Source organism: Scytonema hankhaensis NUACC26, assembly GCF_045865695.1.
Taxonomy (GTDB): domain Bacteria; phylum Cyanobacteriota; class Cyanobacteriia; order Cyanobacteriales; family Nostocaceae; genus Scytonema.
In genome coordinates this window covers 1-52,729 of the sequence record NZ_BAACAP010000176.1, presented here as the reverse complement: position 1 = coordinate 52,729, position 52,729 = coordinate 1, and the positions used below count along the sequence as shown (strand labels likewise).

General features: G+C 41.7%; 43 protein-coding genes. 21 read left to right on the top strand and 22 right to left on the bottom strand.

Annotated elements, in window-relative coordinates; translation table 11 throughout:
- Positions 1–153 precede the first annotated feature (153 nt).
- The 3 genes from ACKTT2_RS16115 to ACKTT2_RS16105 all read right to left on the bottom strand — a co-directional run bounded on the left by ACKTT2_RS16115 (position 154) and on the right by ACKTT2_RS16105 (position 4,798).
- A complete protein-coding gene (locus ACKTT2_RS16115) occupies positions 154–975 on the bottom strand; it encodes a hypothetical protein (protein WP_407888609.1) in 822 nt (273 codons plus the stop codon).
- Between the two features lie 247 nt (positions 976–1,222).
- Positions 1,223–1,723 (bottom strand): hypothetical protein, encoded by a 501-nt coding sequence (locus ACKTT2_RS16110; RefSeq protein ID WP_407888607.1) that lies wholly within the window; start codon positions 1,721–1,723, stop codon positions 1,223–1,225.
- 279 nt (positions 1,724–2,002) lie between these two features.
- Complete coding sequence (locus ACKTT2_RS16105) at positions 2,003–4,798, bottom strand: diguanylate cyclase (protein ID WP_407888605.1); 2,796 nt, start codon at positions 4,796–4,798, stop codon at positions 2,003–2,005.
- A 594-nt stretch (positions 4,799–5,392) separates the two neighbouring features.
- On the opposite strand from ACKTT2_RS16105, the gene ACKTT2_RS16100 reads away from it, so the two are divergent.
- The gene (locus ACKTT2_RS16100) at positions 5,393–6,049 is read left to right on the top strand and encodes a transaldolase family protein (RefSeq protein ID WP_407888603.1); all 657 of its coding nucleotides are present in this window, start codon (positions 5,393–5,395) and stop codon (positions 6,047–6,049) included.
- Positions 6,050–6,494: 445 nt separating this feature from the next.
- Here ACKTT2_RS16100 and purH read toward each other — a convergent pair whose 3' ends face one another.
- Positions 6,495–8,045, bottom strand: a complete 1,551-nt coding sequence (gene purH, locus ACKTT2_RS16095) for a bifunctional phosphoribosylaminoimidazolecarboxamide formyltransferase/IMP cyclohydrolase (RefSeq protein WP_407888601.1) — start codon at positions 8,043–8,045, stop codon at positions 6,495–6,497.
- Positions 8,046–8,342: 297 nt separating this feature from the next.
- Here purH and ACKTT2_RS16090 point away from each other — a divergent pair, with 297 nt between their 5' ends.
- The 4 genes from ACKTT2_RS16090 to ACKTT2_RS16075 all read left to right on the top strand — a co-directional run bounded on the left by ACKTT2_RS16090 (position 8,343) and on the right by ACKTT2_RS16075 (position 11,612).
- Positions 8,343–8,999 (top strand): alpha/beta hydrolase, encoded by a 657-nt coding sequence (locus tag ACKTT2_RS16090; protein ID WP_407888599.1) that lies wholly within the window; start codon positions 8,343–8,345, stop codon positions 8,997–8,999.
- A 218-nt stretch (positions 9,000–9,217) separates the two neighbouring features.
- Positions 9,218–9,430: a protein IsiD gene (gene isiD / locus ACKTT2_RS16085; RefSeq protein WP_407888597.1), complete on the top strand. Its 213-nt coding sequence runs from the start codon at positions 9,218–9,220 to the stop codon at positions 9,428–9,430.
- Positions 9,431–9,463: 33 nt separating this feature from the next.
- Positions 9,464–10,693 carry a bifunctional phosphopantothenoylcysteine decarboxylase/phosphopantothenate--cysteine ligase CoaBC gene (gene coaBC / locus ACKTT2_RS16080; protein WP_407888594.1) on the top strand — a complete coding sequence of 410 codons (1,230 nt, stop codon included), beginning with the start codon at positions 9,464–9,466 and terminating at the stop codon, positions 10,691–10,693.
- 298 nt (positions 10,694–10,991) lie between these two features.
- Positions 10,992–11,612 (top strand): Uma2 family endonuclease, encoded by a 621-nt coding sequence (locus ACKTT2_RS16075; RefSeq protein WP_407888592.1) that lies wholly within the window; start codon positions 10,992–10,994, stop codon positions 11,610–11,612.
- 165 nt (positions 11,613–11,777) lie between these two features.
- Here ACKTT2_RS16075 and ACKTT2_RS16070 read toward each other — a convergent pair whose 3' ends face one another.
- Both ACKTT2_RS16070 and ACKTT2_RS16065 read right to left on the bottom strand, forming a co-directional pair.
- The gene (locus ACKTT2_RS16070; RefSeq protein ID WP_407888590.1) at positions 11,778–13,019 is read right to left on the bottom strand and encodes an FG-GAP repeat domain-containing protein; all 1,242 of its coding nucleotides are present in this window, start codon (positions 13,017–13,019) and stop codon (positions 11,778–11,780) included.
- A gap of 864 nt (positions 13,020–13,883) precedes the next feature.
- Positions 13,884–14,564 carry a LuxR C-terminal-related transcriptional regulator gene (locus ACKTT2_RS16065; protein ID WP_407888588.1) on the bottom strand — a complete coding sequence of 227 codons (681 nt, stop codon included), beginning with the start codon at positions 14,562–14,564 and terminating at the stop codon, positions 13,884–13,886.
- Between the two features lie 112 nt (positions 14,565–14,676).
- Here ACKTT2_RS16065 and ACKTT2_RS16060 point away from each other — a divergent pair, with 112 nt between their 5' ends.
- Both ACKTT2_RS16060 and ACKTT2_RS16055 read left to right on the top strand, forming a co-directional pair.
- Complete coding sequence (locus ACKTT2_RS16060; RefSeq protein WP_407888586.1) at positions 14,677–15,333, top strand: DUF3386 domain-containing protein; 657 nt, start codon at positions 14,677–14,679, stop codon at positions 15,331–15,333.
- Between the two features lie 626 nt (positions 15,334–15,959).
- Positions 15,960–16,109, top strand: coding sequence for a hypothetical protein (locus ACKTT2_RS16055; RefSeq protein ID WP_407888584.1), 150 nt, complete (start codon positions 15,960–15,962; stop codon positions 16,107–16,109).
- Positions 16,110–16,203: 94 nt separating this feature from the next.
- Here ACKTT2_RS16055 and ACKTT2_RS16050 read toward each other — a convergent pair whose 3' ends face one another.
- From ACKTT2_RS16050 to infC, 3 genes are all read right to left on the bottom strand, one after another.
- Positions 16,204–16,848: a class I SAM-dependent methyltransferase gene (locus ACKTT2_RS16050; RefSeq protein WP_407888582.1), complete on the bottom strand. Its 645-nt coding sequence runs from the start codon at positions 16,846–16,848 to the stop codon at positions 16,204–16,206.
- A 106-nt stretch (positions 16,849–16,954) separates the two neighbouring features.
- Complete coding sequence (locus ACKTT2_RS16045) at positions 16,955–17,620, bottom strand: helix-turn-helix transcriptional regulator (RefSeq protein ID WP_407888580.1); 666 nt, start codon at positions 17,618–17,620, stop codon at positions 16,955–16,957.
- Positions 17,621–17,813: 193 nt separating this feature from the next.
- On the bottom strand, positions 17,814–18,281 hold the full coding sequence (gene infC / locus ACKTT2_RS16040; protein ID WP_407888613.1) for a translation initiation factor IF-3: 468 nt from the start codon (positions 18,279–18,281) through the stop codon (positions 17,814–17,816).
- Positions 18,282–18,659: 378 nt separating this feature from the next.
- Here infC and ACKTT2_RS16035 point away from each other — a divergent pair, with 378 nt between their 5' ends.
- Positions 18,660–20,138, top strand: coding sequence for a CoA-acylating methylmalonate-semialdehyde dehydrogenase (locus ACKTT2_RS16035; protein WP_407888578.1), 1,479 nt, complete (start codon positions 18,660–18,662; stop codon positions 20,136–20,138).
- On the opposite strand, the gene ACKTT2_RS16030 is transcribed toward ACKTT2_RS16035, so the two are convergent.
- Positions 20,129–20,410 carry a DUF2087 domain-containing protein gene (locus ACKTT2_RS16030; RefSeq protein ID WP_407888576.1) on the bottom strand — a complete coding sequence of 94 codons (282 nt, stop codon included), beginning with the start codon at positions 20,408–20,410 and terminating at the stop codon, positions 20,129–20,131. The two genes, ACKTT2_RS16035 and ACKTT2_RS16030, sit on opposite strands and share 10 nt — an antisense overlap.
- Positions 20,411–20,871: 461 nt before the next feature.
- Between ACKTT2_RS16030 and ACKTT2_RS16025 the strand changes: the two genes are divergently transcribed.
- The 4 genes from ACKTT2_RS16025 to ACKTT2_RS16010 all read left to right on the top strand — a co-directional run bounded on the left by ACKTT2_RS16025 (position 20,872) and on the right by ACKTT2_RS16010 (position 24,261).
- The gene (locus tag ACKTT2_RS16025; protein WP_407888574.1) at positions 20,872–21,972 is read left to right on the top strand and encodes a hypothetical protein; all 1,101 of its coding nucleotides are present in this window, start codon (positions 20,872–20,874) and stop codon (positions 21,970–21,972) included.
- A gap of 101 nt (positions 21,973–22,073) precedes the next feature.
- Positions 22,074–22,568 carry a carboxymuconolactone decarboxylase family protein gene (locus tag ACKTT2_RS16020; RefSeq protein WP_407888572.1) on the top strand — a complete coding sequence of 165 codons (495 nt, stop codon included), beginning with the start codon at positions 22,074–22,076 and terminating at the stop codon, positions 22,566–22,568.
- A 276-nt stretch (positions 22,569–22,844) separates the two neighbouring features.
- Positions 22,845–23,714, top strand: a complete 870-nt coding sequence (locus ACKTT2_RS16015) for an RNA polymerase sigma-70 factor (protein WP_407888570.1) — start codon at positions 22,845–22,847, stop codon at positions 23,712–23,714.
- A 157-nt stretch (positions 23,715–23,871) separates the two neighbouring features.
- Positions 23,872–24,261 carry a hypothetical protein gene (locus tag ACKTT2_RS16010; RefSeq protein ID WP_407888568.1) on the top strand — a complete coding sequence of 130 codons (390 nt, stop codon included), beginning with the start codon at positions 23,872–23,874 and terminating at the stop codon, positions 24,259–24,261.
- An 80-nt stretch (positions 24,262–24,341) separates the two neighbouring features.
- Here the strand turns inward: ACKTT2_RS16010 and ptsP are convergent, their stop codons facing one another.
- Both ptsP and ACKTT2_RS16000 read right to left on the bottom strand, forming a co-directional pair.
- Positions 24,342–26,870: a phosphoenolpyruvate--protein phosphotransferase gene (ptsP, locus tag ACKTT2_RS16005; RefSeq protein WP_407888565.1), complete on the bottom strand. Its 2,529-nt coding sequence runs from the start codon at positions 26,868–26,870 to the stop codon at positions 24,342–24,344.
- A 188-nt stretch (positions 26,871–27,058) separates the two neighbouring features.
- Positions 27,059–29,551: an ATP-binding protein gene (locus tag ACKTT2_RS16000; protein WP_407888563.1), complete on the bottom strand. Its 2,493-nt coding sequence runs from the start codon at positions 29,549–29,551 to the stop codon at positions 27,059–27,061.
- A 158-nt stretch (positions 29,552–29,709) separates the two neighbouring features.
- On the opposite strand from ACKTT2_RS16000, the gene ACKTT2_RS15995 reads away from it, so the two are divergent.
- Both ACKTT2_RS15995 and ACKTT2_RS15990 read left to right on the top strand, forming a co-directional pair.
- Positions 29,710–30,360 carry a helix-turn-helix transcriptional regulator gene (locus ACKTT2_RS15995; protein WP_407888561.1) on the top strand — a complete coding sequence of 217 codons (651 nt, stop codon included), beginning with the start codon at positions 29,710–29,712 and terminating at the stop codon, positions 30,358–30,360.
- Positions 30,361–30,640: 280 nt separating this feature from the next.
- Positions 30,641–30,856, top strand: a complete 216-nt coding sequence (locus ACKTT2_RS15990; RefSeq protein WP_407888559.1) for a hypothetical protein — start codon at positions 30,641–30,643, stop codon at positions 30,854–30,856.
- Between the two features lie 254 nt (positions 30,857–31,110).
- Here the strand turns inward: ACKTT2_RS15990 and ACKTT2_RS15985 are convergent, their stop codons facing one another.
- Positions 31,111–31,755: a TetR/AcrR family transcriptional regulator gene (locus ACKTT2_RS15985; protein WP_407888557.1), complete on the bottom strand. Its 645-nt coding sequence runs from the start codon at positions 31,753–31,755 to the stop codon at positions 31,111–31,113.
- Between the two features lie 106 nt (positions 31,756–31,861).
- Between ACKTT2_RS15985 and ACKTT2_RS15980 the strand changes: the two genes are divergently transcribed.
- From ACKTT2_RS15980 to argJ, 5 genes are all read left to right on the top strand, one after another.
- On the top strand, positions 31,862–32,836 hold the full coding sequence (locus tag ACKTT2_RS15980) for a Rieske 2Fe-2S domain-containing protein (protein ID WP_407888555.1): 975 nt from the start codon (positions 31,862–31,864) through the stop codon (positions 32,834–32,836).
- 448 nt (positions 32,837–33,284) lie between these two features.
- Positions 33,285–33,746 carry a DUF4383 domain-containing protein gene (locus ACKTT2_RS15975; protein WP_407888553.1) on the top strand — a complete coding sequence of 154 codons (462 nt, stop codon included), beginning with the start codon at positions 33,285–33,287 and terminating at the stop codon, positions 33,744–33,746.
- Between the two features lie 74 nt (positions 33,747–33,820).
- Positions 33,821–34,321 (top strand): HugZ family pyridoxamine 5'-phosphate oxidase, encoded by a 501-nt coding sequence (locus ACKTT2_RS15970; RefSeq protein ID WP_407888551.1) that lies wholly within the window; start codon positions 33,821–33,823, stop codon positions 34,319–34,321.
- 148 nt (positions 34,322–34,469) lie between these two features.
- Complete coding sequence (gene gatB / locus ACKTT2_RS15965; protein ID WP_407888549.1) at positions 34,470–35,951, top strand: Asp-tRNA(Asn)/Glu-tRNA(Gln) amidotransferase subunit GatB; 1,482 nt, start codon at positions 34,470–34,472, stop codon at positions 35,949–35,951.
- Positions 35,952–36,559: 608 nt separating this feature from the next.
- Positions 36,560–37,801: a bifunctional ornithine acetyltransferase/N-acetylglutamate synthase gene (gene argJ, locus ACKTT2_RS15960; RefSeq protein ID WP_407888547.1), complete on the top strand. Its 1,242-nt coding sequence runs from the start codon at positions 36,560–36,562 to the stop codon at positions 37,799–37,801.
- 6 nt (positions 37,802–37,807) lie between these two features.
- Here argJ and ACKTT2_RS15955 read toward each other — a convergent pair whose 3' ends face one another.
- From ACKTT2_RS15955 to ACKTT2_RS15945, 3 genes are all read right to left on the bottom strand, one after another.
- A complete protein-coding gene (locus ACKTT2_RS15955; protein ID WP_407888545.1) occupies positions 37,808–38,389 on the bottom strand; it encodes a Uma2 family endonuclease in 582 nt (193 codons plus the stop codon).
- A gap of 49 nt (positions 38,390–38,438) precedes the next feature.
- Positions 38,439–38,738, bottom strand: coding sequence for a TMEM165/GDT1 family protein (locus tag ACKTT2_RS15950; RefSeq protein WP_407888543.1), 300 nt, complete (start codon positions 38,736–38,738; stop codon positions 38,439–38,441).
- A gap of 62 nt (positions 38,739–38,800) precedes the next feature.
- On the bottom strand, positions 38,801–39,229 hold the full coding sequence (locus ACKTT2_RS15945; protein ID WP_407888611.1) for a TMEM165/GDT1 family protein: 429 nt from the start codon (positions 39,227–39,229) through the stop codon (positions 38,801–38,803).
- Between the two features lie 491 nt (positions 39,230–39,720).
- Between ACKTT2_RS15945 and ACKTT2_RS15940 the strand changes: the two genes are divergently transcribed.
- Positions 39,721–42,528, top strand: coding sequence for a two-partner secretion domain-containing protein (locus tag ACKTT2_RS15940; RefSeq protein WP_407888541.1), 2,808 nt, complete (start codon positions 39,721–39,723; stop codon positions 42,526–42,528).
- Between the two features lie 127 nt (positions 42,529–42,655).
- On the top strand, positions 42,656–45,337 hold the full coding sequence (locus ACKTT2_RS15935; RefSeq protein ID WP_407888540.1) for a CHAT domain-containing protein: 2,682 nt from the start codon (positions 42,656–42,658) through the stop codon (positions 45,335–45,337).
- Positions 45,338–45,731: 394 nt separating this feature from the next.
- Here ACKTT2_RS15935 and ACKTT2_RS15930 read toward each other — a convergent pair whose 3' ends face one another.
- The 6 genes from ACKTT2_RS15930 to ACKTT2_RS15905 all read right to left on the bottom strand — a co-directional run.
- Positions 45,732–46,136 (bottom strand): XisI protein, encoded by a 405-nt coding sequence (locus ACKTT2_RS15930; RefSeq protein ID WP_407888538.1) that lies wholly within the window; start codon positions 46,134–46,136, stop codon positions 45,732–45,734.
- A complete protein-coding gene (locus ACKTT2_RS15925) occupies positions 46,112–46,537 on the bottom strand; it encodes an element excision factor XisH family protein (protein WP_407888537.1) in 426 nt (141 codons plus the stop codon). The genes ACKTT2_RS15930 and ACKTT2_RS15925 overlap by 25 nt, the downstream gene beginning before the upstream one ends.
- A 242-nt stretch (positions 46,538–46,779) precedes the next feature.
- A complete protein-coding gene (locus ACKTT2_RS15920; protein ID WP_407888536.1) occupies positions 46,780–48,921 on the bottom strand; it encodes a filamentous hemagglutinin N-terminal domain-containing protein in 2,142 nt (713 codons plus the stop codon).
- Positions 48,922–48,934: 13 nt separating this feature from the next.
- Positions 48,935–49,435, bottom strand: a complete 501-nt coding sequence (locus tag ACKTT2_RS15915) for a calcium-binding protein (protein WP_407888535.1) — start codon at positions 49,433–49,435, stop codon at positions 48,935–48,937.
- Positions 49,436–49,809: 374 nt separating this feature from the next.
- On the bottom strand, positions 49,810–50,592 hold the full coding sequence (locus ACKTT2_RS15910) for a DUF928 domain-containing protein (RefSeq protein ID WP_407888533.1): 783 nt from the start codon (positions 50,590–50,592) through the stop codon (positions 49,810–49,812).
- 63 nt (positions 50,593–50,655) lie between these two features.
- Positions 50,656–52,729 (bottom strand): CHASE2 domain-containing protein (locus ACKTT2_RS15905; RefSeq protein ID WP_407888531.1); only part of this gene is annotated, 2,074 nt, incomplete at its 5' end.

Genomic DNA, 52,729 nt, shown 5'->3' with positions numbered 1-52,729 from the left:
GGTGCTCTCAACTATTATACACCAGAATTTCTAGTAAAACCATGTAAAAAAGGTGACTCTAAAAATGCGATCGCCTTGTTATTCCGGAAGACCAGTGCCGCAACACATCATAAATTGTGAAGCTGCATGGTCTCCTGCAACACGCGGAAACCTTTAAGAAGCATCCAGGTTGCAGCTGGACAGGTACCGATAATTACGCCCGTTGCCATTCAACCTCATCTGAATGCAATCCGTGGGATTCTGAACATCGATCCCGCCTGCTCCCAAAACAAAGTAATATCGTGCCAGACCACGACCCTCCCAGCCTACATTTTTCGTGCTTGTCGTGGGATTGCGAGCAATTCGCCAACCTGGAGTGCTGGTCTCTCCGCCAGCATTTGTCACTGCTACGGAAGTCACCCGACCATTCCTCGCACAGACCTGGGTTGTTTGCCAGTAGGTATAGAGCGTATTGCCGAGCAACGCCTTTCTTTTAGCGCTTTGATTCAATCCCCAGCAGCCAGTATAGGTGCTCAGGGTCGAAGCGCCCTGGGTCGAAGCGCCCTGGGTCGGAGCGCCCTGGGTCGGAGCGCTATCGATCGGCTGGGACTGAACCTCCAAAGCAGCAGGCTGAGTCACACTATCCACTAAGTTTTGTTCTTCTACGGTCAGATCTGAACGGGCCTGAACCGGATCATTTGCATTGTAAACCTGTTCGGCCAGAGCCAGTCCCCGTTGGACAGATGGATCTTCGGCTGGATTTGCGCCATTAGTGTCCACTTCTTGGTTAGGGTCAGGTGTTTCTACCGCTTCATTGTTTTGTGCTAACTGAATCGAAGGAACAGAACCATCGCGGGTTGGTAGACCTAGTTTTAATTTTGAATTTTCTATCCGTTTATTGCTTGTAGTAGCTGCATTTAGATTAGCGGCAAGTAAAGGAATAGATAAGAATGTTGCTGTAGTGAGAATGAGTGTTAGACATCTTTTGATTTTCATATTCTACTTTGTTTGATTAGTGACGTTTTAAACCAACTAAACATTATGAACTGAAAGAAATTTCTGTATACTTCTCAGCTTCAAGGGTGTAAGTTTTACGCACAATCGGCTATTTCTTTACAAAACTTTACAATTGCAAGAGTTTATACCCTGTATTTCTGACTGGAGTTTAGACTAAGACACAACAAAGTGACTCAGAGGTACTGAGTTAAGGAGCTACACACATCAAAATATAAAAGTTAAAGATTCAAGCCAACTTTGACTGTTGTTTTTTTGGTCGAGAAGTACTTTTTTTGACAATGGGGCAACGGATTTTACGACGACGAGGTTGTCCTATAGACCACCCTGGTGACTTTCCACGGGGTTTGGGAGGATGTGATGGTGTGCCAATCGCCGTGAAAACTGCTCCCATCGACTGAGCAACTCTTCCAGGTGTCAAATTGGTGATTGACTTCTGCCAAGGAAGAGGGCGATCAATCACAAGATCGCGAGCCAACCATAATTGCCAACTAAGGAGTGGCATAAGATCGCTCCATCGCTCACACTGCTCCCTGGTACCTAGTTTGGGTAGTGTCCAGTGAAGACGTTGTTTGGCGAATCGATACCAGTGGTCAACAGCAAAGCGACGTAGATACTGACGCCAGGTATGGGATAATTCGGGTATTCCTTCGCCTACCCAGACCAGCCATAAAGGTCTAGCTTTTCCCATGAGTGCTTCTGATAGTCGCTCAACTTGGATGACATGCATATTGGTCTTGGCAGACTGCTGGAAATGGAGATGGCACCATAGATGTAGGCGCATTCGCCCTAATTTTGGGTCGAGTATCTCTAACATTTTATCGGGTGTCCACCATGTTGTTGAGTCGTTGAGCTTAAATTTATCACCGTGGACACGAGGATGACCAAGGAGACGGAATGATTTTTTCTTCGATACTGTTGCATAATTCCGGGAACTTACGGTGATCTATGCCCAGGTAAAATGGTGTCAGCCTCCAACACTTACGATTTCCGAACATCAAGTATTCACTCAAGGCTGAGCAACACAAACGCGATCGCGACCTTCTTGTTTAGCACAATACAAAGCAGCATCTGCAGCTTTCATCACAGCCTCGCCAGTCAAACCGTGTTCTGGGTAGCAAGCCACTCCCAGAGATAACGATATGGTATCTAAGTTGCGATCGTGATGTTGCAATACTAAATGCTTGACACCTTCTCGAATCAATTCAGCACGTTCTAGAGTTGTTGCTGAACAAGCCAATGGTAATATTAACATCATTTCCTCACCACCATAACGACAGGCAATATCACCATCTCGAATATGTTTTTTCAAAAACGCGGCTAATTCTTGCAATACAGCATCCCCAGCATCATGACCAAAAGTATCATTGAAGCGTTTAAAGTAGTCAATGTCTATCATGACGATCCCAATAGTGCTTTGTTGGCGTTTCGCCCGGTGAATTTCCCTTTCTAAAGTATCTTCAAGGTAACGTCTATTAAATAGACCAGTTAAAGGGTCGCAAATACTCTGTTGCTTAAGAGCTTCATGCAATCTTAAGTTAGCTAATCCCACAGCGATGTGTTCGGCTGTGGTGACACCAAACTGCTGTTTTGCTTTTAGTTTTCCTGGTTCATCGGAACTTAAATACAGTACCCCCAAAGCCTCTCCTTGCGCCATCATAGGAATGCACAAAGATTCACTAGAAGATTGAGAATAACTTTTTTGTTTCCTGTGATGACAGGGTATACATAAAAGGTTGGCATCTATTAAATGTAGCCTTCCCCGTCTCAGTCCCCAACAATCTTGCGCTTCAAAAAATAACTCAGTTGTAGCATCAGCATTCCCCCAAGCCGCCACTGCTTCTAACAAATTTTTTTCACGATTTAGCACAAAGATTGCACCTGACACATCAGGAAACAAATGTTGAATTAATCTAGCGAGTGCTTGATGTGCTTCTTCAACAGATACACAAGCTTGTAAAATATCGCTCAGTTCACCTAACGATGCAATTTCGCGATTGCGTATTTCTAATTCCTTAACCCAACTGTTGAGTTGTGAATTAGCTAGTTGCAATGCTTGCTGTACTTGCTTTCGTTCCACTAGAGAAGCAACAAAGTTCGCCAAACTGGCTATCCATCTTAGAAATGATGCATCTGGCTGAATTCGTTCTGGATGAGCCAAACTCAAAGTTCCTATTACTTGTTGGTTAACTAGCATTGGTTGACATACAAACGTCTGAACATTGAGTTGTTTTAAGATTGGATTGGTAGAATGTACTGTAGTTTCTTCTGGTTGATAAAGTTTAACCAAAGGCTGCCCTGTCAAAACAACTGTGCCAGAAAGAGTTTGGTTTATGGGAACTTCCAGATTGTCACAAGAAGCTAGTGCGGGAATTCCTGTTACTCCGATAAATTCCATAACATGACGATCGCGATTATAAAGTTCGATCGCTACAACAGGAAAACAAGTGGCTAGACTAATTTCCGTGACGGTTTCTCGAGCTGCTGTTTCGAGAGATTCTGTGTTCAAAGCTATTTCAGAAATTTTATGAAGAGTTAGCAATTGTTGATTTCGTAACAAAAGGTCTGATTCTGCTTGTTTGCGTTCGGTGAGATCGACAGCTACACCACCTATTAATGTTTGCCCGTTTGCATCAAATAAAGGAAACTGATATGTCAAAAACTCGTAAACTTTTCCATTAGAGTTTAAGATAGACTCGTTTAACTCAGAAGCGTTTCCAGTGCTAGTAATATATTTAATACAGTTTAATTGTTGTTGAGCAATTTCCAATGGATAGAGGTCAAAAATTGTCTTTCCTATTACCTCTAATACCGATCGTTCGCACCAATTTTCAAAGCTTCTATTGCAATAAACGAATTGACCATTGCTATCAGTTATCCAGCATAAAAGCGGGCTGTGATTCATAAAAGCTTGAAAATTGGCTTCTATTTTCCGTAGAGCGGCTTCCGTTGCTTTGCGATCGCTAACATCTCTAAGAATAATAGTAAAGTAATTACCGTTGACCAACTCTAGTTGAAACATGGAAGCTTCGGAGGGAAATTTTGTTCCATCTTGGCGACAACCTATAATTTCACAGCGTTCCCCTATCTTATCTAAAGATGTGTCAGCACGAAAAGACACAAAAATCTGTTGAAATTGCTGATTAGCAGCACAATCAGGAAAGAGAATATCAATTGGTTGACCCAAAACTTGAGAAGCTGTGTAACCAAAAATCCTTTCTGCTTCTCTATTAAATATTGTAATGAGGTGGGCAGAGTTTACTAAAATCACAGCATCAGAAGAATTATCTAAAATCCCAGACAAACGAACACCACAAGCTAGCACTGCTTCTTCTGCTTGAGCTAATTCCAATGTTTTAACAAACAAGCTAACAAAGACCGATACCTTGGCCAACAACAGTTCCGGTACAAGCGGCTTTAACAGGTAATCAACTGTACCCATCCTAGAGCCTTTTAATACAACTTGTTCGAGATTGCTAGAAGTTGTTAGCAAAATCATTGGTGTGTTATGATTCTTTGGGTATTTCCTCAAAAATGTCGCGTTTGCTAATTCGTCAACTCCAGACATTTCCATATCAAGCAAGATAACAGCAAATTCATGAATAGAAAGATAGTATGAAGCTGCTTCTATAGAATTAGCGCTTACCAAATTATGTTCTAACTGGTTGAGTGACTGTTCTAAAGTCAGTTGATTAGATGAATTATTCTCAACGAGAAGAATATTTACTTTTTGTTGAAATTTACTATCTCCAGTACCTGAATAACATCCCGATTTTTGAGTTAGTTCAATCACAGTATTCATCATAAAATTTCGCCCTACCCTAATGCTGAGTCAGCACTTGTCCGGTTGACTGTCCTTACCGTCAAGTACTTCAATGTCTTGTAGATAGATAGCAACGAAATAGCCCTGAATGCGAGCGTCCTTGGAATCAATTTCCTTGGAAAACTTGCTATCTCAAGCTTGCGGCTCCATATACTTTGTTGCTACTTGCACCCTAGGTTCTCGATCCCCATATATAGAGAAAAGTCCATCAAGAAAAACTACTTGCAGTTAACCGTGAATACCCAGAACCGCTCTCTGTTTCTAAGAAGTCTTTACTCTTGGGTATTTACTGTTACCAGTCAACAGTTGTCATAACTGACTGTGTTAACTTACTTACTTTTACCCTACTTTTTAAAAGTTTTATAAAATCTTAATGTTTTATATCTATAATTCTAAAGATTTTTTAAAAAAATAACATTGTATAAGTACTTAAGATTAAAAGTATTAATTTTAAATAAGAATGCCGTATTTTTGCTGAGATTCTGAAAAAGAGCGATCGCTATTGTTGTTTTTGATTACAATTACCGAAAAAATAGTAGTGTCGCATAAAAAGTATTTAGGCGCATTGGGAAATCTATGGCACTTTATTTAGACTCGGCAATGGTCTCAGAAGCTGAAATTGCCAGCAAAATGGGATGGGTGAAAGGCATTACTACAAATCCAACGCTTTTAGCGAAAAGCAATGAACCGCCAGAAATCGCACTCAAAAAATTATCACAGTTGACAACTGGACCTTTATACTATCAATTGACAACATCTGATTTTGATGGAATGGTAGCAGAAGGAAGAAAAGCTTATGAAATTATTGGCGAGCAAACAATACTAAAGATTCCTGCAACGTCCCTTGGATTTCAAGTGGTAGCGTATTTGTCTCCAGAAATAACTTGTTCGGTAACGGCAATATATAGTGCAGCGCAAGCAGCAGTTGCACGGGAAGCAGGTGCTAAGATTGCGATCGCATATGTCAATCGTGCTACAAAATTGTTAGGTGACGGTATTGCTTTAGTAAGAGACATGGCAAGTGTACTTCAAAAAAGCAATGTAAAAATTCTTGCAGCCAGCATCAAATCACCACAAGAAGCAGCAGCATCTCTCCAAGCAGGGGCAGATCATCTGACACTTCCTTTAGCAATGTTGCAAGCAATGACAACTCACGAACTCTCTGAGAAAACTTTTGAAGACTTTAATCGGGATGGTGTTGGTTTGACAAAGGGAGTAGGGAGTAGGAAGTAGGGAGAAGAAAAGTTTTATTTGTTTTGGCGTACAAACTCTAAACTATCTTCAATACAAAAAACGTCCGGGAGTGTTGCCGTGTTTCCACCCCAGACGTTTTTTGATTTACACTTTGCTCCTCACACACAACTAAAGAATATCATTATCTTTGTTCAAGAGCAAGTGAAAAAGGTGACACTTTGAAAACTGGACTAGATTAGTTACTAGTTAGTGGTTAATGGTTAGTGGGAGAAGAAAATTATCGTTTGTTCTTGTATTCTAAAATCTCTCTTATGCAAAAAACGTCCGGGAGTGTTGCCGTGTTTCCACCCCAGACGTTTTTTGATTTACACTTGCTCCTCACACACAACTAGAGAATATCATTGTCTTCGTTCAAGAGCAAGTGGAAAAGGTGACACTTTGCTAAGTGTACCAGTGACCAGTGACCAGTGACCAGTGACTAACCCTAGTGTAAAAAGTGACGAGTACCCGTTAACACCATAACCAAACCCAATTCATTAGCAGCATCGATCGAATCTTGGTCGCGCAAACTGCCTCCTGGTTGGACAATAGCAGTAATTCCAGATGCGGCGGCAGTTCTCACCGAATCATCAAAGGGAAAGAAACCATCACTTGCTAAAAATGCTCCCTTTGTTTTTTCCCCTGCCTGTTCTAATGCAATTTTTACAGAGCCAACACGGTTCATTTGACCTGCACCTACACCCAGGGTTGTTAGGTTTTGACTTACAACAATAGCATTAGACTTGACGTGTTTGCAAACTTTCCAAGCGAATAGCAGTTCTTCTAACTCTTGTTCTGTAGGTTTTTTTTCCGTGACAAATTGCCATTGACTTGTATCGGCTAATATATCATCAGCAGCTTGCACGAGGAAACCACCTGCAATAACTTTTACTAAATCTTTTGGTTCACTGCTTAGCTGTGGTAATGTCAATACTCGCACCTTTGACTTAGCAGCTAAAATTTCTTGTGCGCGAGCATCGCAATCGGGAGCAACTACACATTCTAAAAACGTCTTTGTCAATTCCGTTGCAGTTTCAGCATCAATGGTACGGTTGAGGGCAACAATTCCACCAAAAGCAGACACGGAGTCAGCATTAAATGCTTTTTGATAAGCTTCGTGGAGAGTATTTCCTAATGCAACACCACAAGGATTGTTATGTTTAATAATTGCTGCTGCGCTTGTATCCGTAAACTCAGCAATCAGAGTTCGAGATGCTTCTAAGTCAACTAAGTTATTATAACTGAGTTCTTTGCCTTGCAGTTTAGTTGCTGCTGCCCATCCACTTGGATGAGTTCCCGTTTGATACCAAGCTGCATTTTGATGGGGATTTTCTCCATAGCGAAGGGCTTGTAATTGTTTGCCAGAAAGATTGTAGTTGTCGAACACTTCCCCTTCTGTGCTATGGGAGAGATTTTGAGTCAGATACTCAGCGATCGCGCGATCGTAGCTAGAAGTCTGTAAAAATCCTTTTAAAGCACATTTTTGGCGAAATTCAAAAGATAGATTGCCACCAGATCGGCGCATTTCTTGTAAATATTCTTCATACTGCCCTGGCTCGCACAAAGTAGTTACATGGGCAAAATTTTTTGATGCTGCCCTCAGCATAGCAGGACCACCAATATCTATTTGCTCGATTGCCTCGGGTAGAGTTACACCTTCAGTAGATATAGTTTCCTCGAAAGGATAAAGATTCACCACCACTAAATCAATGGGACGAATTTGGTTATTTTCCAAATCTGTTAGATCTTCGGGTACGTCTCTTCGAGCTAGAATCCCACCATGAATCCGAGGATGCAGTGTTTTGACTCGTCCACCCAAAATTTCCGGTGAACCAGTATAATCAGCTACTTTTGTCACTGGAATTCCTGCATCTTTCAAAGCTTTAGCTGTACCTCCGCTGCTGATGATTTCAAAGTCAAATTCTTCCACCAAGCTACGGGCGAGGTCAATTAAACCAGTTTTGTTAGATACACTCAGCAGTGCTAGACGTGCCATAATTCCCAAGTCTCTTTTGTATAAAAATGAGGGCAGAAGTCTATTTTATAGATAGTGAAGGTGCAAAATCTCCTCAATTTCCGTGGTGCGGGCGTCCCCGCCCGCCACTCATGACAAATGACTAATAACAACCTTAACTAATGAGCTAATTTCCGTGGTGCGGGCGTCCCCGCCCGCCACTCATGACAAATGACAATCTTGACTAGTTCACTTTATTTCGGACGACTGACTTATTGACTATTGAGTGCAAAACCAAAGAGTATTAACTATTGACTGTTGAGTGTTAATTCTTGACTAATGACTCCTACTTTACAATCTATCAATATCCCTCCACAAACCGACCAGCCCCCAAAAGGTCTAATTGTCACTTTACATGGGTGGGGAGCAAACGCAGAGGATGTGGCATATCTTTTACCTTTTTTTAGGTTACCGGAATATCAATTCATATTTCCTAATGCGCCCTATCCTTATCCTTATTCTGCTCTAGGAAGAGCTTGGTATGACCTGCAAACGGAAAATTTGTATCAAGGATTGTCAGAAAGTCGCCAACAGCTGATAGATTGGTTGAAATCATTGGAAAGTAGCACGGGCGTGCCGCTATCTCGCACGATTCTGAGTGGTTTTTCCCAAGGTGGGGCTATGACTTTGGATGTAGGAGTCACATTACCTCTAGCTGGTTTAATTTCCATGAGTGGATATTTACATCCAGTTGAAAAGAAAGATGAAACAAAAAATGATTCTTCTTCAAAAATATCTACAGATTCACCTCTGCCTCCAGTTTTAATTATGCACGGCAGACAAGATACAGTAGTGCCACTGCAAGCAGCAGTCATAGCACGTCAAACTCTAGAATCTTCTGGGTTCTCAGTAGAATACCATGAATTTGACATAGGGCATGAAATCCGTCCGGAAATGCTAGAGTTATTACGCAATTTTATAGTTGCTAATACTTAGGTAATAGAATTCTGCTACCGCTCTTAAACCCCACAATTTGGCTTGTCTTTAAAGATTGTGTTGTTGGGGTTACAAAATTTTTACAAAATCTGGTAGAAATCCTGAATAATTTCACGAAAACTACTCTTTTTAGTGAGTAATATATATTGGGTGGTTGCAATCGTCGCAACCAAAACCCATGGTGGATGCGAATGCTGCAAAAGGGAGGGGCAAGGACAATGACAACTCTAAGCATTTCTAGAAAAGACATTGCTGCTATGACTCCACAAGAGGTGGAAGAATTAGCAACACGTCTAGAACAAGACAACTACAGTGGCGCTTTTGAGGGTTTGAATGATTGGCATCTACTCCGGGCAATCGCTTTCCAACGTCCTGAGTTAGTTGAACCATACATTCATCTATTAGATCTAGAACCATATGATGAAGCATAACAATTTTGGATTTTAGATTTGCGATTCTTGCTTATGACAAATCCAAAATCAGAAGTCCAAAATCCAAAATTGGCAAGAGCGATCGTAGGTGTGGGCGGCGGTATCGCCGCCTACAAAATCTGTGAGGTTGTGTCCACACTGTTTAAAAGTGGTGTGGAGGTAAGAGTTATTCTCACCAATTCAGCACAAAAATTTATCACGCCTTTGACTTTAGCAACACTCTCCCGTCATCAGGCTTATACAGATGAAGATTTTTGGCAATCCGATCGCTCTCGCCCATTACATATAGATTTGGGAGAGTGGGCAGATCTGATTTTAATTGCTCCAGTGACGGCAAATACCTTGGCAAAGTTAGCTTATGGCTTAGCTGACAATTTGCTGACGAACACGGTTCTGGCTTCTAGATGTCCGGTACTGGTAGCCCCAGCCATGAACACTGATATGTGGGAGCAACCAGTTGTACAGAGGAACTGGCAACAACTTTTAACAGAGCAAAGATTTCACGGGATCGGTACAGCATCGGGATTACTCGCATGCGATCGCGTCGGGGCGGGTAGAATGGCGGAACCTTGGGAAATTGTCGCTTACGTCCAATCGTTGCTACACACTGCAGGGCAAAGAGATTTAGCAGGAAAGCAAATTTTGATTAGCGCGGGAGGGACGCGGGAGTATCTCGATCCCGTGCGATTTATTGGCAATCCTTCTACTGGAAAAATGGGGTTAGCTTTAGCACAAGCAGCACTTCATAGAGGTGCAAATGTAACTCTAGTACATGGGACCGCAAGTTGGGAGATTCCTTTGGGAATAAAGGCGATCCCCGTTGTGAGTGCAGAAGAAATGCGATCGCAAATGCTCAGGTATTTACCAAATGCAGACGTTATTATTATGTCAGCAGCAGTTGCAGATGTTAAGCCAAGAGATTACAGTCAACAGAAGTTAGCAAAGAAACAGCTTCCTGAAGCGTTACCTTTAGAACCCGTACCCGATATTATTGCTGAGTTAGCACAACTCAAACAATCCCATCAACATTTAATTGGATTTGCAGCACAAACAGGGGATATAGTCAAGCCAGCATTAGAGAAATTACACAGGAAAAATTTAGATGCGATCGTTGCTAATCCCATAGATGAACCGGGGACTGGGTTTGGTAGTGACAGCAATCAAGCTATTTATTTAGATAAGCAAGGACGACAGTTGGAAATTCCTCCTTGTTCCAAATTACAAATGGCTCATCATATTTTTGATTTTTTACAAAGCAACTAATACTGCATTAACTATACTAGTACCATTAAATAGCACTTTTCAGTAAGTCCAGGAAAGTGCAAACTTTTCATGTGTATTCGGGGAGGGCAATGGTTACCGTTGGCAACCATTGCCCTCCCCCATTATGATGATTATCATTTTTAATGATTGTATATTTTATTTCTTGGAAGTCCCAATTAAATTGGTGATGAGTCGAGAGTGTCAGTAGTCAAGAGAAATAACGATAGCGATACCTTTAGTAAACTTATTTATAACTAAGATATACAAAAACTAAAAGCTTATAAGTAGGAGGTTTTAGATGACACAAGCTTTAAGAAAGCCAGTTACAATTAGGGATTTTCTGGAATGGTATCCAGAAAACTCAAGTAAACGATATGAACTACACAATGGAGCAATTGTTGAAATGGCGCAGCCTGTAGGGAAGCATGAAGTAATTATAGGGTTTTTAATACGTTTGCTAACGCTTGAATATGACCGATTAAACTTACCTTATTTCATTCCTAAAACAGCATTAATTCAGTTTCCTAGTAGCGAATCTTGCTATTCCCCTGATGTACTACTGTTAAACCTTCCAGCGTTGGAATTGGAACAGTTATGGGAGCAATATTCAACCGTCGAGCTAGCCGATTCAATTCCTTTGGTTATTGAAGTTGTCAGCACTAATTGGCGCGATGACTATCATAAAAAGCTAGGTGAGTATGAAGAAATAGGAATAAAAGAATATTGGATAGTAGATTATTTAGGGCTAGGTGGTCAAAAGTTTATTGGCAATCCAAAACAACCAACGATTTCTGTTTATCAATTGGTAGGTGAAGAATATCAAGTTCGATTGTTTAGAGGTAATGACCGCATCGTGTCATTAGCTTTCCCAGAATTGAATGTGACTGCTGAACAAATTTTTCAAGCTGGAGGAACCTGACCTCTCATTAGGTACTCTCTCGTTCCCTGGTTTTCCCTAGGAATGCAGTGGGCGAGACTCTGCCTCGCGTATGAGGTAGATCGGGAGGCGGAGCCTCTCAAAAGGCATTCCCAGGCGGAGCCTGGGAAACGAGGCGGGGGGTCAGATTTATTATTTGCTAAAAAATTAAGCGGTATACCACTCAGGAGAACGTGTTGCTATAGGAGCTTCACTGTAAGTAGTACCATCCATTGTCCAAATCTTATTCTCGCCTGTTTGATAATTGCGCCAGAAGATATCAGTTTTGCCATCTCCATTGACATCAGAAATGCTAGGTCTCCAAGCACCTCCTGGGCTTTGAGTTTGCAGAGAAACATCACTTGTTACAGTTGCACCATCCATTGTCCAAACTTTATTTTCGCCCGTTTCTTCGTTGTACCAGAAAATATCGGTGTTACCGTTACCGTCAAAATCACCAATTAAAGACTTCCAACCAGAACCAGCAAGCGTAGGTAAGGCAGTATCGGCAACAACGTTTCCATCATCAAAGAGCCAAACTTTGTTCTCTCCAGTTGCAGTATTGCGCCAGACAATATCAGTCTCGAAAGTTTGAACGCCAAAGTTAAAATCACCAAAGCTAGCAATTTCCCATTCAGGACCTAAAGTAGGCGCTGCAGATGGAGAAGCAGTCGTACCATTCATAAACCAAATGATATTTTCGCCAGTGGCGTTATTGCGCCACAAAATATCTGTATTGGTATCACCGTTGAAAAAGCCTGCTTTAGCTGTCCAATTTGTATCAAAGCTATCTAATGCAGCTTCAGATGTGACAGTAGTACCATCCATCAACCAAGCTTTGTTTTCACCTGTTTGAGAGTTGCGCCAGAAAATATCAGTTTTGCTGTCACCGTTAAAATCAACAAGGGTAGGACTCCATCCAGCACCTAAAGCAGTGAGAGGAGTTTCAGAGACAATTGTTGTCCCATCCATAACCCAAATAGTGCTTTCACCTGTTTGAGCATTGCTTATGAGGAGATCTGTTTTATTATCAGCATTGAAATCAGCAATATTCAATGTCGAGCCTGGAGCTATTGTTTTGAGAGCAGCTTCAGCAAGAATATTGTTACCATCCATCAACCAAATAGAGGTTTCTCCAGTTTGAGTGTTATACCAGAGCTTATCGTTCTTCCCATCAGCATTAAAGTCAGCAAGAATTGCGGAACTTGTGATGAGGGGATTGGGGTTCTTAGCTGGCGTCAGAATGTTATCGGGTATTAATCCAGATTCTAAAGATGATTCTGAAGTACCATAAAAACTCTGAGTATTTAAATCATTTGTTACGCCAAGGTATTGATTGCTTTGGCTGTCATTAATAAGGGAGGTACTAGAAGTATTTGACTTGATGGTTGTATCGAGAGATCCCGTCATGACGCTTCTTTCTTTTTAGTGTTCCTCCATTTTTTAACCCATATTTTTTATGGCTTATGTTAATCGTTAACAGATTCAATGTATTTTTCATTTTTTATGTTCTTCTCAATGTGTTATTAAAAAACGAAGATTATAATTATTTTTTTTATTTGAAATGTTATATATTAACAATTACATTGTTTTATTTTTCATAGCACAGTCATATTAGTAATTAATACATATTTCATACTGTTGTGGGCTTCTAATGTAATTTTTGCAATATAGCAATCCTATTTGATTTACAAAGTACACGTAGGTAGGGAAGACAGCCCACCACCAAGTCTTTTGTGCGGCATAGCCGGAAAAGCTTATCCTTTCGTAGGGTGGGCACTGCCCACCACCCCTTTATTAAGAAGGTGCAAGATGTCAGTATAGCAATCTTAAGAAAATTCACCCCCCTGTAGTCCCCTCTTAGTAAGGCTGCAGTGTACACAGAAGTCTAAATTTACCCCCCTTAATCCCCCCTTGGAAAGGGGGGAAATTAGATTTCCTTAATCCCTCTTGGAAAGGAGGGAAATTAGATTTCCTTAATCCCTCTTGGAAAGGGGGGAAATTAGATTTCCTTAATCTCTCTTGAAAAGGGGGGAAATTAGATTTCCTTAATCTCTCTTGAAAAGGGGGGAAATTAGATTTCCAGTTCCCTCCCCTTTCCAAGGGGAGGGCTAGGGTGGGGTAAATTTGATTTTTGCGTACACTATAGCCTTAGTAAGGGGACTCAAAATTTCAATTTTCAAGAATGATTTAGAACTGCTATTTCAGTATAAATATGGTGGGAAATACCCACCTGAATTACCAATGACAAATGACAAATAACCAATAACAAATTTAGCTTGATGCTAAAACATTTTGTAGCTTTGCCACCATCTCAGTTCGAGCTGAGACTCCTAACTTACGAAACATCCTTTTTAAAGCTTGCTTAACTGAATTTTGTGTAATCCAAAGTTTTTCCCCAATTTCTGCATTTGTTAACCCTTGTGCGACTAGTGCCGCTATCTCTAATTCTCGTGGTGTTAGGCGATTGGCTAGCGGTGAGTTGAGTACTGTTGGTTTTGCTTGCGCTTGTAAAGTAGAAATTTTTGCTGACAAGTGCAAGCACAATGCACTGAGATCGGCGAGATCGTTGGCATCAAAAGCTGGAGCACCGCTAGCACGTGTTAAATTTAGTGTTCCCACAAGACGACCATCACAAACAATTGGTCCGCTCATGACGTGTTCGTGATCGTGGCGGGAGCAAAAATTTTTCCAGTCGCCTGATGGTAACACTAATTCCTCGTGGGCTGGAGCATGGCGCTCAACTACATATTGCCCGACAGGGTTGCTTTCTAAACAAACATCTGGGATAACATTCACATCAGCCTCAGCCGTGTAATGGTCATCTACTAGGTAGATACCCCAGTGTTGCACACCAAAGTACTCGCCAACTGTATTCATGACAGCTAGTCGTAGTTCTTGCTCGTTTTGAGCTTTAGCGATCGCTTGAAATAGGTCATGAAGGGAGTTAGCCATTGCAATATAAGTGTACCCACTTGAGGACTATGCATTCTTAATAATTATTTCTATGCTAACTGATAGGAGCAAAGCTAAAAACTTACATAATTAGTAACTATAGGAGAATCCTGTGACTGCAACACAAGTCTCTGCCCAAGAATTCTTTCGGGCTGCTTACGAAAACCGCTACACTTGGGATAAAAACTTCCCAGGGTATACTGCAGATGTAACCTATAAGCATGGTGACAAAGTGTTTGCAGGTAAAGTTTGTGTCAACGCTAATCTCAAGGCAGAAGTCTTTGACGTAGAAGACGAACAAGCAACCCAAGCGCTTAACAATCAGTTGTGGGAAATAGCTATTCACCGCATTCGTCGTACTTTTGAAGAAACCCACGGCGCAAATACCTTTCGCTATGGCGCGACTGATGAAACTGGTGCTGTGGAAATTTTAATGGGCGGTAAGGCAGAAGGCGATAGATATAAAGTCCGCAATAACGAAGTATGTCTTGTTCACCGACACATTCATAGTGTAGTTGTAACTATTAATACATTTAGTAGTCATGATACAGGTGAAGGCTACCTCTCCCACACATATGACTCTGTTTACCACGATCCAAAAACAGGGGAACAGAAGGGTGGAAGAAGTGAATTTGAGGATGAGTACGAAAAGGTTGGCGACTACGTTATCTTAAATCGCCGCGTGATTCGGACTGAAGCAGACGATCGAGTTCACACCCAAGAATTCATCTTCTCGAATATCAAACTGTTAGAACCTACTGCTGAGTAGCACTCCAGGACAATCAGTATAGCTTTTTACCCGAATTTTTATAAATCATCCCGTTCTATTGCAAATTGCACCAGAATGGGATTTTTATGCTAAGATGATAGATTACTTCTTTTACAAGCTAGAATTACCATTTGCAATACAGGAACTTTATTCAATACTTAAGGGATTTGCAAAAAATAAATTCAACTTATTGTGGGGCAGGCGAGGACGCCCACCCCTGCTTGCTGACAGGCGAGACGCCCACCCCACAAGAGATTTTTGGAGACTTATTTATTTGGAACTCCCTAATTGAAAACCTAAGCTTTAAAAGCTTTTCTAAGAATTTAACGGAGAAAGCGTAAGATATTTAAATACAGAAATAATACTGATAAATAAAATTTTTGTATTTTATGATTTTTTTTATTTCCGGATAAATACTTTTTTGTGATAAGATAAAATTCAAGAAGGAAAACAACCTTCGGATAGATGCTGAGAATAAATACTCGCTTCAACACCATTTAATATGTATATCTTGAAAACATTTTAGATACTGTTACTACGATCGCGAAATTCATATGTTGAGCTTTAACAGATTTTATAAGTAAAAACACTCTCCAACAACAGTCACTTTATTAGGGTATACTACCGTGAGCAGAAACCGTCCTACAACTCTCAACACTCGATTGAATGAAATTATCGATCGGCTAGGGCAATCAGCAAACCAAAACCATCTAAAGATTCTTGAGCCAAATTTTGAAGCGATCGCTTTTTCAAAGCCATTAAAAATCAATCAATAATATCTTGGGGTGAAATATTCACCCCATACCCGTTTTTTCTAAAAATTTCCTAATCCTAGTAAGCTTCGCTAAACCGCTACCCTTCAAGGGCTTCCTACTTAGTTGCTACTCCTGCAATATGAGGACTGACTATAGGAACTGGAGCGCGAAAATGTTCGTAATTCAAGTTTGAAAATCCAGCATTGTCCAAAGCACTCCAAGTTTCCCTATCTGGATGACAACCATCTCCCACTAATTTCCATAAGGGACGAATTGTACTTTGAACCTTTCGCAACAGTGTTTCCTTGGGTGCAGCAACATGTTCAATAAATAGAAAGCGTCCCCCTGGTGTCAGCACTCGTAAAATTTCCTGTAATGTATTCGATAAATTTGGAACTGAACATAGGACGAGGGTACTTACGATCGCATCTACACTATTGTCTTCTGCATCTATCTCCTCAGCAGTACCAGTACGGATATCAATATTGTTGAAACCAAGTTGCTGAGCTTCTTTTTTGATATAAGAATGCATAAACGGATTCGGCTCAATTCCCATCCAATTGATATTTTTGGGAAAGTAAGCTAAGTTGACACCAGTACCAGGACCAATTTCTAAAACATTACCGTTAAGACTCCCAAAAAGGGATTGCTTGCGAGTTTCTACAGCTTTATCATATTTACCTCCTTTATCTAAAGACATCATCCAAGCAAATAAACGTTTACCACAGTTAGCACAATTACAAGGCTGGCTTTCTACCATTTTTTACCTCCTGTTATTGTCGTATAGGAGTTCTAAATCATTGATGAAAACCCCACAAGTTCCCTGACTAGTAGAATAACTTCTGACTGCACCAAACGGTTCTGGATTAAATCATTTGTGCAAGTTGCTGATTTAGGGCTTCAAGATCGATCTCGTAGCGCTTTAATAAGTCACTCACAACAGTGTTGCCTGTTTCAACTAGCCGAATTAAGCCCCACAGTAAGTGTTCGGTTCCAATAGACTTTTTACCTCGAAGCCGAACAACTTGCAAGGCAAGTTCTAGCACGAATTTACTTTGTGGACTGAATTTTGGATTCAAAAAGGAATCAAAAGAATGTTCATTGGTTTCGATGTCCATCGAGCAGCCATTCGCTTGAAGTAAACGAGCACTTGTTGTAGTTGGATCGGCTAACAAGCCAGCAAGCAGATGTTCTGGCTCAACAAGTAAGTTCTGCGATCGCGTTGCCTCATTGCGGGCAAAATTGATTGCGTTAATCGCATTTTCAGTGAATCGCTCAAAACCAAACTCGAAGCCAAAGAAGTTTTTGACTCGTTCAGCTAGTGTTTGCATAGAGTTCTTTGCCTCGTAGATGAAAACGTCTTCGATTGCAACATTGAACAGGTTGGTAATTTTGAAAGCCATGTCAAGACTGGGATCGAACTTGCCAGATTCAAAACCATTGACCGCCTGACGACTAACTCCTAATTCTCTAGCGAGGTCAGATTGTGACCACTGGTATAGTTGTCGAAGTTCTTTCAGTCGGTTTTTCATAGCTTTATCAGTTCGCTGTCAAGTATTACTTTACATCTTTAAAAAAATATTGTCAAGTGTCACTTGACAAAAGTGTCTGTGGTATTGTGTAAGTAGTTCAACGTCAATACAGATAAGCGATTTGAGTTATAGGCTCAAATCGCTTATGTGGTATCTATTGATAAAGGGATACAGAAATCCCTAAGAAATTAATTTATGAGGGAACCACTTGAACAATCAGCGATCGCTTATCAAGTGATTGGACTTTGCCCACTGAACTCAGATCCGCTACAATACGGTCTAGCAATTCTGCTGCATTATTGCGATATTGATTTTCTCGGCCCCTTAAGCGAATCATAAACTTGACTGAATCGCCTTTACTCAACCATTGAGTCGCTTGACTGATACGTAAATTATAATCGGCTAGACCGACGTTTGGACGAAGACGAACTTCCTTAACTGTAGGTCTAGAGCTTTGTGTCTGACGTTTTTTCTTTTGATACTGAAGCTTGCCATAGTTCAGGATCTTCGCCACCGGGGCTTCTTTGCTTTCGGAGACTACAACTAGATCGAGATCTACGCTCTCAGCTAGCTCTAGAGCCTCACGGGTGTCAATCAACCCACGATTATTGTTCTCGTGGTCGATCAAGAAGACTTGAGGTGACTTAATTTGTGAGTTGATGAGTTGCTTTTGAATTACGATAATGCGTTCCTCTCAATTGTTCAATAGCTTTGCTTTACAAGTAATACCAAGGTAGCACAACACTAACTACGAACATAGTTAGGATCTTGTGTTGTGTTAAAAAGACTACTACCTTACATTAGCTGGACAAACTTACTATATATTTATTATATCGAGATTTATTCAACTGATATATCAGTAATAAAAATAAACAAAAGTAGTAATTGTAACATAAATATAAAAAATATTAATTATAATTTCGCTCAATACCTATCTTCTTTGAATGAAATACAGATCTCAAAATTAGATTGTTGACTGTAATGCTTTGCTCGTAGGATATTCATAACCTTGCACTAATACCAACATAATATTTAACTTATGGAAAACGCGCTCGCACTACCCAATTACATCAACAATCAGTGGTGTCCTTCTAGCGCTACAGAGTATTTGGACGTTATTAATCCAGCGACGGCAGAGGTACTAGCTAAAGTCCCACTATCACCAGCTTCTGAAGTAGAACAGGTAGTCCAAGCAGCTTCTGAAGCTTTTAGCAGTTGGCGGCGTACACCACCGACAGAGCGAGTACAGTATCTATTTAAACTCAAGAATTTATTAGAAGAACACTTTGAGGACTTGGCTCGCACCATTACCTTAGAATGCGGTAAAACTTTGGCTGAGTCCAAAGGAGAAATACGCCGCGCTATTGAAAATGTTGAAGTCGCCTGTGGAATCCCCATGATGATGCAAGGAAGCAACTTGGAAGACATTGCTAAGGGGATCGATGAAATGACGATCCGCCAACCCTTGGGAGTGTGTGCTGTTATCGCTCCATTCAATTTCCCAGGAATGATCCCCTTTTGGTTTTTGCCCTATGCCATTGCGTGTGGAAATACTTACATTGTTAAGCCATCAGAAAAAGTTCCACTGACAATGCAAAAAGTTTTTCAATTACTGGAAAAAATTGGATTGCCTCAAGGTGTTGTTAACTTAGTCAATGGTGCCAAAGAAGTTGTCGATGCAATTTTGGCTCATCCCAAGATTCGAGCAATTAGCTTTGTTGGTTCTACACCAGTTGCAAAGTATATCTATAGTAGAGGAGCAGCTAACGGCAAGCGAGTTCAATGCCAAGGCGGAGCAAAAAATCCACTGATTGTTTTGCCAGATGCAGATTTGGAGATGACAACACGTATTGCAGCTGATAGTGCCTTTGGTTGTGCGGGACAGCGCTGTCTTGCTGCTTCCATTGTTGTCACTGTTGGAGAAGCAAGTCGGAGTTTTACAGAAGCGATCGCCGAAACTGCTCAAAAGCGTGTTGTTGGTTGTGGTTTAGACTCAGGTGTCGAAATGGGACCTGTGATTAACGCTCAAAGCAAGACCAGAATTGAGAGTTTAATTCAGCAAGGCGCGGATGAAGGAGCAAAAGTTTTAGTAGATGGTCGGTCTCCTAGTATACCAAGTTATGAAAAAGGGTATTTTGTACGTCCTACAATTCTGCAAAACGTAGATCCATCAGGTGAAATTGCGCGTACAGAAATATTCGGTCCCGTACTGAGCCTAATTCATGTAGAGACAATCGAGCAAGCGATCGCCCTAGTCAACGGCGGTCAATACGGGAACATGGCTTGTTTATTTACATCAAGTGGTGCTGCAGCCCGTAAGTTTCGCTATGAAGCTGAGGCTGGTAATATAGGTATAAATATAGGAGTCGCCGCACCAATGGCATTTTTCCCATTTAGCGGTTGGAAAGAAAGTTTTTTTGGCGATTTACACGGTCAAAGCAATCATGCAGTTGAATTTTTTACTCAAATAAAAGTCGTTGTAGAACGCTGGCCTAGCAACTGGTCCCGTCAGTTCTGAATCTTGCGCCAGTATGCCGAACCATTTCGCGTTCTATCAATTAGTCCTCGCTCGAATAACTCTCGCCTTAACAAAGCAGCATCACCAAAGTTGTGATGCTGGTTCAGCAATTGGTTAACCTCTTTTTCGGAGTAAATAGTATCAATCTCAAATTTGTTTGCCAAATACTCTAAAACCAATTGCTGAAATTTACCCCTATTTCGTTTAGAAGGCCATTCTTTCACACGTCCTTGTTCGTCTAAGTACCTTTTCAAGTCCTCTGAGTCATTCATAGTTGTTGCGGAAAATGTAGTGAATTAATAACTTCATTCAAATTTGATTGTATTCGCTATAGGACTCCTATTTGATTTTTGAACAACTAAGCAGCCTAGAAGTTTGATATACAAAGCTTTTCTTCTAAGTACACTGAGCAAGATTCAAGTAGGATTCCTATACATGAATTTTGATGAGTTAAGTTGGTCTAGATTCCCGGCTTGTGTGTCTGTTGGCGTGGCACTTGGCTCTATCTGTTTTATGTCAACAGTCTCGGTGTAAATAGTAGGTAAGTTGGTCATTTGATTTGCGCTCAAATGTGTCTATTACATACTTGTAGGTCGCTACACCTATTTCTGTGATGTCACTGGCACCGGAGAATTTATGTAAATATGGGAAAATTTTTAAATTTCTTAACTTTACCTCGATCTCAAGCAAAGTGTAACGCTTAGTATAAATACAGCAATTAGGGGTTTTAATAATGGCTGTGTCTATCTCAAACATATTTGATGCCAATTTCTATCGCGCTGCCAATTCCGACTTGGCTGGTTTAAACGATGCTCAAGCCTTGTCTCACTTCCAGACTTCTGGTCTCAACGAAGGTCGTCGCTTCTCACCACTCATTAATTTAAATTTCTACCGGGCTAGCAATTCCGACCTCTCCAACTTCAACAATAACCAATTGTTGAATCATTTGGAAAATTCCGGTCTAAGTGAGGGGCGCAGCTTTTCTCCACTTGTTGACCTCAACTACTACCGCGCTAAAAATAGCGATTTAGCTTTATTTAACAATGAGCAACTATTTAATCATTTAAGAACTTATGGTGTCACAGAAGGTCGGAGATTTTCTCCAATTTTCAGTTTAACAGAGTATCGGACATTTAACTCCGATCTCTACAACTTAAGTTCTTCTCAACTTTTGAACCACTTTGAGATCTATGGTTTAAATGAAGGACGTCAGTTTTCCGACTTTTTCGAGTTCAACTACTACCGTACTAACAACAGTGACTTGGCATCTTTTAACAATAGGCAACTGTTGGAGCATTTTGAAATTTATGGTTTGAATGAAGGGCGTAAGTCTTCACTCTTTTTTGATGCTGGCTACTACAAAGCAAATAACCCCGACTTAGCTTCTTTAAAAGGTATCTACTTACTGGAACACTTTCAATCTTATGGTCTGTATGAAGGACGCGCTGCTACTATTGACTATGCCGGAAACTCGTTAAGTACTGCTCGCCAACTTCCCATCAGTTCACTTGAAACTCGCGTATATGAATCCGTTGGCTTGGGTGATGCTAGCGACTATTATAGATTTGATTTAAATCAAGCTAGCGATTTGATTATAGGTGATTATGGCTACTCTAGGAGCGTACTCCAGCAAGTACTTGATAGCAACGGTCAGATTATCAGTTCTAAAAACTCTGGAATTTACTCACCCAGTGCTGCTAACTTTACTGTTGATGATTTAGTCAACCTGGTTAATGGTCTACAATTTATTTCATTGGCTCCTGGTACTTACTACTTACGCATTCAACCGCAAGCTGGTAACACTAATTACTATCTTACCATTGGTACTGCATGAAGAAAGTTTGTCTTCAATTAACTCCTTTGACTTGTCACAACCAACGCTCCTCGTTCGTCTCTATTGTGAAGACTTAACATACTTCAACAGGAGATTCAAGAATGCAGCCCAGAATGGAACTTGGAGTAGAATCAGCCGCATATCGAGCAATGTCGCAACTAGAACGATATGTCCGAAGCAGTGGCATTAACCCGACGCTGCTGGAACTAATTAAAATTCGAGCATCACAAATCAATGGTTGTGCATTTTGCATTGATATGCATACCAAAGACGCTAGACTTAACGGCGAAACAGAACAGAGAATTTACGCTCTCAGTGCTTGGCGAGAGACACCATTTTTTACTCCAAAGGAACAGTCAGTTCTGGCATTGACAGAAGCTGTCACTCTGATTGCAACAAATTCAGTTTCCAATGAAATTTACGACGAAGTGAGCCGTTATTTTACTCCCGATGAAATTGCTAACCTGCTAGTGGCGATCGTCACCATTAATAGCTGGAATCGCATTGCTATTACAACCCGAATGGTTCCTGGTAGTTATCAGCCCGAACCATTGGCGAGTCAAGGAATTTCCAAAACGCTATCCCTGACTGAATAATTCGTAATTCATAATTAGGACTTACGCAAATTCAACGCTATTTTGGGAGTTTCAAACGTTATCGATCCCCCCATCTCCCCCCAACCCCAGAGGGGACCCCTAGCTCCCCTTTTTAAGGGGAGCCAGCGCTGCAGGAGGGTCTCCCTCCGAAGGCGACTGGCGTGGGCTATGCGTAAGTCCTAATAATTAAAGTCCATAATTACGAATTACGAATTAGTTTGTGGGATGGGCGTCCTCGCCCGTCCTATGTTAGTAGGGGCTAAAGCGAGGAAAAAAATGAATTACCTTGAAACCTTTAATCAACATCGTTCATTATTATTTGGGATCGCCTATCGTATGTTAGGAACGGTGACTGATGCTGAAGATATGGTGCAAGAAACCTTTCTTCGCTGGCAGCAAACGACAGAAACCACAGTAAAATCAGCCAAAACATATTTATCAACGATTATTATCCGCCTTTGCATCGATCGCTTGCGTTCATCCCGCGTGCAACGAGAACAGTATGTAGGAGTGTGGTTACCCGAACCAATACTAACTCAACACGCTAGCGATCCAGCTAGTCAAGTCGAGTTAGCAGACTCGCTTTCGATGGCATTTTTAGTGGTGCTAGAGCGATTATCGCCAATTGAACGATCTGTATTTCTGTTGCGCGAAGTGTTTGACTATGACTACGATGACATTGCCCAAATGGTAGGAAAAAGCTCGGCTAACTGTCGTCAAATTTTACGGCGATCGCGACAGCACATCGCGACCGAACGCCCTCGCTTTCCCGTCTCTCATGAGCAACAGGAGCAAATTACAGCCAAATTCTTGGAAGCTTCCACTCAAGGTAATTTACAAGGTCTGATGGCGCTTCTGGCAAAAGATGTCACCTATTGGTCAGATGGTGGTGGACGGGTTGCAGCTGCTTTAAAACCGTTACAGGGAGCAATGAAAGTCGCTCGTTTTCTGCTAGTGATTCACAGCAAATGGCTTTCTACACCAGTTGCTCATATCATTGAAATTAACGGACAACCGGGTGTAGTTACACTCATAGATAGCTGCATTCATAGCGTGACAACATTTGATATCTTGGATGGCTACATACAATCGATCTACACGATGAGGAATCCAGAGAAGTTGAAGCAAGACTTCAATCTCTGCTAATTTCTGGCTGGTAATTCATAATTCAAAGTACAACTACAAACATTCTAGTAAATCAATAATTTTCTAGATTTTTTCACTCATCAGGCACCAGGGCATGACGAATTCCGTCTTTGTTAGTCATAATGAACACACCTTATTTCCCGTGAAGGAGTGAAACGTGAAAATAGCAGTGATTGGAAAAACATTGTTTGCGTCAATGAGTTTATTAGCTCTATTGGCTCCACAAAGTGCTCATGCTCAACTGATACCACAACCTTGGGTGTCAGTAGGTAGCAAAGAAGGTGATATTACCTATTCTGTTGGTGCAAGGGCTTTAAATCTTGGGGCTGAATTAGGTGTTGGTCCTGATGGTGCTGTTGGGGTAGATGTACTAAAGTTTATTCCTTTACCCGTAATTTCACCTTATGTAGGATTGGGGTACTATTCGGAAGATAAGGGTGTTGCTTTTTCTGGTGGAGTTCAGACAAGGGCTACTGATAATGTTTTCGTAGGTGTAGGCTACAATTCTGTTCGAGGAATCAACGGACAATTGGGTATCAGATTTTAAGAAGAAGGCAAACCCAATAAAAAATTTCATCTCGCTCGTGAAAATCCCTCTTCCCTACCCTCTATCCCCTACCCCCTGTTTTACTGCGCTTGTGCGAGTAACTCTCTGACCTTTTGTGCAGAATCTTGTTGTAATGCTGAGGCGACGATCGCTTCTGCTTGCGCTGCTGTCATTTGACCAATTGCGTGCTTAAATGCCGGAATAGACCGAGGATTCAAGCTAACCTCATTCAGCCCCAATCCCAGTAGGAGCGATGTGGAGAGCGGATCTGAAGCCAGTTCGCCACATAACCCTACCCAAATCCCGGCTGTACGTGCAGCTCGAACAGTTTGTTGAACCATTCGCAATACCGCAGGATGAAAAGCATCTACCAAATCTGCTACGAGTGGATGCGTGCGATCGGCAGCCATCACGTACTGGCTGAGGTCGTTGGTTCCAATACTAAAAAAGTCAACTTCAGCAGCTAGTTTATCCGCGATCGCAACAGCTGAGGGAACTTCTACCATAATCCCTACTTCCATTTCTTCATCAAAAGGAACGCCTTCTTGACGTAATTCGCTTTGCACTTCTGCCAGTATTGCCTTAGCTGCTCGTATTTCTTCCACAGTAGCAATCATGGGAAACATGATTTTCATTTGGTATCCGGGACTAGCTTTTAAAATTGCCCGTAACTGAGGTTTAAAAATTTCGGGATTATCGAGACAATAGCGAATTCCACGCCAACCTAAAAAGGAATTACTTTCTGATAGCAAATTTAGGTAAGAAATTGGCTTGTCTCCCCCTACATCCAAAGTCCGAATAATCAAAGGACGATTGCCAAGTTGCTGAGCAACTCTCAGATAAATTAATTCCTGTTCTTCTTCAGAAGGAGGGCTGATTCGTTCCATGTAAAGAAACTCGGTGCGAAACAACCCAACCCCTTCTGCTCCAAATCTTAATGCTTCCTCTGTATCCGTTATACCCGTTATATTCGCGAACACATCAATGCGTCTGCCATCCTGCGTCACTGCTGGACTCAATACCGTTGCTAGTGCTTCTTGACGAACAGCTTGCTGTGTATTTCGCTTTGCTTCTAGTGCATTCACAACATCAGATTCTGGATTGACCCACATCCTACCACTATCGCCATCAAGTGCTGCGATCGCATCCCGACTCAAATGCATCACTTCTTCTGGCAAACCAACAATTGCCGGAATACCCAATCTTCGGGCTATAATAGCGCTGTGAGAAATAGCACTACCAGAAGTCGTACAGATGCCCAGTACCTTTGTTGGGTCTAACCTAGCTGTCTGTGAAGGGCTTAAGTCTGAAGCAATCAAAATAGCTGGTTCCGAAGGATTCAAATTATCTGAAGAGAAACTAGAAGTACTGATATGAGATTGAAATCCAGTCAGCAGACGCAACACCCTTTGCTCCACATCTACTATATCTGCAACTCGATCTTGTAAGTACGGGTCTTCAAAAGTCCGGTAGTTATTTACCAGTTCTTCAACAACTGCTTGCCAAGCGGCTTCTGCATTTTGGTACTGTTGAAAAATGCGTTGATGAACTGCTTCTAACAGTACGGGGTCTTCTAAAAATAGGAGATGGGCGTCAAAGATGGCTGCTTCTGCATCCCCAATTTGAGTACACGCTTGTGAAAGCAGGGACTGAATTTCCTCTTTTGAAATTTGAATAGCGACCCGCAAACGTTGCCATTCAGTTTCTACATCTTCTACGTGATATTGCTGCACATGAATGGGTTCTGTAGTATGATAATAAACTCTTGCAATTGCAATTCCACTAGATGCTGGTATTCCTTGTATGAAGTGATGAGGAGACGGGGAAAGAGAGAGAGGCGGAGAAAGGGGAGGAGGAGGGGTGTCTTCTTGCTCGTCAAAATTACTATCAACAAGTGCCTGTAATGCACTGAGTGCCTCATCTGCATCAGCACCTGTAGCTGCGATCGCTAACTGATGCCCCTGACGTGCAACCAATGTGGCAATTTGATTTATACTATCAGCACGTACCGCTTCTGTTTGTCGAGTAATATTAGATACTAGAATTTGAGATTGAAATCGAGCGGCTGTTGAAACAAATTTCGAGGCAGGGCGGGCATGCAATCCCAATCTATTACGGATAGTTACGTGTATTTCTTTTGTTGTTTGTCCTTGGTCATTTGTCCTTTGTCCTTGGTTACTCGCAAATGACGAACTAGTATTTACACTTAATTGGGTAGCTTTTGCCTGTAATGCTCCCCTTGCCTCAGCGATCGCTTGCTCTATACTGGTACCAGAGGCAGCAGCAACAGCGGCGGCGATTGTTCCTTCAACGATAGGGGCTTCACACAAATGGACTTTCTGTTGCTGTTCATCAGGGAAAAACTCTAATGCCATTTCCGCACTCATCAAAGCGCTTCCTAGATCCATTAAAACGATGACACCTTCATCACTATAGACAGATGAGATCGCCTCATAAACCTGCATAGCGTCTGTACCAAGCGGATTCTCTGGATCGTCAATACCTGCTGCTACAGATAAAGAGACTTTACCCTGAGTCATCTGTGCTGCAAGTTCTCGGACTCCTTCTGCCAGTTGTTTGCTGTGAGAGACTATGACAATTCCAATCACGCTAACCCCGTCAACTCTCTTAATAAGCTTTAACCTAACCACCTACAGAGATTAAAGCAGAAAGAGTTATAAGACGCATCAAAAAACTGTAACATGACTTCCTGATGTAATATTCCTTATTATGAACCATTCTATTTAATTTTTTAACTACACTGAGATTTTCTCACAAATCAGATAGGATTTCTATATTAACTATTTTGTTGCACGGGAAGTTTAATCCAAAACTCTGTCCCTATTCCCTGTTCCGATCTACACTCAATAGTTCCTCGATGTTTTTCTGTAATAATCTGGTAACTAATAGATAAACCTAATCCCGTTCCCTTGCCGACAGGTTTAGTTGTGAAGAAAGGGTCAAAAATTCTTTTTTTGACTACCTCATTCATACCGATTCCATTATCTTTTATTTTTACAGAAATATTGTTAGAGTCATACACTTCCGTACAGATAACAATTTGTCCTAAGTTATTGATTGATGAAGGTAGTGTTACCAATAAGACTTCTATAGCGTCAATGGCATTATTGAGCAAATTCATAAAAACTTGATTGAGTTGTCCGGGATAGCACTCTATCTTCGGTAGATTCCCATACTCTTTAATAATTTCAATTTGAATTTTAGAACTTTTTTCTTGAAGACGGTGTTGCAATATTAACAGAGAACTATCTATTCCTTCATGAATATTGACAGACTTCATTTCAGCTTCTTCTAGTCGAGAAAAGTTCCGCAAGGATATTACAATTTGACGAATGCGATCGGAACCCATTTTCATAGAAGCTATCATTTTCGGTAAATCTTCTGTGATAAAATCTATATCTATATTTTCAAGATAAGCTTGTAATTGAGGAGTAGGAATAATCTCAGATTTTTGATAAAGTTTTATCAAATCTAGCAACTGCTGTAAATCTTGTTTAATATGATTTAAATTGCCATAAATAAAATTAACAGGGTTATTGATTTCATGAGCGATCCCAGCCACAAGTTGACCCAAACTAGACATTTTTTCCGTCTGAATCAGTTGGGCTTGAGTATACTGTAGTTGCAGTAAAGTTGTTTCAAGTTTTTCTGCTTGGATAGTCGCCGCTTCTGTTGCGGCACGGCTTTGATTGTATAACTCTGCTTGATCGATTGCGATCGCTAATTGATCTGCCACTCCCAAAACCAATTCCACCTCATTGTCGTTCCAAATACGGGTATCCGTCGTTTGCTGACAAATAAGAACTCCCAATCGATTAGAATTAGTGTAAATTGCTACTCCTAGTAAAGAAGTTAAACCCAAATTGAATAAAAATTCTCGACTGACACTATCTAAACGTGCATCTGTCAAAACATTATCCAATTTGAGAAACTTTTCTTGAATAATTGCTTGGCTTAACATTTCAACCTTCTCAATAGGAGAGGAATCAAACGCAGTCAACAAATGTGGACGACAAGCTTCATGACTCAGTTTAAACTCAATAGATTTATCTTTTATATGACACCAAAAAAATTGACATTGGTCTATCTGAAGAAGTTTGTGAACTTCCGCAACTGCTGTGCTTAAAATTGTATCAAGTTCTAGAGAGTTACGAATATGGCTCGATAGACATCTTTTTAACAAATTTTCTCGTTCGGCAAGTTCTAGCAAACGAGCTTGAGATTTGGTTAATTCTATTTCGGTTATCTGACGATTAACACTTGCTTGGGCTAGTATCCAAGAACCAATACCAGTTGCACTGACCAATCCTATATAAAGATATAGTAATTCAATAATTAATTCATTCGAGCTAAGGTCGAAAGCTTCTGTTGGTACATATGAGACAATCTTCCAGTAATAAGAACGAGCACTCAGTTGATTTTTACTAGGTGTAAAAGCTTGTCCAGAACCCGTACTTGATTTTTGCCCTTCTACTAATGGATAAACTGTTGTGTAAGTAAATAATCCATCAGAAGTTTGAAATTGTCCCGATTGTCTTCGAGAAATTTGCTTCCATACTTCAGGAAACACTTTACCGAAGGTACGATGTTGACGATTGGGAAACATAAATCCCCACTCATCAGATTTTAGTCCCTTTAACCAATATCCCTCAGAATTAAGAAGCATTGACTGACCGTTTGTTCCATAACTAACTTGAGCGAATGAGTCTAGCAGCTTTTTTCCAAAATAATTTAATATGACAATACCCCGTTTTTGCCCGCTATTATCATAAACGGGAGTCCCAAAGCGAATCATTGGCTTTATTGGGTACTCAACTTCTCCACGTTCAATATTTAAGTCCAAGGGAGACACAAAGACTTCTCCTTTGTTCAAGCGCCAAGTATCATTAAACCAGTAATGTTTCAGTTGAATTTGTAACTGTTCTTTAGGAACTATATTTGGGCGAGCGCGGTTAAAATTCACTCTAACAATTTCTTTACCTGTCTTATCCAAAAAACGAATTTGGTCGTAAAGTTTTTTATGTTGAGAAAAAGATAAAAATTCTTCAGCAAGGGTCGAACTTTGCTCGCTAACTCCTTCCAAAACTTCTTGGAGTTCTATTTGTTCTGACAGAACCATCAAATCCGAGACAACCAAGTTAAAGTTTCCGACTATGACTCTAGCTTGCATTTTTACCTTACGGAGTTCGCTGATTTTCATTGCAGTTCTCTCAGCCCGAATTTTTCCGTAATACAGACCTCCTAATACCGCAGCAAGCAAAGCGGACATTGGCAAAAAAAATATCAAAAATTTTTTAAATAAAACTTGTGCATGGTTTTGTAACGGCATTTTAATATATGACGATTCCTAGCAAGTGTCAGATATATGGTTCCCACGAATTCAGCTAACTTAACAATTTCATACAAAAACGGATTAGACTATATATTATGAAGAGTCAATCATCTAATAAATCAGCGAATATCCGTACCAGACGGGCTATTTTGAAATTATTGAAGCAAGAGGGACCAATGGACGCTCATGCTTTAGCTTCCCAGTTGAAGGTAACGGCGATGGCAATACGCCAGCACCTATATGCACTACAAGAAGAAAATTTAGTCACCTACGAAGAAGAACAGCGTTCAATGGGGAGACCCGCGAAAATATGGCAGTTAACTTCTGCTGCAAATCATTTGTTTCCAGAAGGTTATGCAGAGTTAACTCTCAGCTTACTTCATTCTATGACAGAAGCTTTTGGTGAAGAAGGGCTTGAGCGTTTGCTAGAAATTAGAACTCGCCAACAAATAGCAGAGTATCAAAAACAAGTACCGATTTATGGATCTCTCCAAGAACGGGTAGAAGCATTAGCTGCAAAACGAACAGATGAAGGATACATGGCTGAAGTTCAACAAGAGGAAGATGGTTCTTTCTTACTTATTGAAAATCACTGTCCTATTTGTGCTGCAGCGACTTCTTGTACGGGGCTTTGCCGCAAAGAATTTGAAATGTTCCAAACTGTTTTAGGTGATGATGCTATGGTTGAAAGAACCGAGCATATCGTTGCAGGTGGGCGACGCTGTGTTTATCGTATTTGGATCTAGGGGTTTTTGCAGACTGTCTGGTAATTATCGTGCAGGCGTAACTTTTTCTATGCCTTTGTACCAAGTTGCCTATTGACACATTGGCTTACTATAGGTATAAACTCCTCTTTTCTCCTTGATCCCAAATAGTTTTTCTATCAATGTTATAGTTTCCTCACAAGTTCCTCACATTTACAATCTATGTTTAAAACTTGAAGAGTTTGTTTTGTATCTATTACAGATTTACCAGACAAGCGATTCAAGATTGTAAACACTTTTAACATTAAATTCTTAATAAACTATGAATTACTGTCCCTGCTGTTCTCATCAACTTTTACGACATATTCGTAGCAATGAAATTTACTGGTTTTGCCGTAGTTGCTGGCAAGATATGCCAGTCATGAGCGGTCACAAATGTATTTTAACCTGTGAAACCTCTGAGGCTACTGTTAGAAAATTACCTGTGAGAATGAGAAGCGAAAGGGACAACAGGCAATGGACAATGGCTCTGTCCTGAATATATTCTAAACAGCATTGCACCCGATGCTAGAAAAACAAGGGTTGTTATTTGTCATTGGTAAGGGTTTTAGATAAATTTACATTTTGTAACGTAGCTGTATTTATTTCTTCCTACCTACTTACGTCAAATATCCAATGTTTTTGAAATAACAATTATTGCTCGAGTAGAAATCAATAATTGGGTTGTTCCATAAACAATAAAGATTTCCAATTGTTCCTTGCACAACCCTCGAATCGAGTCGGGGGTTTTTTTTAACGTATCTTCTTCACGCCAGCCAAAATAAGTTCGACAACTGCTTCGGTATGCTTTTCTACCATCTTTGGACTGAGGCGATCGACTTCTGGTGTCAGATGCTTCCAATTTTCATGAGCTATGAAATAGAAAATGCAAATCGAAATGATGTGCAGCCCAGTTAGCCTAGGATCTAATTCCCGAAAACTTCCATCTTTTATACCTCGCTCTAAAACTTGGAACAAATAAGAATGGACTTCAACCATATTCTGTTGACTTAGTTTAATATATTCTCCACGATTTTGACTGGCTTCCTGAAACCAGAGCATTTGCCGATGAGGATGCTTTGCCTCATACGCGATCGCAACCCGTATCATGTTCTCCAAAGCTTCCGTTGGTGAGAGTTCGTTTAAATCCAGTGAAGCAAATTCTGTTGCTAATTCAGATGCAGGACGCTGTAACACTGCTTTGTACAAACCTTCTTTACTCTCAAAATAGTAGTGAATCATAGCATTAGTCACGCCAGCAGCTTTTGCGATCGCGCTTAAACGTGCTCCATACAACCCGTGGCGTGCAAATTCCAGTTCTGCTGCATCCAGAATTTGCTGTTGAGTGACTTCTGCATCGCGCACGGGGCGACTCTTTATTTTCCGCAACTGAACCATAACTGCTCACACTCGGTTTCCTTTCCCATCATAAATTTCTCCTTGACGATCTTAACTGTAACCTATTAAACTAACTAAAAAATTAGTTAATAAAGTCATAAATTGTATGAAAATATTACAAGGCGCACCGTGGCTCTTGGGACATCGCTCCATGCTCGCTCCAAATAAGCCCATGAAAGTTTCGCTTTACGGCAACGACTACGTTCTTTGGCAGGACAATACCAAGAAAATAAACTGCTTGCCGAATGCCTGCCCCCATATGGGTGCAATGCTGTCAGAAGGTTGGTGTGTAGTGAAACCTGATAGTAGCAGTACAGTAGCTTGCCCATTTCATGCTCTAGAATTTGATGGCAATGGTTGTACGGTTTTACCCGGTTCCAACAAACCTACCAAATCTTTAGTAAAACCATTGGAGTTAATTGTTCAAGGTGACTTTATTTGGTCATACGGAGGATATGAGCCAAAAATTCCCATCCCAAAAATCATGAATGAAATTGCGGCAGAGTATGAATTTATTGGTTTGACAGGCGATCGCAGTATCAAGACGGATTTTCTCAATTTGCTGTTAAATATGCATGACTACAATCACCAAAATGGTACTCATCGCCAGTTATTTGAGATTCAAGAAGTCCAACTCAAACAGTTTATCGATAACGGATTTCACTCCCATGCCTATATTGCTCAACCAAGAACCAAACCCAAACTCCAAGACATTTTGAAGAACCCTGCACTTTTGTTACTGCCAAAAGTACTTGAGGCTCATTTAGAAAACTACTTCCCGTGCTTGGGAATCATGCACGGTGAAAGTTCGCTCTTTAGTCTTAAAGAATGTCATTTTTACATTCCAGAATCAGCAGATCGTTCCCGTGTTGGGGTTTTACTGTTTATGAAAGCCCACTCTCCCCTAGCTCATCTGCTCAAAAGAAATCTCCTACGGTTAATCGATATTGTTATCGAGCAAGATGCTAATATTTTGGGCAAACTCTATACCAACACAGTGCAGCACATCAAACTTAACAACGAAGTCGGTATGGATTGGGTACGACGAAATTTTGAAAATTTTCCAATAAGTGACCAATAGTTAGTGAGCAGTAAGCAGTAACCAGTGAGCAGTAACCAGTGACCAGTGACCAGTGACCAGTGAAATCCTCTAACTTTTGAGGAATGATACTGAATAATTCTCACTTTAGGTAGTTGAATTTCTTTTTGAATTGGAAATAAGTTAAAGATAGAAAAACTATTACTCCCCTTTCCCCTCTAAAGTTACCGATCTTTGTAGGTAGGGCTATGCCACACATTCGCGCTTTGGTGGGCATTGCCGACCCTACGTGTAATGGTAATCGTCTGACAGGAAAAGAGTAGACATACCCAAAAAATCATGTAGAGATGAGCTTGGCGCGTATTTGCAAAGGTTGTATGGAATAATAATTAATTTCAGGAGATGTTTATTGTCATCAACAGAGTGAGTTCGTGTAGGAATGGGAATTCCTCTAGTTTCCTAAAATCTAAATAAAAATGGAGTTATTGTTATGGGAGCACGCTACTTTGCCCTTGTTTCCGGCATAGTGTATGTATTAATTGGTTTGTTCGGCTTCATCCCAGGTATGGTTGCAACACCTGGTACTGGTGGACCAGAAGTTTTGATTAAGACTGGATACGGTTACTTACTGGAATTATTTGCTATCAATGTTATCCATAACATTGTGCATATAGCCGTTGGTGTTTGGGGACTCATTTCCTACCGTAGCTATATTAGATCGCGCAGCTATGCACGTGGTTTAGCAGTTTTTTATGGAGTATTGGCAATCATGGGATTATTGCCAGTTCTTAATACAGTATTCGGTATAATTCCGATATTTGGTCATAACGTCTGGCTTCATGCAGTTACAGCCATAATTGCTGCTTACTTCGGGTTCAAAACACCCGATCCTGTAACCCTTAGAGAACAGGAACGCTCTATGGCAGGTGGGCGCAAGCGCCACCGCTTTTAGCTATAAATTAACAGTATGCCGAGGAAACCCAGAAACTGGCATACTGTTAAGCGGAACTTCCTCACTCAACGTTCATGCCACAATTTGAAACTGCTCTTGCTGCATATCAAGGCTTCACCGACGATTTTCTTAGTGTTGCGATCGCTACTGTTAGTGCAGATGGTACGCCCAATGCTAGTTACGCTCCCTTTGTCCTTGATGAAAACAAAAATATTTACATATACGTAAGCGGTCTTTCTACCCACACTCAAAATTTACACGTAGTACCCAACGTGAGCGTGTTATTTATAGAAGATGAGTCAAAAACCAAACAAATTTTTGCCCGTCGCCGTCTTATCTTTGACTGTACAGCAACCCTAATAGAACGAGATACCGATTCTTGGCAGCAAATCGTCGATAGTTTTGAAGCACGTTTTGGCGAAATTATTCAAATGTTGCGCGAACTACCAGATTTTCGGATATTTAAGCTGACGCCAAACACGGGACGCTTTGTTATTGGTTTTGGTGCTGCATATGAAGTAGACCCGAATGGCTTTAACACCCTCAAACATATTACGGGGGAAAACAGGAAATGAGGGCATTGGTAACTGGTAACTGGTAACTGGTAACTGGTAACTGGTCACTGGTAACTGGTAACTGGTAACTGGTCACTGGTCACTGCCCCCTTCCCGTCCGTTACAATACTTTAAAGAATAACTAAATAAAAAGACAATTCGCAATTTTATGACTTCTTCTGCCCTAGTCAAAACTGAGTACGAGGCAATAATTGGTTTGGAAACCCATTGTCAACTCAGCACCGAAACAAAAATTTTCTCCACGAGTTCTACAGCGTTTGGTGGTGACCCCAACACTAATATCGATCCAGTTTGCATGGGTTTGCCCGGAGTTTTGCCAGTTCTTAATGAAAAGGTACTAGAATATGCTGTTAAAGCTGGGTTAGCACTGAATTGCCAAATTGCTCAATACAGTAAATTCGATCGCAAACAATATTTTTATCCCGATCTCCCTAAAAATTACCAAATTTCTCAGTACGATTTGCCCATAGCCGAACACGGTTGGTTGGAAATTGAGCTTGTTGATAAAGATGGGAATCTGAAGCGCAAGCGAATTGGTATTACCCGCTTGCATATGGAAGAAGATGCAGGTAAATTAGTCCACGCAGGAAGCGATCGCCTTTCAGGTTCGGCTTATTCTTTGGTAGATTACAATCGTGCTGGTGTACCGTTAGTAGAGATTGTTTCCGAACCAGACTTGCGTTCCGGGCAAGAAGCTGCCGAATATGCTCAAGAGTTGCGCCGAATTTTACGCTACCTCGGTGTCAGCGATGGCAATATGCAAGAAGGTTCTCTACGCTGTGATGTCAACATCTCCGTGCGTCCCATTGGACAAAAGGAGTTTGGCACAAAGGTAGAAATAAAAAACATGAACTCCTTCAACGCCATTCAACGAGCGATCGAATACGAAATCGAACGGCAAATTGAAGCCGTAGAAGCCGGAGAGCGTATTGTTCAAGAAACTCGTTTGTGGGAAGAAGGCAGCCAACGCACAATTAGTATGCGGGTTAAAGAAGGTTCTAGCGACTACCGCTACTTCCCAGAACCCGATTTAGCCCCAATTGAAGTTACCCCAGAGCAATTAGACACGTGGCGCAGCCAACTCCCCGAACTACCAGCACAAAAGCGCCATCGTTATGAAAACGAACTAGGGCTTTCTGCTTACGATACACGAGTGCTGACAGAAGAACGTGGGGTATCTGAATTTTTTGAAGCAACTATCATTGCAGGTGCAAGTGCCAAACAAGCCGCTAACTGGATTACTCAAGATATCGCTGCCTATCTCAATAAAAACAAACTTAACATTGCTGAAATTGCTCTGACACCTGAAAATCTTGCTGATGTTATCACTCGTATTGAAACAGGTAAAATCAGCAATGCCATAGCTAAAGAGAACTTACCAGAGTTACTCAACGGTCGTTCTCCTAACGAATTGTTCAAAGGAAAGGAACTCATTAGCGATCCTAATGTACTGGAAGCCATGATTGATGAAGTCATGGCTGCTAATCCCAAAGAGTTGGAGAAATATCGCAAAGGCAACACCAACCTCAAAGGTTTCTTCGTCGGGCAAGTTCTTAAAAAAACCAATAAACTTGCGGAACCCAAATTGACTAACGAATTGGTTGAGAAGAAGCTTAACAGTGACCAGTGACCAGTGACCAGTGACCAGTGACCAGTGACCAGTGAGCCGTGACCAGTGACCAGTGACCAGTGAGCCGTGAGCAGCGATCGCTAGACAATTCACTCTACCTTCATAGTATCTTCATAAAAAGACACATGAGGGGTCTTACCCCTCAGTGCAAAAATGATATACTGTGATAAGTAGATGCACCCTGATGATCTGGAGAGCTGCCCAAGTGGCTCTCTTTTTTTTTGCTTATTTTTCCGAGCCTTAATAACAGTGACCAGTAACCAGTGAGCAGTGACCAGGCGTAGGGTGGGCAATGCCCACCAATATTGAACGGTGGGCATTGCCCACCCTACTTACATTTTTTCCGTTGACGTATGTATGAGAATATTTAATCTCAAGATTTAAATGAGGGGTGTAACCATTCATCCCAGATATGCTATAAAATGATAAACAGATGCACCCTGATGATCTGGAGAGCTACCCAAGTGGCTCTCTTTTTTTCCATTAATCCCTAATTGCCAATCGCCAATCCCCAATCCCTAATTGCCAATCCCCAATCCCTAATCGCCAATCCCCAGTCACTGATATAATCGCCATTTGAGCGAGTATATAGACATGGAGCAAAAGGAATGGCAGATTGGCAAGAAATTAGTGGCGGTATTACAGCACCCAAAGGATATCAAGCAGCAGGAATTACAGCAGGGTTAAAGCCGTCGGGGCTACCAGATTTAGCTTTGATAGTGTCCGATGTAGAAGCTATTGCAGCTGGCGTATTTACGACGAGTCAGGTCAAAGCTGCTTGTGTTGATTATTGCCGTCAGCGATTGCAAGTTAAGCATAACGCTCGTGCTATTCTCTGTAATGCAGGACAAGCAAATGCTGCAACGGGAAGCCAAGGTTGGTTTGATGCTCTAGAATCTGCAATGGCTCTGGGTCAAGCACTGAACATTCCCTCCGAATCGGTGCTTTTAGCTTCTACTGGAGTCATTGGCAAACGTATTCCTATGGAAACTTTGAAAGCTGGGATTCCCAAACTCATTGCAGCCCTTTCTGCTACAGGTTCCGATGCTGCTGCAGGTGCAATTATCACCACGGACTTAGTACCAAAATCTATTGCCTTAGAGACAACAATTGGCGATCGCTCTGTGAGAATTGGTGGTATTGCCAAAGGTTCTGGTATGATTCATCCCAACATGGCAACCATGCTAGCCTTTGTCACTTGTGATGCTGCAGTGTCTCCCGTTCTCTGGCAGCAAATGTTAAGCCGTGCGGCTGAGAAAAGTTTTAATTCCATCACTGTTGATGGAGATACCAGCACCAATGACAGCTTAATTGCACTTGCGAACGGGCAATCTCGTACCCCGGCTATGACTGAAATGAGTACAGAAGCGGAAAACTTAGAGGCAATGCTCACAGCAGTGTGTCAGCATTTAGCTAAAGCAATAGCCCGTGACGGTGAAGGCGCAACTTGCCTTGTGGAGGTACAAGTCACGGGAGCGCACGACGAATATGTAGCCCGACAAGTCGCCAAAACCATTGCAGGTTCATCCCTTGTCAAGTCCGCTATTTTTGGACGCGATCCAAATTGGGGACGTATCGCTGCTGCTGCAGGACGGGCTGGAGTTCCTTTTGAGCAAGAAAACCTCAAGATTACATTAGGAGATTTCTTGCTTTTGGAGAACGGTCAACCACAAAATTTCGATCGCTCTGCTGCAAGCGAATACATGAAAAAAGCCGCATCGGGTGCTTATTTAAAAGAGGATACAGTTCTGATATCGGTTAGTCTTGGTAATGGTACTGGTGTCGGTACTGCTTGGGGTTGCGATCTCAGTTACGACTACGTAAAAATTAACGCTGAGTATACAACTTGACCAAATTTATTCTCTTTCCCCTGCTTCCAAGACCTGCACTACAGTCAGTTTGAGATCGGGAAAAGTCAAAGAGGTAATGCAATCGTCCCCCTGAAACACAGATTCTTCATATAATCCTTCTACCAGTGTAAGCACGGTAACTCTTGCATTACCGGGATCGACAATCCAGTATTCGGGAATCCCTCTTGCTGCATACTCAGATCGCTTGTAGCGGTAATCGCGATCTTCATTTGCTTTACCAGGGGAGACAACCTCAACCACTAATACGGGAGGTGGCATATCTGGAGTAATTGTTGCTCGTTTGCCACCAATCGCTGCACGTAACTCTTCAGTTAATATCATTAAGTCTGGAAGGCGGACGCGAGTTCGATTCCCTGTTACCATAATTTCTGTGTCTTTGTGACAAATGAGATCTAAAGATACCAGTGTGAGAAATTTTGACAGCAAGTAGATGGCAATTAAGTTATTTCTTTGCGTTTCTGGTAGCATTTCCACTAACTCTCCATCCACCAGCTCGTATCTGGTATCTGTCCCATCGTCATAAGCAAGATACTCTTGAAGAGTAAGTTTTTTGGTGACTGCGGTCATGGCTATTGCCTCACTCGCCATCAATCTGAAATTTTCACCCAAGAAATAATTAAGGCTCGGTATCAGCTGAGGCTTCCTCATTATTAAAAAATAATAGGCGAATAGCGAGTATAGCAAACCCTACAGCAGCGATCGCTTTCAGCAATTTTGTCGGTAAAAACTCCGCCACAGCTCCTCCTGCTAAGACTCCTAAAAAGGAAGTCAATAGCAACGCGCCCGCCGTCCCAAAAAATACCGCACGAGTCGATTGACTCCGCCCCGAAAGTGCGATCGCTGCTAGCTGGCTTTTATCCCCCAGTTCTGACAAAAATACTGTTATGAAGCTTAATCCCAAAAGATGCCAATCCATAATTTGTTCTTAGTTAGTTGTTAGTTGTTAGTGGTCACTGGTCACCGGTCACTGCTCACTGCTCACTGTATTAACAAATCCCAAAACAGCATGACGGAAATGAACAGCAGCATGATTCCGGATGCTTTTTCTACAGTTTTAGGAGACAATCGGCTAGCCATCCAACTTCCCAAAAGAACACCCAGTAAACTAGTCATGACAAGCGCACTTGCAGATCCTAAGAAAACCACCCATGGAGATTGTGATTGTGCGCTCATTAATAAGGTTGATAGCTGTGTCTTATCTCCTATTTCCGCCAGAAATATGGTCACAAAGGTTGTTGTAAAGATAACCATTGCCTTCTGAGGCTTTGGGGGTTCGTCAACAACTAAAGATGGTGGAATCTCAACTAAGGAAGTTACTGAACGATAATCCTTATCTTGTTTAACTTCTAGTTGGTTTTCAGCTTCAGACAGATGATAATGATTGAGAGGTGCGGAGTCAAGTTTCACGGGTGGTATCTGTGTCACTAATTTATTTTCATATTCTTCTCATTTTCTCAACCTTTTTTACAAATTGCAACCTATCTTATAGTTATTCAGTAGTCACTGATGACTGAAAGCATAAAAATGAGCAACTTATACTTACTCAAGCACTGACAACAGCAGAGTTTCTTGAAAATTAATAAATTTTTGTAAAGAAACAGCAAATTATGCGTAAACTCGTGTTTCTAAAACGGAGATCTAAGTAGGTGCCGCGACACCAATTACAGCATCCCCCGCACAGTCTAATGATTGGGCGGGGTTTTTCTTATCACTTAATAATAAGTTTAGTAAAGAAATAGTGGGTGTTGCGTAAAAGCAGTCTGTCTGAAGTTGAGAAGTAGTCAGATGTGATTTTGGCTGGCTGTAAATGTGGTTACCGAACACTAGTGCAACTACAAAGCGGTGCTAGGGGATGCTACTTGTTAGGAATGAATGCTTGTAAGTGTAGGTGCTGCTATATGTCTAACATGAGTTCTCATTGGTGCTGGTTGATTGGAATTGCAATAAGTGGTGCGTATAGTTTTTTTGTAAATAGTGTTCAAGCTCAAATATCCCCAGATGGGACTTTACCGAACAATACTATAGTTACACCAATTGGGAACACCTTCAATATTACAGGGGGAACTCAGGCAGGAGCCAATTTATTTCACTCTTTTCAAGAGTTCTCTGTTCCCACCGGACTTACAGCTTTTTTTAACAATCCTGTTGACATTCAGAACATTATTAGTAGGGTAACAGGTGGATCTGTATCTAACATTGATGGGTTGATTCGCAGTTTGGGTACAGCCAACTTGTTTTTGATAAATCCCAATGGGATTATTTTTGGGCAGAATGCACGGTTGGATGTTGGTGGCTCATTTTTGGCTAGCACGGCGAGTCGGATAAAGTTTGCAGACGGTTTTGAGTTTAGCGCCAGCAATACTCAGTCTCTACCCCTGTTGACTATCAGTGTGCCAACTGGGCTGCAATTCGGTTCCAATCCCGAAAAAATTATACTTAAGGGAGTAGGACACGATATTAATTATGAAGAGATTACCAATTTAGGTCAATACAAACCCCGTGGCACAGTTAACACCAAAAGTCAGGGATTGCAAGTCAAATCGGGGCAAACTTTAGCACTTGTTGGCGGAAATGTTGTCCTTGAAGGTGGTATTCTTAAAGCACCATCCGGAAGGATTGAAATTGTGAGTGTTGGAAGCAATCAATCCGTCAACCTTCAACAACCTTGGAACTTTAGTCATGAAGAGCTAACCAGTTTTGGTAACATTCAGTTGAACGATCGCTCGTTCGTGAGTACTACAGGAGATGGTGGTGGGGGAATTGCGATCGCTGGTAGGAACATGAGTCTTACTGAGCGATCGCTTCTACTAGCTGATACCCAAAGTAGTATAAATGGGGCGGAAATCAGTATAAAAGCAGACTCTATAGTGATTAATCAATCTAGTATCAGCTCTAATACCTATAGTACGGGGAATGGCGGACTCATTAGACTAGATGCCAAAAACATGACGCTTGAAAATAACAGTGGGGTGAATACGGCTGCCGAACAGAGCACAGGGAATGCTGGAGAAATCCAGATTAATGCAGACTCTTTAATCTTAAAGAATAAAGCGGGTATTAATACTAATACTTATAGTCAAGGGAATGCTGGTAGAATCAACATAGTAGCAGATTCTTTGCAGCTAGACGGTTCGGAGCCAAAAAGAATAGGGATCGGTAGTTTAGCATCCTTTGGAAGCGCAGGGAATGCAGGAGATATCAACATTAACGTTGCCGGTCTAATGGTGATGAATTATGCAGGTATACAGACCGACTCCGGTGAAACAGGGAGGGCTGGGACAATAGACATTCGTGCAAATTCTCTCAAGACGAAAAAAGCAGGTATAATTAGTCGTGTTTTCAAGACAGGTCAACCTGGAGAAATCAAAATTAACGTTGAAGGCTCTTTGGAACTTAATGAAACAGGTATAAAAAGTGATACCTTTGGGGCAAGCAATGCTGGAAAAATCAGCATTCGTGCAAACTCTTTGCGGATTGAAAATTCTCAGGAGGACAGGAGCGCATTCAGGAGCGTCACGACCAGTACAGGGAATGCTGGAGAAATAGATATCAATGTTGTAGGCTCTTTTCAATTACAAACAGCTGTCCTAAATATTGGAACAGAGGGTACAGGTAACGCTGGCAAAATCAAAGTTTCCGCAAATTCTTTGCAGATTGAAGACAATGCTGGTATAGTTAGCACTACAAGTAATACAGGGAATGCTGGAGAAATAGATATCAATGTTGCAGACTCTTTTAAATTACAAAATCAATCTTTTCTAAGTACTGAAACATCAGGTACAGGGAAAGCTGGTAACATTAACATTAATGCAAATTCTTTACAGGTTAAAGATGCAGCAATTGTAAGCAAGACGGAAAAAAATAGTACAGGAGAAGGCGGAGGAATCAAGATTAGTACTAATTCTTTTCTGCTTGAAAACTCAACAGTTAGTAGCGCTACAGGGGAAAATAGCACGGGTAATGCCGGAGATATTCAATTAAACATAGGAAACTTACTGTTGTTACGCAATGAGAGTTTCATATCCACCACTGCGGGAACTGGTAGTGTAGGAGGAGATGGTGGTAATATTACTATCAATGCGCGTAAAGGTTTTATTGTTGCTGTCCCTAATGAAAATAGCGATATTACCGCCAATGCGTTTAGTGGTAGTGGTGGAAGAGTCACAATTAAAGCTACTGACATTTTTGGAATCGCGCCACTTAGTCGGCAAGCTCTTGAGAAGAGGTTGGCCCCTAATGATTTAGATCCCAGTAAATTACAGACAAACGACATCACAGCCATTTCGCAAACCAACCCAACATTAAGCGGCACTATAGAACTGAACACGCCTGAAGTTAACCCTAATAGTGGCTTAGTTGAATTGCCAACAATACCAGTTGACACTAAAATAGCCGTTGGTTGCAACAGTCCGAATTACACCCAAAGCAGTTTCATCATCACCGGACGCGGCGGCTTACCCCCCAACCCCAACGAAGCTCTTTCACCTGACGCCGTAGAAGTCGATTGGGTGGCTCTCAATCCTGAAGCAGAGAAAAACTCAAGTACAAATATTTCCACGAATCCAAATAGCACTACACCAGCCTCAATAGTTGAAGCGACTGGTTGGGTATTCGGTTCCAAAGGCGAAGTCATTTTGACAGCACAAGCCGTCCCAGTACAACACCAGAGTTCTTGGCAAACACTACCAAAGTGTCATGAAAACTAATTTTCAAAGGATTTTCTCATGGCAAGGACAAGCTCAGTGGGTGAGTCTTTTGGCTTGTGACACTTTACAATCCCAATTGTGCGCTTACCAGTATTCCTTTCATATGTGTTGATTTAAGGGAAAGAACATGGCAAGAAAACGGTTTTTATGTTTCTATACAATACCATCCTTTCTGATATCTAGGCGATTGCGTAAGGGTTGGCTGAGTCAGTGTCTATTGGCGCTGCTTACCGCGTTTCTCTGCACAGTCGTTTCACCTCTTTTATCAACCGTTGTGGCGGTTAATTCTACTACCACTACGGCACCAAGTAGCACGGCTCAAAGCGAAAATTCTGTGCAACAAGGCAAAGCACTGTATGAGGCTGGAAGGTTTGCTGAAGTGCTCAAGGTGTTGGAACAAGAAGCTGCTGCCTTTCAAGCCAGTGGGGATAAACTCAATGAAGCTATGACTTTGAGCAATCTTTCCCTAGTGTATCAGCAACTAGGACAGTGGACTCAAGCAGAAAAAGCAATTACCCAAAGTTTGAATCTTCTAAAAAATGGCGACAACTCAAAACAGCGTTTTGCCATCTTTGCCCAAGCTCTAGATGTGCAAGGGCGGTTACAATTAGCACAGGGACAAACTCAAGCAGCACTCTCGACTTGGCAGGAAGCCGCAAAGATTTACAAGCAAATAGGCGATGAGGCTGCGTTAACCCGCAACCGCATTAATACTACTCAAGCGATGCAAGCTTTGGGGCTTTACCGTCAGGCTAGTAAGATTTTAACTGATTTAGAGCCAACTCTCACAAGCTCTCCAGACTCGCAACTCAAAGCTACAGGGCTGCGTAGCCTCGGTAATATCCTCAAAGTCGTTGGTGATTTAAATACATCTAGAAAGGTCTTAGAGCAAAGTTTAGCGATCGCACAACGAATACAATCATCAACAGCGACTGGTGATACTTTGCTCAGTTTAGGTAACACGGCTCTCGCCCAGAGGAAAATGCAACTCAGCCTTGACTATAAAGCCGAGGCTGAAATAGAAACTCAAGCTGCATTAAAATACTATCAACAAGCTGCTGTTGTTGCACCACCCGCCACGCGCATTCAGGCACAACTGAATCAACTCAGCTTACTTGTGGAAAAGGAGCAAATTTCTGCTGCGTTGGCTTTGACGTCTCAAATTCAACCGGAAATTAACAAGTTACCTCCGAGCCGCATGACAGTATATACCCAGATTAACTTTGCTGAAAATTTAACACGATTAAAAAAGAAAAGTAGCGCAAACAACCCCTCGTGGCTGGATATTGCTCAGATATTATCCACCGCTCTCAAGCAGGCGCGAAGCTTAAAAGATCGGCGAGCAGAATCTTATGCCCTCGGTACTCTGGGCGGATTGTACGAACAAACCAAGCAGTTATCTGAAGCACAAAACCTGACCAAGCAAGCACTGATTATAGCCCAAACTCTCGCTCCACAGGATATTGCTTATCAGTGGCAATGGCAGTTGGGACGTTTACTCAAAGCTCAAGGAGATATTCCAGGAGCGATCGCCGCCTACGATGAAGCATTCAAAACTCTTGAATCCCTGCGTAGCGATTTAGTCGCTAATCCAGAAATTCAGTTTTCCTTTCGGGAAAGTGTGGAACCGGTGTATCGGGAGTTGGTTGATTTGCGTTTGCAAAGTCAGGGAAATCCTGAAACTATACAGTACAATCTCACGCAAGCTCGTAATGCGATCGAATCGCTTCAACTAGCAGAACTGAACAACTTTTTTCGCTCGCCCTGTGTGGAACCCAGAGTAGAAATTGATACTGTGGTTCAGCAAGACAAAAAATCTGCAATTATGTATCCAATTATTTTACCAGACCGCATAGAAGTTATTCTCACGTTGCCCGAACAAAAAGAACTTCGTAAATACACAACCCTCGTACCTCAGGAGAAAGTGGAAAGCACCATACAAGATTTGCGGAAAAGCTTATTAGATGTGGCGGGAACTTTTCAGGTTCAGGAGAAGTCGCAGGAGATATATGATTGGTTAATTCGACCAGCACAAGCAGAATTAACCAAGAGTGGCATCAAAACCTTAGTGTTTGTACTCGATAGTTCGTTGCAGAATGTGCCAATGGGAGTTCTCTACGACGGACAGCAGCAGAAATATCTGGTGGAGAAATATGCGATCGCCCTCACCCCTGGTTTGCGACTTTTTGACCCCAAACCATTGCATCGGGTACGGCTAAATGCTTTAACTGCGGGAGTGGGCGAAGAACGCTTTGGCTTTCCTGCATTGCAAAATGTGCCAAGGGAATTAAAAGAAATCAAGTCTGAGGTACCCAGGAGTGAAGAGTTGCTAAATCAGAAGTTTACTGAAACGAACCTGCAAAAGCAACTGCAATCAGATCCGTTTTCGGTAGTCCATTTAGCGACTCATGGTGAGTTCAGTTCCGATCCGGAAAAAACCTTTATTCTCACTTGGGATAAACTGCTCAAAGTAAAGGAATTCGATCGTTTACTGCGAGTGAGCGACTTGAGCAGGTCAAGCAACATCGAACTACTTGTCCTAAGTGCTTGTAAAACCGCTCTAGGAGACAGACGAGCAGCATTAGGATTAGCCGGAGTGGCTGTGCGGGCGGGCGCACGCAGTACTTTGGCAAGTCTATGGTCAGTGGATGACCAATCTACTGCAGATGTCATGAGCGAATTTTACCGACAGTTACAGACAGGGGTGACTAAAGCCGAAGCGCTGCAGCGTGCTCAACTTGCGGTTTTTGCCAAGGATAACAGTCCATATCATTGGGCACCTTATGTGCTCCTGGGGAATTGGCTGTAAGGGTATTTTTAGTTACATTATAAATACCTCGCTCGGGACGCAATACTACTCGGATAAGCGGAAATTAGAACCCCGGTTTCTTGGAGAAACCAGGGTTCTGACACCTCAATTCTCGTTAACCGAGTAGTATTGGATCGGGACGATCTAGAACTAGCACGACCTTCCAAACACTTTCGGGAATACTAAAAGATAATTGGTGCAAAATTGACTAGAAGGCTCTAGCTCATTACGAATAAAATAAGGGTCGCTAAAATCGGGAGTATTTATGTTTTTTCTGGCTTCTTGCCCCTCCCTTCGGGACATTCCACAATCGATTCAAGTAGCTCCAAGGGCAACTTATAGAAGACCAAGGAGCGCGTAACATCTACGATGTCGTTAGAAATTTCAATGTGCATTAAGTGATTGAATACTCTGAGTTATAGGGTCGCAGATGAGGCGGGTGCAGTCCTAAAACAATGTCGGATTTCGGAATACCTCTTGAGGAAAGTTCTTCACCGATATCGATATCTGTTCGATTTTCTTGAATCCAGACTTTACCTTCAATAATATCGAGATGAAGAATTGGGTTGAAAATGCGCTTGTGAGAGTCTGTCCACCCCATTCGCAATAGTTGATAGTGGTCATGTAGGAAATCAAATACAGTTATGGTTTGAACGTGTGGGTTAACATCTGGTGTGTTGGCATGAATGGAAAAGATATCTGTAATGATCTGACGGTATGTTTCTTGTGAACTTGGCTCAACTTGATTTTGAGAATCTACTGCAGTGAGATTGGTTAGCTTTCTGGATTTGGTATCCATCGATCGACCTCATGTGTTATGGCATTCACAATTAGCAAATTTATCTGATTTTCTTTTAGACTATCTTGAAAAAATGGGTTGCTGAAGTGTTGCTGATAGATGGTGTTGGGCACTGCAAGATAAGGAGTGCGATCGAGGCGTTGGTGCTTGAGAACCATTCGGTAATGAATGTATTGCCCAATGGCTTGATGAAAGGCATAAACGACACTAGGAGCAACAAAGCTTTTTACTTCAGCCGCAATATAAATTGTCCCTTTTTGTGCGCTAAGGAGTTTGTCGGCGCTTAAGTCGATTTCAAGCGTAGTTCCATCATAATCAAGTTTTAGGGATTTGATATCGATCCATCCGTCTTGTATCAGTGCCGTTTCAACGGTTTTGTAGAAGAGGTCTTTCGCAGGCATTGTATGATGGGATCAAGTATATCATTTAAAAATAACACCCCTTGTGCTGCTAACGCTGGGTGTTACCTGTACAATCATACCTGGTTTTATTTGTTTCCCAGAGCAAACGCATCTAAATTTGGTACAACGGACGCAATCACCCAACAGTCATAGCACGGCTGGCTGTAGGCAATTCAGGTACAATTGACGACAGTCGATTTTAGCGGCTCCATCTTGAACGAGGAATGATGTTGAGCTAAAATTTAAGTACGGCACTCAACTGATTTTTGCCAAGAACTACGAGGTGAGGTGGGTGCATCGGCTGTGAAAACTACTTCACCTTTGGCGTTGAACACCCACCCAGTCGCTTCTACTATAGGTTCTGGCGTAGAATTTGTTGGTGTAGAAGCAGATGAACTCTGACGGTTGTCAATGTTTGGGTTGAGAGTCACCCAATCTAACGCTACAGCATCAGGAGTTAGAACATCTTTAGGGTTGGAGGGTAAGCCGCCGCGTCCGGTGACGATAAAACTGCTTTGGGCGTAGTTTGGAGAGTTGCAACCTTGGGCAATTTCAGTGTCAACTGGTACTGATGGTAAGTTGACTAAGCCACTGTTAGGGTCGATTTCGGGTGTGTTAAGTTCTATAGTGCCGCTTAAAGAAGGATTTTGCCGCGAAATTGCTGTAATGTCATTTGTCGGAAGTTGATTCGGATCTAAATCGTCAGGACGCAATCTTTTAAGTTGTTGGCGACTAAGTGGTGCAATTCCAAAAACATCAGTCACCCTAATCGTAATTTGTCCTCCCAGACCTTCAAACGCATCGGCAGTAATGTCATTATTTTCACCTCTACCAGCAACGATAAAGCCATTGGAAGCATTAATGGTGATGTTACCGCCAGTACCGTTGTTAGCAGCTGTAGTGGCGATCGCACTGCTGTTACGCATGAGAATTAAATCCCGCACCTGTAAACTTATATCCCCGCCCCTACCAGATGCTGTTGTGCCTGCAAGTTTTCCTCGATCCAACTTAATAGAGCTAGCATTGACTGTTAGTAAACCCGCATTCCCTGACCCCTCACTGTTGACAGTTACTTTAGCCCCACTCAGGACATTGAATTGTCCAGTCTTCACTGTGATGCTTCCCCCTTGTCCAGTAGACTCTGGAACAGTGGAAGCTGAAATTTCTGCCCCGTTCCGAACGGTTAACTGCCCAGTTTCTATCTCTATGTTTCCAGCATTTCCAGTATTTCTGGTCTCAACAAACAAACCGCTTCCAATACCGTCTAGTATAGATTCTTTTGCGGTCACAGATAAAGTTCCGCCCCGTCCTTGGCTACGAGTAGAAGCTGATACTTCTGCGCCGTCTCGAACAATCAACCGCCCAGTTTCTATTCTTAAGTTTCCAGCATCTTCTCCAGTGCCTTCAGTTCCAGTCAGCAAGCGGCTTCCTCCCAAAAGTTCTACCGACTCTGATGCGGTTACAGACAAAGTTCCTCCTGGTTCCGCTCCAAAAGTATTAATAATTCTAATTTCTGAATTATCGGTAAGCCTAACGCGCCTACCTTGCACTTGGATACTACCTGCGCTGTCAGGAGCACCTACTATAGCTTGATTGGAAAGAAATACATCTGCTCGTTGTACTCCCTCTGGGTAACTTAGGCTGAGATTGTTGTTATCAACATTTAACCTTACTGTTCCCGCTTCTGCCAATCCTCCTAATTCGACTCGACCACTTGTAGCCCGTAGTCGTCCCCCATCCAACTTTACATCCCCGCCCACTAGCAGTAAACTCCGACTATCTTCAACTGATAGACGTACTTCATTGACTTCTATCGAACCAGTAGGTTCGGCTGTAATTTGATTGAATAGAAATGCAGAAGGATTCACTGTCAGCAAGGGATTTAGCGGATCGACGGGTGAAGTCATAGAGAATTCTCCACCATTGGGAAACAGGATTTGGTTCGCTGTTGTTCCTATAAACGAACCACCAATATCTAATTCGGCATTGTCTCCAAATGCGATGCCTTTAGGGTTGATTAAAAAGAGATTAGCGTTTCCCCTAGCCTTAAGTATTCCCTGAATGTTAGAAGGATTTCCCCCTGTAACTCGCACTAAAATATTATTAATGGTAGAGGTGTTATGAAAATCGACTATCTCATTACTGTTAACACTAAAGTTGCTAAAACTATGAAATAGATTTCTATCGCCAACGGTTGTACCTCCTTTGATTTCCAAGGTAGTGCCGTCGGGCGTTACTTGAGGTATCACCTGAGTTCCTAAAGAGGGATCGGCAGTAACCTGAGCAAAGGTAGGATTATCTCCTTCTCCTACAATCAACCCAACTAGAATCAGTCCCGACAGTCCTAACTGGCAATGCCGAGCGAGCCAGCTTCTTGACACCACAAAATTTACCTCCTTAAACAGATGGATTACCGTCAATATCGTTTTTAAGCTGATTCCAATTAAGTCCAGTAGGTAGCTGGGCTATCTGGTCCCAATGATTGGTTTGCGTAAGATAAGATAGAGCACCAGTAGCTGCGTCATATCTCAAATAATTAGGGGGCGGTGCAAAGTATCCAAACGTTAGTAGATCCGTTGTGGACTGAGTAGAGTCAACAGTAACACCGTTAACGTCACTAACGATCGAGGGTCTATTACGAGCAGAAGTAATACTAATCGAATCTGTGCCAACTGTGTAGTCTGTCAGGGTATCAATACCGCCACCTGAGTAATAAAGGACAAAGGTATCTTTACCCGCACCACCAGTGAGAGTGTCATTACCAAGTCCCCCTTCTAAGTAGTCGTTACCTGCTCCACCAGTGAGAGTGTCATTCCCTTCAAGTCCGTATATTTCGTCAGCTAGTTCAGTCCCAATTAGACCCGAGTCATTTCCAGAAGTGCCATAAATAATTGCCATCTTTGTTACTTCCTGAGAATTTAGTGATTTAACTGTTTATCTTGACTTGCATTCCAGGTGCTCTAGGTTAGGGTATAAAATTTGGCATTCGGCTTTACCTCTGCCCTTTGGGCAATACCTACTTAAGTGGGTTGCCCTCTTATGAGAGCATCGCTCTCCCCACCACTAACAAATTTTCTAACGCCAATCCCCAACACTAACGCTGCCAATATTGATTCATCTCAAATACGGCTCCTTTAATAAGTTGTGGTAAGTCAGCGCCCTGTTAACTACTTGGTTTAATTAACAAAATACTTACGCTAGGATAGCGCTATTAACATTTTCATTATCAAAATTATAACACCTGTTTATGCACCGCATTAGCGAAATCACGATTATCTTTCCAGACCATAACGCCCAACAATGGGTGCTCGAGCAAATTCTTCCAACCCAACCGCTTTTAACAAATCATTCCAGTCCTGTGCAAGTACTAAAGAACCTGAATTAATACGGCGCATATCAGCTAAATTAGTTAGGGCATCTTGCCAAATTTGATTAACAACATAAACCGTGTATTTTCCTGGTTTTGCTGCCTTTAACTGATTTTCAAGATTCGGGGTGAGAGCAACTCTTTGTACCCATGCTTTTACATAATAATAATCAGATGTATTTTCCGGCTCGCCACAATAAACTTTGAAATACCATTGATACTTATTGTTTTGCTTAAGGGCATATTGCGGATTTTGTGGCAGAGTAATGCCAATAACACCAGACTTCTCTGGCAAGGTCAAAGCTGTTTGGTAAATATTTTTACCCTTTTCATCTTGAAATATAAACTCTCCAAAGCGCAAGTTGGTGGGTAATTCTGGCACATAAACCCAAAAGGTTGGATACTCAGAGACTGTCAATGCTAAGAAAGATACCGATTCATCATTCACAGTTCTCTCACCTGGAACCAAAGCAGTCACAGACTGGTTCAGGTTTGGGCAGCCATTACGCCTTGCCCCTCCTTGACGACGCCCAGTGGGTGCGCCATTACGTGGAAATTTCAATTTCTCAAGGCGTTTTTGTGTATTAGAATTAGAAGTCTGAGTCGGTTGGGTAACTTGTGCGTGTACTTGTGGAGAGTAACTCCCAAGACAAAGGAGTATCACGGGGATAACGCCAGCAAGTTTCATAATAAAATGTCCAAATGCCGAGGTATTTATAACATCAGCAGGCAACGCCTGTATTCCGGAATTTTACTTTCGTATCCTCCCTACTACAGCTATAGCGGTTAATATTAATGTTAAGGCAGGCGGAACCAATGGTATCCATCCGGCTTGTGTAAAGATGCCAAAACAAATTCCAAATAGTATTAATAGCGCCCCGGCTACTGCTAACCCAAGGTACAGTGACTTGGAACATCGCCACGCTATAATTCCTCCTACCAACGACCATCCCCACACCCAAAAAGCTTCCACCCACCAAGACCACCACCACAACAAAGGGCGTTGGTTTTCAACAGCACTGAGGATATGACCGATCATTTGTGCTTGCACGAATACGCCCGGTACTTTTTTGTTGTTTAAAGGAGTTCTCCAATAATCAGCACTGCTTGGGGCTGTAATTCCAATCAAGACAATACGGTTCTTTAGTAACTCAGGGTTAATTTGGTCATGGTCATTTAGTACATCTTTAAGAGATATGGAATCAGCAATTTTTTCCTGGTTGCCTAAAGAACGATAATTAAGCAGGACTTGATAACCCCCTGCATTGACTTGTTGGTAACCACTTGAGTGTTCCTTTAATGGTTTAAACACAACTTTGCCAATTTGTAAGTACCCTTCTGGAGTGATATTTGCCTCGATACCTTTATTAAGCAAATAGTGACGTGCAAGCTGAAGGCTAAAAGCATATTCTGCTGTACAGGGAGACTGGAGAGGAGGGGTAAGATACAATAACTGACGACGTGCGACATCATCATCATCTGCTACAAAATCACTAAAAGTCTGGCGTTCTGTTGGGACTTCATGAGGGGGATAAATACCAGCAGGTGCGCCATCAAGATCGGCTGGAACTTTACACACTGCAAAAATCCGGTCATCCTGCTTTAGGCGTGTTATTAAATCTGGATAGTTAGAGTCTACAGAGAAATCACGATAAATATCTATACCAATAGTTGTTGGTTGATAGCGATCGAGTTTTTGCAACAGTTGAGCTAGTGCCTTATCTGAAAGCGACCCTCGCCCTTTCATCCCCTTCTGGTTCTGATAATGAATATCTGCCTCATCAACGGTTACTATTAATAAACGCGGATCTGAGCTTTCAATTGCTGGTCGCAGTTGCATGAAATGGTCGTAAGCCCGCAACTCCCAAGGTTGTAGCATTCCTAAATAGCGGACTCCCATTATACTTGCTGTGACAAATACACTTGCCATCAGCACGTTCATCAAATGATATCTAGTCTCAGTTTTTGGAATGCTTAATTCTTTCCAAGCTAGCGGGACAACTCTGGGATTTTGGAAAAGAACTGGCAACCAAGTTGCATTGGGAAATTTATCCTCCAAGCCCTGTAGCTTTTCCCTCGCTTCTCGCGATGCTAGATATAGAGGTTTACCACCAGAATAAGCTGTGAGAAAATGCTTTAAAAATTCCTGTGCTACCTCATCTGGTACTGGTTGTCGCATGACAATTAACTGCGGGATATGTAAAGAAGCAAGTTGCCGTGCTAATCCCAAACCATCACAGGAGTTAAAAATTGCCAAATGTAACCCCTGTGCGATCGCTTTTGTTAAAGCATACTTCAACTCTTCAATTGTTAAACTATCAGTTTTATTAATATAAATACGACCAATATCATTAGCAGTTTCACTATGCCCAGCAAAAAAGAAAATATCCCACTGCTGCCACAAATAATTGTTTAGCTCTTTGCGTTGCGGTTCTACTAAAAAAACTGTCTCAGCATTTGGTAAATTTTCTAGCAACTGACGATCTAGTTGAACATCAATCCCGCGACTATTACCCAGAATCGCCAAAATTCTTACTTTAGGTTTACGGGGTGGTTTTGGAGGGGTTTCAGATGCTGTCGCGGTGATGGCAAATTCTGCAAATGAATACCTATTAAAAAAATCCCACAAATGCCAGGGAATACAGTGTAAGTCCTGATTATCAGTACGAATTAGGACTCGAATGATTTCATCTCGTTTTAATTCTTCACGTAATGTGTTGTTTATACAGCGAAATTCTTCAGAGTCAAGCCACTTGTGCAGGCGATCGATTAATATCTTAGCTTTTTGAGAACATTCTGAAATTCGCGTTTTTATAGAGCCATCG

Coding starts and splice junctions, on each gene's coding strand:
- ACKTT2_RS15990 (WP_407888559.1), top strand. CDS start 30,641: ATGAATTACTGTCCCTGCTGTTCTCATCAACTTTTACGACATATTCGT.
- ACKTT2_RS16030 (WP_407888576.1), bottom strand. CDS start 20,410: ATGAATGACTCAGAGGACTTGAAAAGGTACTTAGACGAACAAGGACGT.
- ACKTT2_RS16045 (WP_407888580.1), bottom strand. CDS start 17,620: ATGAAAAACCGACTGAAAGAACTTCGACAACTATACCAGTGGTCACAA.
- ACKTT2_RS16090 (WP_407888599.1), top strand. CDS start 8,343: ATGACTCCTACTTTACAATCTATCAATATCCCTCCACAAACCGACCAG.
- ACKTT2_RS15995 (WP_407888561.1), top strand. CDS start 29,710: ATGAAGAGTCAATCATCTAATAAATCAGCGAATATCCGTACCAGACGG.
- ACKTT2_RS15980 (WP_407888555.1), top strand. CDS start 31,862: ATGAAAATATTACAAGGCGCACCGTGGCTCTTGGGACATCGCTCCATG.
- ACKTT2_RS15940 (WP_407888541.1), top strand. CDS start 39,721: ATGTCTAACATGAGTTCTCATTGGTGCTGGTTGATTGGAATTGCAATA.
- ACKTT2_RS16115 (WP_407888609.1), bottom strand. CDS start 975: ATGAAAATCAAAAGATGTCTAACACTCATTCTCACTACAGCAACATTC.
- ACKTT2_RS15955 (WP_407888545.1), bottom strand. CDS start 38,389: ATGACCGCAGTCACCAAAAAACTTACTCTTCAAGAGTATCTTGCTTAT.
- ACKTT2_RS15930 (WP_407888538.1), bottom strand. CDS start 46,136: ATGGATACCAAATCCAGAAAGCTAACCAATCTCACTGCAGTAGATTCT.
- ACKTT2_RS16105 (WP_407888605.1), bottom strand. CDS start 4,798: ATGATGAATACTGTGATTGAACTAACTCAAAAATCGGGATGTTATTCA.
- isiD (WP_407888597.1), top strand. CDS start 9,218: ATGACAACTCTAAGCATTTCTAGAAAAGACATTGCTGCTATGACTCCA.
- ACKTT2_RS16050 (WP_407888582.1), bottom strand. CDS start 16,848: ATGGTAGAAAGCCAGCCTTGTAATTGTGCTAACTGTGGTAAACGTTTA.
- ACKTT2_RS15935 (WP_407888540.1), top strand. CDS start 42,656: ATGGCAAGAAAACGGTTTTTATGTTTCTATACAATACCATCCTTTCTG.
- argJ (WP_407888547.1), top strand. CDS start 36,560: ATGGCAGATTGGCAAGAAATTAGTGGCGGTATTACAGCACCCAAAGGA.
- ACKTT2_RS15925 (WP_407888537.1), bottom strand. CDS start 46,537: ATGCCTGCGAAAGACCTCTTCTACAAAACCGTTGAAACGGCACTGATA.
- coaBC (WP_407888594.1), top strand. CDS start 9,464: ATGACAAATCCAAAATCAGAAGTCCAAAATCCAAAATTGGCAAGAGCG.
- ACKTT2_RS16070 (WP_407888590.1), bottom strand. CDS start 13,019: ATGACGGGATCTCTCGATACAACCATCAAGTCAAATACTTCTAGTACC.
- ACKTT2_RS16110 (WP_407888607.1), bottom strand. CDS start 1,723: ATGCATGTCATCCAAGTTGAGCGACTATCAGAAGCACTCATGGGAAAA.
- ACKTT2_RS16065 (WP_407888588.1), bottom strand. CDS start 14,564: ATGGCTAACTCCCTTCATGACCTATTTCAAGCGATCGCTAAAGCTCAA.
- ACKTT2_RS16000 (WP_407888563.1), bottom strand. CDS start 29,551: ATGTCCGCTTTGCTTGCTGCGGTATTAGGAGGTCTGTATTACGGAAAA.
- ACKTT2_RS16100 (WP_407888603.1), top strand. CDS start 5,393: ATGGCACTTTATTTAGACTCGGCAATGGTCTCAGAAGCTGAAATTGCC.
- ACKTT2_RS16020 (WP_407888572.1), top strand. CDS start 22,074: ATGCAGCCCAGAATGGAACTTGGAGTAGAATCAGCCGCATATCGAGCA.
- ACKTT2_RS16035 (WP_407888578.1), top strand. CDS start 18,660: ATGGAAAACGCGCTCGCACTACCCAATTACATCAACAATCAGTGGTGT.
- ACKTT2_RS15985 (WP_407888557.1), bottom strand. CDS start 31,755: ATGGTTCAGTTGCGGAAAATAAAGAGTCGCCCCGTGCGCGATGCAGAA.
- ACKTT2_RS16015 (WP_407888570.1), top strand. CDS start 22,845: ATGAATTACCTTGAAACCTTTAATCAACATCGTTCATTATTATTTGGG.
- ACKTT2_RS15950 (WP_407888543.1), bottom strand. CDS start 38,738: ATGGATTGGCATCTTTTGGGATTAAGCTTCATAACAGTATTTTTGTCA.
- gatB (WP_407888549.1), top strand. CDS start 34,470: ATGACTTCTTCTGCCCTAGTCAAAACTGAGTACGAGGCAATAATTGGT.
- ACKTT2_RS15970 (WP_407888551.1), top strand. CDS start 33,821: ATGCCACAATTTGAAACTGCTCTTGCTGCATATCAAGGCTTCACCGAC.
- ACKTT2_RS15975 (WP_407888553.1), top strand. CDS start 33,285: ATGGGAGCACGCTACTTTGCCCTTGTTTCCGGCATAGTGTATGTATTA.
- ACKTT2_RS16025 (WP_407888574.1), top strand. CDS start 20,872: ATGGCTGTGTCTATCTCAAACATATTTGATGCCAATTTCTATCGCGCT.
- purH (WP_407888601.1), bottom strand. CDS start 8,045: ATGGCACGTCTAGCACTGCTGAGTGTATCTAACAAAACTGGTTTAATT.
- ACKTT2_RS15915 (WP_407888535.1), bottom strand. CDS start 49,435: ATGGCAATTATTTATGGCACTTCTGGAAATGACTCGGGTCTAATTGGG.
- ACKTT2_RS16075 (WP_407888592.1), top strand. CDS start 10,992: ATGACACAAGCTTTAAGAAAGCCAGTTACAATTAGGGATTTTCTGGAA.
- ACKTT2_RS15910 (WP_407888533.1), bottom strand. CDS start 50,592: ATGAAACTTGCTGGCGTTATCCCCGTGATACTCCTTTGTCTTGGGAGT.